Genomic DNA, 47,572 nt, shown 5'->3' on the forward strand with positions numbered 1-47,572 from the left:
AGCCCGCCTCCAACCCCGCCATGATCGCCGCGCGATCCTCAACACTCAGCATCCGACGACACCCCATGATCAGCCTCCGAACAGCATCACCGCTACACGAAAATTGCTTACACCCTATGACACTGCCGTGGCTTACGATCTTGGGCACGTATCTGATCGGGAACGTATCTTCATGAGAAGCGTTACTCAAATGACCCTTTTGTGGGAGTGTGATCTTATGCAGGTTAAGTGAATATTGTATCGAGCGGCGTTATCTAACGCCGATGCCTAGAGTTGGGTGTGGGCGGACGGTTGCTGGTTCGGATCGCGTTAATCGGTGGTAGCGATGAGTTGGTTGAATGTTTCTGTGGGGGTGCGGTAGTCGAGGATGGCTCTGGGGCAGTTGCTGGTTCGTAGGTGATGGCGTCGAGGTGGGGTTGGTGGCTGGTGATGGGGGCCTTTGTGTGGATAGTGGCGGATGAGACGGTTGGTGTTTTCGTTGGTTCCTCTCTGCCAGGGGCTGTGGGGGTGAGCGAAAACGCGTCCACGCCCGTGTCGAGGGAAGGCGCTGATGGTGGGCCATTTCCCGGCCTTGGTTCCAGGTCAGTGTGCGCATCGCTTGGTCGGGAAGGCCCTGGATGCGGCGGGTGAGCCCGCCGGGCCTGGTCGGCTTTCCTGCCCAGGGGCGGGGCCACGTGATCGGTTAGCGGGTGGTGTGCTCGACCAGGGTCGATGCTCGCGCTGGCCCCGTCTTGGCCGATGATCAGGTCGCCTTCCCAGTTGCCCGGGTTTTTCCGATCTGTAATGTCGGGGCGCTCATCAATCAGCCGCATACCAATAATGGGGGTTTACGCCAGCCTGGGAGGCTTCTTGTGCGTTCACCTACGTGACGGCAAGCAAATACCGTGCTCGATAAGCGTCTTCTTAGGGGGGCATAGATCCCCGTGTAGATCGCCTCGTGGCGGATCACACTGTGGGCGTCGGGGGAAGTATCCATGGTGGGCAGTGTGCCACACGCTTAGGCGCGCAGGCGGTGCGCTGATCTGGTGGGGCGTGTGCCCCTGGAACAAATCAACAATCACGCGGCGGCGAAGAATCGGATTACGATCCAACACTCTCTCTCCTTGGGGCGGCTCCTGGCAGCGCGGGCGGCTTTGCTGGCCTCCTCGGCTCGATACGCCCCATCAAGGCCCGCATGGCGGGCGATCTCACGGCACACCACCGAGGGGCTACGCCCAATCAAACGAGCGATACGGGCCTGAGACAAACCCGCTTCCAGCCCCGCCATGATCGCCGCGCGATCCTGAACACCAAGCATCCGACGACACCCCATAACCAGCCTCCCACAAGCATCATCGCTACACGAAAATTTCTTACACCCTATGACACCGTCGTCGTCTTGAGGACAGTTTGAGTAATTTGATTAGGTGTTGCTCCTGTGCTGACTAAGTCCAATCTGAACAGGTGGCTGGGCGAGTCGTTAACGATCTCGCAGGTATTCTGAGAAGATTGACGAAGTTGTAGAACGATTTTGCCAACCAATCTGGGAGGTCTATGATGACTGAAAATATGGTCAATCAGCTGTTATGTGATGCAATTATTGAATACGTCAAAAGTGATGAACAAAAATATGCTGTTGCAATCCAGGGGCCGTGGGGGTGTGGAAAAACACGGTTTGTGGAGTCTGTGCTGGCTCCTGCATTGAAAAAGAGTGGAAAACGGCTAGTTCGGGTGTCGTTATTCGGTTGTAGAAATGCTGAAGATGTGTACGAAAAACTTGCGGCTGTGTTAGTTCGCTTAGGGGATGGTGATAGAAGAAAAAATAAAAGGGTGATCAAAAATATGCTACGCGTCGCTCCGGGTGTGATGTCATCAGTTATATCTAAAACAAGAGTTCCGTTACAGCTTGATGTCGGACCAAAATTTCTGGTTGATCTTGTTTTGTCTGACAGACATGTCATTGTGTTTGACGATGTTGAGCGACGTTCAGTGGCTTCAGATGAGCTGTCCTTATTTTCTGCGGTGAATGAGCTTGTTGAAGGGAGGGGACAAAAGGTCATCTTTGTTATGGATAGCTTTGATGGAGGGGGTGATAGTGGGCGCTCATTTGATGCTGACGTGCGCGAAAAACTTGTGTGGAGAGTGTATTCCTATCAGCAGGATATTCATTCTTTAGTTTGTGATATTTTTGGAAATTTAAGGTCGGCGGAATTCGATGTCCTTGAGTGTGCATATATGGCCGTTCAGAGAACGGGGTGTGTTAATGCGAGGGCTCTGCAAAAAGCGAGATATTTTCTCGCTGACGTTCTTGAGGAAAGCACTTCTCTAGATTGTGTTATCGATTCTGAAAGACTAAGTCGTGCTGTTATCGACATTCTCGAAATTGCTTTGCTTTTGTGTGAGGGGAAGGTTCCTTCTCGTCCAGAGATTTTGATTGATGATGGGGGGTTGGCTGACATTGATGTTTCTTATATCAGGGCCGAACATCTGTATTATCAATACTGCGATTTGAGATTTCTTGAAGATTATTTCAGTTCGAGTGTTGATGTGAGTAGTGTTGATCTAGGGCGGCGGGTGTGTAAGTATCTGCAGATTCGTTATGGTGGTCCAGTAAAGTCAGCTTCTATTCGTGATCTTGTCACATTGCTGGAGTCTGAATTTCTTGCTCTGTCGGATGATGAGGTCGATTCCATAGTAGCTTGCTGGTCTGACATTCTGTGTGATGGGGTATTTGGCCCTGCTGACATTTGTGATTTGGCTAAGTGGAGCTCCCGTTTCTTCGAGTATGAATTTGAAGGGGCTCTATCGGATGCTGAGTTCGTTATATGTTGTAAGCGCGTCATTCAACGAGATCTGTTTGAGTCTGTGCGCTACTTTTCTAGTGTTGATTATGAAGTGGGGTGTTATAAGTCGTTTTTTGGTCTTTTTAGCGTTTTGTCAGACTATTCGTTCCACTCTTTTTCGCAAGAGATTTCTGATGAAGTGCGCCGATGTGCCGCCCTGGGTATTGGTGTTGAAAGCGTGCCTATGCTTCTGACTGCTGCTTGGCGCGGGGGTGTTCGGTGCATTACCGAAATTTGTCCGTCTGATATCGCGCGCTGTTACATCCTGCTGGGGCCCGAAGGGCAGGAAGAAGTGAAGAGGATATTCTTAGAATTTGCGCGTCAAGGCGAGTGTAGCGATGACCACTTGCTATATTTGAAGTGGGTTAAGAAAATTCGATCTGCGCTCTTGAATGAGGTGGGTGCTGGTCGAATGGCAGAGGTTAGAAGAAAAGAGTTTATCAGGCGTCTAGACGGTATTCTAGATCCGTCGTCACATATCGTTTTTTAGCTCGATCTCGATGACGTTTCGTTAGGTGAGTCTTCATTGACATGAAGCTGTCGTCCTTGTAGGGCATTGTGGTTTCCTGTTGGCTGAATGCCTGGCATTATTGCTGCTGGCGGGATAAAGCTCGCGGTATTCGATCCGTGGAGAGCGGCGGCTCTAACTCCTTACAGAGCTGCTCGCGTGTGTAACACCCAATGTTAGCAGCCGTATCAGCGTAGCGAGATTCTGTAGGTCCTAATTGTATTCTATTGCTTCATTATGCTGATTTGCAATGGTGCTGGCCTGAGTGGGTGATACTGCTTGAATGATGTTGTTTCTGCCGATGGATGTCGTTAGTGGGGCCGGGCGCTCGGTGCAGGCTGAGGGCGCGTGAATGTGGTTACCTCAGGCTGACAGTATGCTGCGGGGCGTTCACACTGTTGTCAAGAACCGTGTGGCTAGGGAGACAAGGGGCTGAAGATGAGGTACGCCGAAACGGTGCTGTTAAAGGGTGGGGTGGAACTCCTCGTGCGGAACGCCGTCGCGTCGGATGCCCGCGCGCTGCGTGACATCATGCAGCGCACGCACGCGGAGACCGACTACCTGCTGTCCTATCCGGACGAGCAAAGCGTCGACGATGAGCAAGAAGCGCGCTCGCTGGCGGAGACGGAGCGCAGCGACAATGAGGTTGAGTTCGTCGCCATCCTCGATGGGCGGATCGTGGGGAGCGCAGGAGTCACGGCGTTGGGCGGTCGGCGCAAGTTGGCTCACCGGGCGCGTTTCGGGATCAGCGTCCTCAAAGAACATTGGGGGATGGGGATCGGTCGAGTGCTCATGGAATCGTGCATCGACAGTGCGCGCCGGGCGGGCTACACCCAGCTCGAGCTCGAGGTGGTGGCTGGTAATGAACGCGCGCTGTCCCTGTATCGGCGTGCGGGGTTCGAGGAGTATGGGCGCAACCCACGTGGCTACCGGTCTGTGTCCTCGGGCTACCAGGAGCTCGTGCACATGAGGCTGGAGCTGTAGCGCTCCGGAGGGTAGCTGGCGGTTATGTGCCTAGCTTGAGGAGCCTAGAACCCCAGTTCCATGCAGACCTGCGCGTGCGTGTAGCGTCTGCCATTGTCGGCAGCTACAGCAGCGTGCAGATCTTCTACCTGGCCAAGGAAACATCGATCGCTGTGACCATGTCAGCCTCGGCATGTGCGTCTCCGCGCTCTCCTGCGTGATTCGCTGGTTCGCCGCCCCCCTCCCAGTCGATTCTGCTCATGATGAAAACCTCCATCTCAGGGGACTCACGATGTTGGGCCCTGCACTCAGGATACGGTGGCCACGCCGCTCAGTCGACGTTCTCGTACCAGATCTGGCGCATGGGGACGCCCTTGTCGAAGGTCCGGGTGGAGCCGTCCTGGAAAGTGACCTCAACCTGCTCCTTGTCCTCGTCCTCCGGGTCTTCGATCCAGTCGACCCAGTTGATGACGGGTGAGAGTTCGCCGTTGTCCTCGACGATTCGATAGCCTTCGCCCAGCAACTCGGACATGACGTCCTCGATCTTATCGGCGTTCATGGGGGACCTTCCTTGCGTCAGTGCGTGGGCGCGCTGCGAGCGCGCGCGATTGAGAACCAGCTTAGCTGCGATGCGCCCTAGGCTTATCCCAAGACTCGGCTCAGGCCTCGTTTATGGGGAAAACGAGGCCGTGGCGGGGGTGTGGCGCTCGGTGAGCGTCAGCGCTCTGTTGCGGGCGGCGTACCCTTGAATCGTGAAGGTTCTCGTCGTTCCCATGGTCGCCCGCTCGCGGATGGGCGGGCCGTGGTCGCGCGCGCAGCGCATCGCCCGCGCCTTCCAGGATGGCGACCACGAGGTCGTGCTCGCGTGGGGAGACGACGGCAACTGTGTCAATCCCATCGCGCCGACGCTCGAGATTCCGGTGCCCTCACCCCTCGGCCTTCCCGAGGCCATTACCCGCCATACCTTCCCCCTGGCCTCACGCCTCGGCCTCATGGGCCGTAAGCCCGTGCGCAGCTTCGAGGAGGTCCTCTGGCTGACCGGCGCCCTCGACGAGCGCTATACCCGTACAGCCGTCAATACGCTCCACGCCCACATGCGTGCCATCCACCCCGACGTCGTCTACTCCGAATTCAGCCTCGCCGCCGTCATCGCCGCCCGCGCCGAGGGTATCCGTGCGTGGGTAGTGGGTCGCAGCCGACGACCGCCACCTACGCCTCCAACCCGCGCAAATCCGCGGGAATTCGACGCCTGCTGTGCGAGATGGGCATGCCCGCCCCGGCCTCGTCCCTGACTGTTCTTGAGGGGATGCGGCGCCGCTTCATCCCGAGCTGCCCGACCCTCGAACCACGGGCGGGGGAGCGGGCCGTCTACTGCGGGTTTCTGGACGAGCCGCCCGCACTGACGGCCATGCCTCGCGATTGCGCGCTCGTCTACCTCGGTGCGGGCAGCGTGCCTGCGGGCGTGGCGATCCGAGCCGGGCAAGAACTCGCCGATGCCCTCGGCTGCGACGTCTATGTCGCGTGCGTCCCCGAGGCCGTCCGTATCTCAGGGGGCTACACGGTGGCCTGCGCACCCCGCTTCGACTTTGCTGAGCTCCTGCCACGAACCCGCGTCTTCGTGCACCATGGCGGGCAAAACTCGGTAATGGACGCCCTGTCCTACGCCGTCCCCCAGGTGCTCGTCCCGGGGCGCGTCTTTGAACGCCAATTCAACGCCGAGGCCGTGGAAAGTGCACGCTGCGGCCTAACCGTGCGCGAGCCCAAGCCGACGCTCATCGCACGCGCCGCCCGCCGACTCGTTGTCGATGAACCCGCCCTGACCTCGGGAATCCGAGGGCTGCGCGCGGAACTGTCCTCTCTGGGCGGCACCAAACGCATCGTGCGCGAGGTCGAAAAGCTGGTCAGCTAGGCCCAGCCGCGCAGGATCGCCTCCAGGCCTCGCTCAAACTGGGCGTTGAAGTCGTAGCGGCCGTCCAGGAGGTCTTCGATGAGCGGGCGCAGCGCCTGCGCATCCTCGGGATCGAGTGCGGCGCTCGCGGCCGACAGATCGGCGGGTTGTTCGGGGGAGCCGCCCACGGGCGGAACGACTTCGGCGGCGACGAATGCCGTCGTGTAGATCGACACGGCGTTGACCAGCCCCAGCATGTCCGCGTTCGGCGTGAAACCGTGCCGGGCGAGCGTCACGAACACTCGCGCCAGGAGCGCGAGCTGCTCGGGTGTCGACATCGGGTGCGTGAGTAGCAGCATGACCGCGCCCGGGTGGGAGCGCAGTGTCGACGCCAAACAATGCGCGTAGGTGCGCATGTACGTCAGCAGGGGCGAGGCCTGGGGATCCCCGGTCGGCTCACCTGTCTCGTTCGTCGGTGTTGCCGCCACGCCGACCGACCCGGCGTCCACGCGGTCCAGGAACGACTCGAACGTGAGCCGCCAGACCTGCTCGGCGATACCCTCCAAGAGCGCGGCCTTGTCGGGGAAATGGCGGTAAAAAGCGGCCTGGGAGACGCCGAGGCGCTTTCCCAAAGACCGCAGGGATAAAGCGGAGAGTCCCTCCTCGTCAACCAGGTCGAGCGCGGTCGACAAGATGATGTCTCGCGATAGTGCGCGCTGGCGTGACGACGGCATGGACTCTCCGCTTCGGTGGCTATTACTCCCTGTGATACCGGAACTGTATCAGTGCCATCCCCGCGATCACGGCGAAGAAACCCCACAGGACTCCGATACGCGTCCCGACGTCTGACAGACTCGCTCCATCCAGGCTCACCTCGTGAATCGCGGTGATCGCCCAGTAGGCGGGGGACAGGTGTGCGGTGTGCTGCGCCCAATCCGGGAATGAAGAGACCGTGGAGAAAGAACCGCCGATGCCGGCCGCCAGCATGCCGATGATGTTCGACAGGGACAAGGCGGCGTCGCGGCTGCGCGACCACAGTGCGAGCGCGACGCCGAGCGCCGACAGGACGGCCGAGAAACTGAGGAGAATCGCGGCGAGCGCTAGGAGAGATCCGGTCGGTCGGTACCCGAAGATGAGGGCGCCGAGCGCGAGGACAACCGCGATCTGGACGGTCTGCATGAGGAACGCGACCAACGCCTTACCCGTCAGGATGGACGCGCGTGAGGTGGGGGAGGCCTCGAGGCGCTCCCATGTGCCCCACGAGCGTTCGTTGAAGAACGAGCCGATGATGTTCTGCACGGCCAGGAATGAAAAGAGGATCGCAATCGACGGCACCGCCTGCTCGGCTCCCGTGACGCCCGTGTAGCCGTCGGCCAGAAGCATCGACTTGAACGCCGGCATCATGAAAGGGATCAGGACCAGGGGGATCACCGTCAGGATCAGCGTGGGTGCCGGGTCGGTGAGCTGCAGACGAATATTGAGGCGGGTCATGGCTCCGATTTGCTTAAGCTGCGACATGGTCACTCTCCTTGATGATCTGCAGGTACGCGTTGTGCAGGCTCGCCTGCGTGATGCGCACGTCCATCAAGCGCACGCCTTGAAGGGCGGGTGAGGCCAGGGCTTCGCCGATCTGCGAACCCGGGTCGGCCTCGTCCCCGATGTGCCGGAGCGTCCTTCCGTCGGCGCTCCAACCGTCGAACGAGGCGACGGGGCGGTCGAACTCGAGCGTGACCTCGGCGCGCGCGTGGTGAGAGACGATCTCTTCGAGCGTGCCGCTCGCGACGATGCTCCCCTCGTTCAGGATCGCGATGTCGGACCCGAGCTCCTCGAACTCGGCGAGGTAGTGCGAGGTGTAGACGACGGCTGCACCCTCATCGGCGAGCTGACGGACCGCACACAGGATCTGGCTGCGCGCCTCCACGTCCGCGCCGACGGTCGGCTCGTCCATGAAGACCAGGCGCGGGCGGTGCATGATCGCCATGCCCGCGTGGAGCCTGCGCTGCTGTCCGCCCGACAGGTGTGAGGCGCGCTGGCCTCGTTTCTCTGTGAGGCCGAGGAGTTCCATGACCTCACCCGCGCGAGAGGCGGCCTCGCGTCGGCCGAGTCCGTGCAACTCGCCGAAGGCCACGAGGTTCTGGGCGACGCTCAGGTCGGGGTAGATGCCCAGCTCCTGAGGCGCGTATCCGATCAGCCGTGCGGCGTTGGCGGACGCGGGCCGGTGGCCGCAGATGTTGGCGGTTCCGGAGTCGGCTCGGCGTAGGCCACACAGGATCGTGATGAGCGTGGACTTGCCGGCCCCGTTTCGTCCGAGTAGCCCGAGTATCTGACCGGGTTCGACGAGCAGGTCGACCCCGCGTAGGACTTCGTGGGCGGCGTAGCTCTTGTGGATTCCCTGGGCGTCCAGGGCCGGAGCGTGTGGTTGTGACACGGTATTTCTCCCATCGGTTAACGCTGTTAACTTTGTGTCGCAGGAAAGGTTAACAGCGTTAACTTGTGGATGCAAGGCGGTTCTGTGTGCAGGGGAGAACTACTGATTTACTGCGTTTTTCTGACAATCTGTCGCTGCGTGGGGGAGGGAAGCGGCCCTACACTGTCTCCTCGAGGCCTGAAGGAGGACTGAAAGTGCCAGGTATGGATACCTACGACGCGATCATGCTGCTGTCCTACGGTGGCCCGGACGGCACGGACGACGTCCTGCCGTTCATGCGCAATGCGACGCGCGGTCGCGGAATCCCCGACGAGCGTCTGCTTCAGGTTGCCGCTCACTACAAGCGTTTCGGTGGTATTTCGCCCATCAATGCCTGCAACCAGCGCCTGATCGCGGACTTATCCGCGGAGCTTGCCAGGCGCGGACACGATATCCCCGTCGGATGGGGAAACCGCAACTGGCACCCCTTCGTCGCCGAAGGCCTCGACGAGCTCGCCCAGGCGGGTGCCCGGCGCATCCTCGTCCTGCCCACCTCCGCCTACGCCTCGTACTCGGGATGCCGCCAGTATCGCGAAGACCTCGCCGAGGCCGCGGAGGCCCTGCGCGAGAAGTGGGGCGACGTCGTCCTGGGGGCTGAGGACAGCGCCGACAATCCCGACGCCGACATCATCCTGGACAAGGTCCGCCCCTACTACTCGACCCCCGGCATGGCGAGCGCGCAGATCACATCCGTCCGGCGCGCCTGGGAGTCGCTGGCGGCGCGCGGCGTCGACCCGGCAGGGATTCGCCTGATCTTCGTCACTCACTCCATCCCTATGAGCATGGAGGCGGGGTCCTCGCCCTTCCTCTTCCGGTCCTCGATCGACGAGGCCACACCGGCCTCGGGCGGACGCGCCGAGCAGCAGGGGAGCGAGGCCTCGTCGCCGGCGGGAACGCCCGCAACCGAAATCAGCTACGTCGCCCAGCATCGCGCCCTCATCAGCGCGATCATGCCGGAGCTGAGGCGTGTCCTCGGGCGTGCGGATCTGGGCTACGACCTCGTGTATTGCTCGCGATCCGGACCCCCGCAGGCCCGCTGGCTTGAGCCCGATATCAACGACTTCCTCGAGGAAATCGCCGCGGACGCCTCATCTGATGCCACGGCCTCGGGTGCTGTGAATGCTAAGCCGCTGAGCGGCGTTGTGGTCGTCCCCATCGGGTTCATCTGCGACCACATGGAGGTCGTCTACGACCTCGACACCGAGGCGAAGGAAACCGCCGCGCGCCTGGGGATCCCCTACGAGCGCGCCGATACCGTCTCGACCGACCCTGGCTTCGTGTCTTCCCTGGTCGACGTGCTCGAAGAGCGCGCGGCCCAAGCGCGAGGCGAGAGGTCCACGCGCGTCACTGTGACCGGCACCGGCCCCTTCCACACTGTCTGCCCGAGCGACTGCTGCCTCTCCCCGGCACGCCCTGGCCACCCCGCACCTGCCGCCGGGAGCGCCCACCCCGGCACCGCACACGCCCCTCATTCTTCCGGCGCGCCCGCCCGAGCCGCCGGTCAACCAGCCCCAACCCAGGAGGACTCCATGTCTACCCCGCATCCCCACGCCGTCGTGCCGCCCCAGCAGAACCCGGAGAACCCGGGACATCCCGCGGGAGTGCCGGACCGTGTCGGTGAGCACGCCGCGCGCCACCAGGCCCGCCACGCGGGCACCGAGGCGACGCCCCACTCGCACGCCGCGCACGCCCGCGTCACCGACCCGCGTGACGCAACGGACATCGACTTCGACGAGGTCAACAACAAGCAGCACTACGCCCTCTACTCCGTGTTCACACTGGGTGAGTCCCTGCCCGCCGACGACGGCGAGCGCACCCGCATCGTCGCCGAATCCCTGGAGTACGTGAAGGGCGCGGGTGCGGAAATCCGCGGCTTCTACGACGTGTCCGGCTTCCGCGCCGAGGCCGACCTGATGGTCTGGTGGCTCGACGACGACCCCGAAGTTCTGCAGGATGCCTACCACCGTCTGCGCGCCAGTGCCCTCGGCAAGTTCCTGGACCCGGTGTGGTCCTGCATGGGCCTGCACACCCCCGCCGAGTTCAACAAGCGCCACATCCCCGCCTGCTTCGGCGGCGTTGCACCCCGCGACTGGGCGATGGTTTACCCCTTCGTGCGGTCCTACGACTGGTATCTCAAGGCCCCCGAAGAGCGCGCACGCATCATGGCCGAACACGGTCGCAACGGTTTCGCCCAGTACCCGGACGTCAAGGGTTCGACCCTGTCCGCCTTCGGTTTCTCCGACTACGAGTGGGTGCTCGCATTCGAGGCCGACACTCTCGACCGCCTGGAGGGCGTCATGCACGCCCAGCGCTACACCGAAGCACGCCTCTACGTACGTGAAGACACCCCGTTCTTCACGGGGCCGCGCGTGAGCCTCGGCGAGTGGGCGGAGCGCCAGCCCCGCGCATAGGGGCCTCGTCTATCTGGCAGCCAGCCCCGGCCTCGTCCCTGAATAGCGGAACGAGGCCGGGGCAGGGGAGACGGGTGGGTGCCGCTGGGGCGTCAGCTCTCCGAGTCGGCGTCCGCCAGGAACTCGTTGACCTCGGCGGTGAACTCCTCGGGGTTTTGGAAGAGCGATCCGTGACCGGCGTGCGGGTAGATCACCAGGTGCGAATCCTTGATGCGCCCGTGCATGTCGTAGGAGTTTGGGGTTGGCACCATGTCGTCGGTGTCCCCGTTCACGATGAGGGTCGGCATCGTGATGAACGACAGGTCGTCGGCGGGCGCGGTGCCCCAGCGCTTGATCGCGCGCAGCTGGCGCAGGAAGGAACGCACGGCCATGGGCTTGTCCGCGTGCTCCTTCGTGCGGGAGCCGAGGCGGGCGAGGACCTTACGTGCCTCCGCCTCGCCGTGTGCGTCATGCGTGTAGAAGATGTACCGCTTGGGATCCGTGCGGTGCAGAGCCGCGCGGAACATGTAGCGCATCGTCGTCGGGGTGACCTTGTCGATGCCCAGACCCGCGCGCGGACCCGTACCGACCAGGATGAGGTGCTCGACCAGGCTGGGATCGTGGCGCACGACCTCCTGAGCGATCATCCCGCCCATCGATAGGCCCAGCAGGTCGACGCGCCCGTAGCCCAGGCCTCGGACAATGCGAGCCGCCTGCTGGCCCGCCTCCTCGATGGTGGCGGGAACGGTGCCGCCGCTGGCGCCCACGCCCGGCAGGTCCACGAGGATCAGGTGGCGGCTCTGGGCGAGCTGATCGACCGTGCGCGGGTCCCAATTATCCAGGTTGGCAGCCAGGTGCACGAGCATGACGAGGGGGAGGCGCGAGGCGCCCGCGGACATCTCGCGGTAGGCGATCTGCGTGCCGTCGACGGTGATGAACGAGGTGGGGGTGGTCAGGTAGCTCACTGGAAGTCTCCAATGCGAACGATGGTCTTGCCCTGCGAGCCGCCGGCGCGCACCTTGGCCAGGGCCTCGTTGATCTGGTCGAGGGTGAAGGTCGCGTCGATGGACGCCGTCAGCGGACGCTCGGCCGGGAATAGGGAAGCGATGTTCTCCAACTGTGCGCCGTCCTCGTGAACGAAGATGAAATCGTAGGTCTGCTTCTTGCGCGCGGCCATCGCGTCGTACTTGCGGCCCGCGAGGGACAGGAGGAAGCGCTTGTACCAGGGAAGTCCCATGCGTCGGGCGAAACGGCCGTTGGGCATGCCGCGCAGCGACACGAGGCGGCTGCCCTCCTTCAGGATCTTGAACTCGGTCGGCAGCTCGCGGTCGCCCAGCGTATCGAGCACCAGATCAACCTCGGACAGGACGTCCGCGTAGCTCTGCTTCTTGTAGTCGATAAAGATGTCCGCGCCGAGTGCACGCACCCGCTCCTCGTTCTCTCCGTTGCCGTTCGTGGCGACCGTCAGGCCCAGACTCTTGGCGACCGGAATCGCCATCGCGCCTAGGGAACCGGTGCCGCCCGAAATGAACACCGTCTGGCCGGGCTTTACGTCCATCAGCTCAAAGGACTGCATGGCAGTGAGGGCCGTCAGCGGGACGGTCGCCGCTTCCTCCAGGGAGAGGTAATCGGGGACGTGAGCCAGTGCGCCGGCGTCCACGGCCGCAAACTCGGCGAACGCGCCGATCTTGCCCAGAGGCATGCGTCCGTAGACGCGGTCACCGACCGCAAAACCGGTCACGTTCGCGCCGACCTTCTCGACGGCGCCGGAAAACTCGTTACCCATGACGAGGGGGAGAGCGTAGGGGGTGATCAGCTTGACCTCGCCGCGCATCATCATGTTGTCCAGCGGGTTGACCGCCGCGGTGTGGATCTTGACGAGCACTTCGTCCGAGGCGGGGGCGGGGGTGGGGATCTCGCGTACTTCGAGGTCGGTCGCGTTCTTGTCGTAGCGGGTGAGAATAGCTGCCTTCATGATGGTCCTTCGGTTCGTGGGGAGTCGGTGTGGGTCAGAGATATGAGCGCATCGAAGCGATGCAGTCGGCCAGGGTGGTCTGTGCGAGTTCGCGTTCGACGGCTTCGTTCTGCTTGTGAAACACGTTGGCGAGCGTTGGGCGGATGTGTGCCCCGACGATGCACTCGTCGTTCGGGTTCTCGTGAATGTCGAAAAGCTGGATCTGATCCGTGTCGGTGACGGCGCAGTAGACGTCGCGTAGGGAGATCTCCCGCGCGGGCTTGGTGAGCGTGAAGCCGCCCGCCGCGCGGCTGGACTCGATGAATCCTGCCTTCGCCAGGGGAGCCGTCAGCTTGCGAATGTAGCTGGCGTTGGTGCCCACACTCGCCGCGATGGCGGTCGAGTTGATGGGGGAGTCCGCCTCGGAGATGAGGATGAGCGCGTGAATCGCGGAGGAGAATCGAGTGTCCATCATCTTGTCCGTTTCTGTATCAGATACAGATACAGTACGTGTGGGGTGGGCATTCGTCAATGGGCGGCGGTATGACGTGCGCGTCTTTTGTACGGCCGGAAGTGGTGCCCTATGCGGGAGGGAACAGCAGCGGCAAGCTATGCGCGACCTGGTTACAGACCGAGGTCATGGAGTGGTCTTCGCCGTCGTCGATCCACACCTGTAGGCTGGACTCCGTCATGAGGTCGGGATAGTCCTCGCGGAGCTCATCAATCTGCGGGGTCATGTCCCACAGGGCCGGGTCCTCTGAGCCGACCGACGCGAGAATGAGGAAGTCGCGTGGCCCGTAGTGGGCGCGCCCGATGCCCGCGGTCACCAGCTCGGCGATGCGAGGGAAGTCAGCGTCCTCCTCGCGCCCGATCCACGACTCGCCAGCCATCGGCATATACCCGTAGAAGTACTGCGGGCGCAGTGCGAAAACATCCCACGTTGTCGTCGCGCCCATCGAGAAACCGCCGAACGCGCGGTGCCTGCGCGAGGCCCGCAGTGACTGGTCGGAGGTGTCCCCGCGTGCGAACGTCATATAGCGAGACTCGACCGTGTCGATCAGAGTATCGATCTCGGTCGTTGCGAAAAAACGATTGAGTGCGTAGTCTTCCTCGTAGTCGTCGGTCGCGAACGACCGATCCGGATAGTAGGTTGCGAACACGACGATGGTCGGTGAGACCTCGCCGGAAGCCTCCAGCTTGTCGACGACCGGCGCGACCCCGGCCGCGAGGCCTGCCGCGTTGCCCCACCAGCCGTGCGTCAGGTAGAGGACGTTCATGGGGCGAGCGGGCGAGTAGGAGTCGGGCACATACACGAAGGCCTGCTTGTCGTAGACCGTCCCCTCGTAGCTCTGCTCATACGTCAGGGTGTCGATGGAGCCGTGCAGGGACGAGGCCGTGTCCAGTAGGCCGGCCATGGCCTCGGGAATGGGGTTGTCGTCTTCCTCGATGGCGATGGGGGAGGGGTCTTTTTGCTCGCGCCCGGAGGGGGTAAGGGTGGCTGCTGCGAGGCCTGCGAGGGTGACTAGGGAAGCCGCGATCGCGAGCGATGCGACGATCGTGGTCATCTGCCTGGATGTTTGCCTGACGAACCTGGTGTTCATTGGTTGTGCCTCGCGTGCCTTGTGGCTGCCCTCATGGACTCAACTGTATGCCTGCTTGGGCGGTGGGTACTAATCGGTGTGGCCGTTGCCGCGCTTCGCATACCCACCAATCTCGCACGTAATGCCCCCGATGATTTTTCAGGATTTGAATTGTAATCGTCGAAATTCCAAGATTTGTGGGGATGGACGAAAATGTGCGTCGGGGAATTACGTGCGACATTTGCGGGGAACTATGGTGTGTGCCTGGTATCCGCGCGGCGGGTGTCTGGTGTTTACTGTTATGTGACCTCCGACGTGTTGTTGGCGGTTTGCGTGGGGGTGTGTCATACGCTGAATGTATGACTCCCGAGATCACCGATCCAGCCGTCCGTGCAATCGCCGAGGAGATCGCCGCAGACCCGGCCAATGCCTCGTTCACGAAGCGTGGGATCGCCCCGCTGTTCTTTGCGGGGCCGCAGTGCCGCATCATGATCGTCGGCCAGGCACCCGGACGCATCGCCGAAGAAACCGGCATCGTGTGGAACGACCGCAGCGGCGACCGGCTGCGCGACTGGATGGGGATTGACCGTGACGCGTTCTATCACTCGGGCAAGCTCGCGATCGTCCCCATGGACTTCTACTTCCCGGGCACTGGTAAGAGCGGCGACCTGGCCCCCCGCAAGGACTTCGCCGACAAGTGGCACCCGCGCCTGCTCGAACTCATGCCGCACCTGGATATGACGATCCTCGTTGGCGCGTACGCGACCAGGCGCTACCTGGACCTGAAGTCCTCGGCCTCCCTCACGGACGTCGTGCGCGACTACAAGCACTACCTGCCCACGTACTTCCCGCTGGTCCACCCCTCACCGCGCAACCAGATGTGGATGAAGAAGAATCCCTGGTTTGACACTGACGTGCTGCCCGACCTGAAGGAGCGGGTCGCCGAACTCATGGCCTGAACGTTATACGTGAGAATCGGCATATAAACGTACGTCGGTTCTCACGTACATCGTGTACCCGTGGATTCACGAGGCCGGGGCTGGGTTGGGTGGTGCACACTAGGGCGCATGGATGATCTGCGTATTCCCGCTGGGCCTGGCTGCCCGCGTGGCCTCGTCGTGCCCGCGGGGGAGCTGATCGAGCGCTTTTCTCACGCCTCGGGCCCCGGCGGACAGGGAGTGAATACCGCAGATTCGCGGGTGCAGCTCAGCCTGGACCTGGACTCGACGAACGCCCTCAACGAGAAGCAGCGTGAGCGTGCCCTGCGTGAGCTTGGGGAACGCCTGACCGGAAGTATCCTGACCGTCACCGCCTCTGAGCATCGCTCCCAGCGCCGCAATCGCGCGGCCGCCCGCGAGCGCCTCGCCGAAGTCCTGCGCGCAGCGCTTATTCCGTCCGTCCCGAGACGTGCGACGAAGCCGACGCGCGCGTCCAAGCTGCGCCGTCTGGATGACAAGAAGAGACGCTCGGAGGTCAAAGCGCGCAGGCGTCGCCCCGACGCGGACTAAGAAGAACGAGGTTGGGGCCTCCTACGCCCACTCGCTCCCGTCGGTGCTCCAGCCGATAAACGCCCAGGTGACGGGCAGACGATAGTCAAGGACCCAGTGCTCCTCTGCCACCTCAGAGGGGCCAGTGAGATCCTCGCGAGCGACATGCTGGGCCGCGTACGCATCGAAAAGCCGCTGCTCGCGCGCGGTGAAGGGCTCTGGGCCGGCCAGGCGACGAAGGTCCACGCGGGCCTCGTCGAAGGAAGAAAAACGCATCGGGCGGAAGGTTCGTGTGGTCGCGAAAACCGGGATACGTCCCAGGGCTGCGAGCGCGCGGGTCACGTCGCGGACGATGCACGCTCTCCTCGCTGAGCGTCCCAAGTAGGTGAGCAAGCGCGGGTCGCGGGAGGGGAGCAGGCTGTCGGGCATGACGACCGCTGCACGGGAGCGCGCAGTCGCGTCGAGCTTGCGCACGCAAGCGGGCACGTCCCCGCTCATGAGGGAGCGTGACGCGAAGGCGACATCCACGCTGTTCTCACCCAGGCCCGCCTCCTCCCAGTCGTCCTCCCAGGCGAGCAGGTGGGAGGTGATCGGCAGATTTTCTGCTGCCGCGCGCTCGTCGAGGATCGCGAGCATGGCCTCGGCGAAGTCGCAGCCGTGGACGCGGTGCCCCGCACGGGCGAGGGGGACGGCGAGCGTGCCCGTCGCGCACCCCATGTCGAGGACCTCATCATCCGCTTCGAGGGCGAGCAGGTCGAGGAGCCAGCGCTCGTAGTCGCTGGTCGCGTCTCTCGTGAACGTCGCGGCCCGCTTGTTCCAATAGGCCTGCGAGTCCCGGTTGATTGTGCTCGACTGTTCTCCGTGCGTGGTTGGCATCATGCGATGCCCTCACTTTCGTATCGGGAAGCCTGGCGGCATCGCCTGGCGACAGTCAGGATAGTCCTTCAGTTCCAGCGAGAAAAGATCTTCACGAGGAAACGGGAATCATCTGGCCAAGCGCGTGGAATAATGGCCGCGTGAATTCTTCCCAGACGCTGCCGAACTTCTCCAGTGACTACCAGGAAGGCGCGCACGCCCGGGTGCTCGACGCCCTCGTCGCCACCAACATGGAACAGTCGAGCGGCTACGGCACCGACGAGCATTGCGAGCGCGCCCGCGACCTGATTCGCGAGGCCTGCCAGGCTCCCGACGCCGACGTGTACTTCCTGGTGGGCGGCACGCAGACGAACGCGACCGTCATCGACGCGATCCTCCTGCCCTGGCAGGGAGTCATCGCCCCCAACACCGGCCACATCAACATGCATGAGGCCGGCATTGTCGAGCGCGGTGGTCACAAGATCCTCGACACCCCCGCCGTGGACGGCAAGATCAACGCCGCCGACGTCGAACGCATCTGTTCGGCGTGGGAGGGCGACGGCGCGCGCGACCACATGATCGCCCCCGCCCTCGTCTATATTTCGCAGCCCACCGAGTACGGCACCCTCTACTCCCTGCAGGAGATCGAGGATCTCTCACGCGTGTGTCGCGAGCGTGACTTGAAGCTCTTCGTCGACGGCGCGCGCCTCGCCTACGCGCTGGCCTCGCCTGCCAACGACGTGACGCTGGCCGATCTGGCGCGCCTGACCGACGTGTTCTACATTGGCGGCACCAAATGCGGCACGCTCTTCGGCGAGGCAGTGGTGATCCCCGAGCGCGGGTCGATCCGCCAGTTCGTCACCCATATGAAGCAGCACGGTGCGCTCATGGCGAAGGGGCGTCTCCTGGGTGTGCAGTTCGAGGCGCTTTTCGAAGATGGTCTCTACCTGATGATCGGCAAGCCTGCCGTCGAGGCGACCGCCCGCATTCGCGCGGCCCTCAAGCGCGCGGGCTACGTCGTCACCATGGAATCGCCGACGAACCTGACATTCGTGGCTCTCGATCAGGCCGGACATGGGCGTCTTTCGGACAAGGTGCGGTATGGCATCTGGGAGACTCTGCCTGATGGCCGTTACCTCGCCCGCATCGGTACCTCCTGGGCGACTCCGGAGGAAGACGTGATCGCCTTCGAGGAGGCGCTGGCCAAATAGGGCTGACAGTAATGCTTTCCTCTGGATGAAGTGCGTTAAAAACGATGTCTTTACGATATTGAAATGCTAGCATATAGCTGTCGTATAACTATTTCTGGAGGTGTTGCATGGCTACTGCGATGGTGACCGTTCGGCTCGATGCTGAGGATAAGGCTGCGATGGAGCGTGCCTGCAAGGAAATGGGACTCTCCATGAATGCTGCTTTCACGATCTTTGCGAAGAAGGTGGCGCGGGAGCAGCGGATTCCCTTCGTCGTGGAGGTTGATAGCTTCTACTCGCGCGCAAATCTCGCTCACCTTGACCGCGGTATCGCGGAGCTGGAGGCCGGGCGGGGTATGGTCCGAGGGCTGATCGAGGATGCGTGACCTCGTCTGGGCCTCTGAGGCCTGGGAGGACTACTTGTGGTGGCAAAACCAGGATCGAAAGACTTTGAAGCGCATCAACGCACTACTGCGTGATATTGCCAGGAATGGGCAAGGTGCTGGAATTGGTAAGGCTGAACCGTTGAAAGGGCGTTACTCAGAGTGGTGGTCGCGCCGCATCGATGCGGCGAACCGTCTTGTTTATCGCGTGCGCGATGATCGAGTCGAGATCATTTCATGCCGCACGCACTATGGGGATCACTAGCTGGCAGAACGACGGCCGTCCGGTGGGCGGGCCGGGTGGATCGGGGGCGTCTGGCCGGGCTAGGCTGGGTGCATGACACTCAACGAAGAGAAGAACGAATTTTCTGCCCTGGCCGCCTCCCGTCGCTCGACCCGCGCCTTCACGGACCGCGAGATGCCCGCTGGCGTTATCGACGCGATCCTCGCTGACGCGACGACGGCGCCGTCCTGGTCGAACACACGCGCTTTCCGCGTCGCGATCGCGTCCGGTGCGCGCGCCCAGCGTCTGCGCGAGCGCTTCGGGAAGCTGTTTGACGAGGAGATCGAGGCCCACGCCCGCAAGGTCATCGACCCCGACGTGGAGATTCCCGTCCCGGATGGCGATTACCCGGTGCGCAAGCGCTATCCAGACGAGCTGCTTCCCGCCCAGATCGAGGTCGCGAAGCTCCTGTATGGCACCTACGGCGTGGAGCGCGCCGACATTGAGGGGCGCAACCGCGTCAACCGTCGCAATGTCACGGCATTCGATGCGCCCGTTATGGGTTTCGTCTTCGTCCACGAGGACATGCTGCCCTGGAGCGCCATGGATGCGGGCCTCATGCTCCAGACCCTGTTCCTGTCCGCCAAGTCGCGCGGCATCGACTCGTGCCCGGTCGGCATCCTGGCCACCTGGCGCGCCCCCGTCGATGAGGAGTTCGAGATCCCCGAAGGTTACAAGTTCATCACCGGCTTCGCCCTCGGCTACGCCGATCCGGACGCGCCGATCAATTCGATGCAGGCGCCGCGCCCGCCGATCCAGCTCCTCGAAGGCAAGTGACGCTACGAGCGGTACACCTCGCGGCGATGTGCCACGCGCACAACCGTCACGACGAGGACATCGTCTTCGATTGAGTAGATGACCCGGTAGTCCCCGACGCGGATGCGCCACGCGTTTTCTGTGCTCGCAAGTTTCTTGACCCCGTCGGGTCGTGGAGAGTAGGCGAGTGATTCGATGGCGTTGAGAAGGCGTGTGCACACCGGGCGGTCCAGCTTGCGTACCTGGCGTGCCGCCGCCGAGGTGAATTCGACGCGGTACATTGTCAAACGTCGAGTTCGGCGCGCAGGTCGGCCAGGCTCACGCGCTCACCATCGTCATGACGCATCGCCTCGTGGAATGCTGCAAGGTCGCGGGCGTCCTCGAGTTCCTCGAGGGTCTGCAGGTCCTCAATGCCGATTACGACGGCTGTCAGGTGTCCATTCTTTGTGATGCCGATCCTCTCGCCGCCGTAGGAAGCGCGCCCGAGGACGTCGGCGAGGTTGGCGCGTAGTTCTCGAGTCGACAGTGTGGAAGCAAGTGTGTTCATGATGCCATTTTAGTACATAGTGTACACAAATGTTGCGTGAGTAAAGGATGTGTGTTGGGTACTTAGTCCCGTTTTAACAAGGTTAAGTAAGGATATCTTTAATCGTTAATAAGTAATTCTGTATAGAATGGCGGCAGGCGCAGACAAACGAGCGCCCGCCGAGGGACTGAGCTGTCCCTCGGAACATGTTTGCGATCGGAAGGGCCGCCATGTCAAAAAAGTATGTCTCTGTTGCCTTTGCGTATGTGGGAGTCATCGTCGGCGCTGGCCTGGCCAGCGGCCAGGATCTGCTCCAATACTTCCTGTCTTTTGGTGCTCCCGGCCTGATTGGAATCGCTGCACTGGGAGTCCTCAACATCATCTTCGGTGTCGTCGCCCTGCAGCTGGGTTCCTACTTTCGCTCGGGCCACCACGATGACGTGTTCGAACGCATCACTCACCCCGTCGTGCGCCGCGTCATCGATGTGGTGCTCGTTTTTTCTGGCTTCGCGATGGGCTTCGTGATGCTCGCGGGCGCGGGCGCGAACCTCGAACAGCAATTCGGATTGCCCGCGTGGGCGGGGAGCGCGGTGTGCTCGGGCCTCGTGATCCTCACTGCATTCCTGGATTTTGATCGGATCATGGAGGTCATCGGCGTCTTCACCCCGATGATCGTCATCGCGATCATCGTTCTCGTCATCTACTCGCTGGTGACCCCGCACCCGAGCATGGCCGAACTCAATGCGACCGCTACCCAGGTCACTCCGGCCCTGCCGAACCTGTGGTTCTCGACGATCAACTACTTCGCTCTGTGTGTCGTCAACGGTATCGGCATGGCCTTCGTGCTTGGCGGCTCGGTGCTGCGCATTGGTGAGGCTCGCCTCGCCGGGCGCATCGGTGGCACGATCATCGCCCTGGTGATCGGTGGCGACGCTCTGGCTCTCTACCTGAACATGGATCGAATCTGGGACGTGAATGTCCCGGCACTCGAGATTGCGCGCACGATCCACCCGTGGTTTGCGTTCGTCTACACCCTCATCATCTTCGCGCTCATCTACAACACGGTGTTCTCCCTATTCTTCGCGACGGCGCGCCGTTTCTCGGGTGGCTCGACAAAACGTATGCGCATCGTGCTGGTGGGCGTCGTGGCGCTCGGATACGCGGCCTCGCTCATGGGCTTCAAGAAGCTGATCGGTGGCATGTACCCGATCATCGGATGGCTGGGAGTCGCGCTCCTCGTGGTTCTGGCCGCCGGTTGGCTGCGTGAGCGCGCTGGCGTGTCGCATGAGGAAAACCTGCGCCGTAAGCTGATCCGCCTCCTCGTCCACAAGCACGACGATCACTTGGAGTACACGGACGAGCATCGCGAAAAGGTTCGCGAGCTGTCTCGCGCGTCTGTCGTCGACAGCAAGCAGCTGCGCCGCGATGCGAGCACGCTCGCCAAAGACATCGTTGACCGGAAGGCGAACGCGTCGCCCTCTGATCTGGTCGCGCCTCATAGGGGCGAGGCTGTGGCCACCGAGTCGGCAGGGTCTGCCCGCGCGAACGGCTGAGTCAGCCGATAGACGAGGCTGTGGCCGCTTCGTGCTCGAACAGCCAGGCTTTGGCCTCGGCCCCGGCTGCGTAGCCGCCAAGTCCGCCAGCAGCCACCACGCGGTGGCAGGGGCGGACGATAAGCAGGGGATTGCGGCCAACGGCCCCGCCGACCGCGCGGGGTGAGGCCGCGACCCCGGCCTCGCGCAGCTGAGCCGCAATCTGGGAGTAGGTGCGTGTGTGTCCGTAGGGGATCCGAGCCATCGCCTCCCAGACGTGCTTCTGGAAATGCGTCCCTTCCGGGGTTATGTGAAGGCGAGCGGGGGAGGGGTTCTCGCCAGCGAAATACTGTTCGAGCCAGGATACGGCCGCCGTCAGTGCGGCCGCGTCCTCGCCTGTCACACCGCGCGATTCTTCCCCCGAGCCACCCCGGGAGGGCAGGATCTCCAGGGACGCGGCCACCGCCTCGTCAATGCCGACGGGACATCCGAAGAAGCGCTGCCCGCGCGCCCAGACACCGACGAGCGCGCCGCCGCGCGCCGCCAGCGTCAGGTGCCCGATGGGGGAATCGAAGGCGGCGAGCGTCGGGTCAGGTAGTCGAGGCGAGAACAGATGGTTCATGGGTTCACCCTGCCACGGACGGCTTTGCCGCGCAGCCGTGGGGCGATGACCCGCATGCTCGCTTGTGGTGTCACTGAATAACCGTGATCGGCCGTTCGTGGATGAGATGAAAGAAATACAAAGGAGCAAGATCAGAGTAGAATTAATGCGTGGATCCCCTTCTTATCGCTCTGGCCGGAATGCTCATTATCGTGGCGTGTCAATTCGTCGCGCTCAAGGTGCGTGTTGCCTCGCCTCTGATCCTGCTGGCCGTTGGTCTGGCGATCGGCTTCCTGCCCCAGGTGGGGGCCATCGAGGTCGAGCCGCATATCGTCCTCGAGATCGTGCTACCGCCGCTGCTGTTCTCGGCTGCAGTACGTATGCCGACCATGGACTTCCGCCGTGAGATGCAGGCCGTCGCGATGCTCGCGATCCCCCTCGTGTTCCTCTCCGCTTTCGCGGTCGGATTCGTCATCAACTGGCTGGTCCCCGCAGTCTCCTTGCCCTGGGGTGTCGCACTGGGCGCGGTCCTGTCCCCGACGGACGCGGTTGCCGTCTCGATCGCGAAACGCTCTGGCGTCTCGCATCGGATCATCACAGTGCTCGAAGGCGAGGGACTCTTCAACGACGCAACCTCACTCGTGCTGCTCTCCGCTGCGATGAGCGCGGGCCTGGCTGCCGACGAACACGCCCTCAACCCGGGCATACTCATCGGCAAGGTCTCCCTCGCGCTCGGTATCGCAGCCGTGATTGGCTGGGTCGTCGGCGAGGTCGGCGTGCGAGTGCGCGCTCTCATCAAGGAACCCTCAGCGGACACGGTCTTCTCCTTCGTGATGCCCTTCATCGCGTCGATCCCCGCCGAGCACCTGGGAGGGTCCGGCCTGGTCGCCGCCGTCGTCGCCGGCCTGGTTGTCTCGCGTCGTCGCGCGGCTGTTATCTCCGCGAACAACAGGCGTTTCTCCCAGCAGAACTGGCAGACCATGACCCTCGTTTTGGAGAGTGGGATTTTCCTGACGATGGGCCTGCAGGCCTTCGGCATCGTCGAGGAGGCCGCCGAGTTCTCCGGCGGCCTGGCCTTCGCAGCTTTCCTCGCCGTCACCCTCGGCGCGCTCATCATGGTGATTCGCGCCGTCTTCATTGCGTTCATGCTCGCCTGGCTGGATCATCGCCGCAGCCACCGCAAGCGCCGCTACGAGGTTGAGAGCACGCGCATCGAGCGCTTCGAGAAGCGCATGAACGAGGCCTGCGAGGTCGACGCCGACATGCTCGAAGCCCGCAATCTGAGTCCGGAGCACTGGGCGAACGCACTCAATCACTACCGCCGTCGCCTCAAGCGTCGCGAACGCCGCAACGCCATGCGCGGTTCCGACCTGGATTATTTCGCCAGCGAGCCGCTGGGTCCGCGCGAGGGCAGCGTCATCGTCTGGGCGGGAATGCGTGGTGCCATCACCCTGGCCGCCGCGCAGACAATCTCAACGCACGCCCCGATGCGCTCGCTGTTGCTGTCGATCGCGCTGTTCATCGCGGCTGGTGCTCTCGTCATCCAGGGCCTGACCCTGCCCGCTCTCATCCGCATCGTGAAGCCGCAGATGGCCTCGGGCGATATCTCCGAGGAGGAACGCGCCAAGCTCCTGAAGGTGATGGGTTCCGCGCTGGTGGATACGGCCCTCGCGCAGGCGATCCACGAGGTCGATGGCAAGACTCTGCTCTCCGCGGGCGTCTCGCGCACGCTGTCCCGGCTGGGGCACGCGCTGACCGACGAGGCTACGGGTGAGCAAACGCGTACGGCGCACGCGGCAGACCGCGTCCTCACGGATATCTTCCAGGACGCCGCTGCTCATGCGGGGGCGACGCGTGATGGGCTGTGCCCCGAACGAGCGGACGACCCCGCCGAAGACGTCGTTGCAGCTGAGGCTGATGTTGCAGCCCACGACGACGGCGACGAGGACCACGGCACTGTCGATATGAGCGAGGAAGAAGTGAAACGTTCCTTCACGCGCGACCAGATCCGTGAATTGGCGCTTGAGGCCATCCATGCACAGCGCGCCGCCCTCCTTCAGGCCCGCGACGAGGGGATCTTCTCCTCGGCAGCCCTCGAGGGTGCGCTCGCCCGCCTCGACAACGAGGAAATCCTCCTGGTCTCCAGCCGCGGCACCGAGCACTGAGAGCCGCCCGCGCGCACGACAAACCGGGCCGCACCCGAGGAGGGGCGGTCCGGCGGGAGGCGGGGCAGAGACGAGGCCTCAGTCCGTCGTCACGTGCGACGCGTAGGCCGGATCGTCGGTCACGGAGTTGAGAGCTTCCTCCAGACGCTCCGGCGTCACAATACCGCCCCGCGCCAGGACCCGGTAGGTCTGGTCGGCCTCGTGTGTAATCATGTTCGTGACCGTAAAGCCGTTGCGCTCGTAGAACGCCAGGCGGCGCACGCGCTGCTGGTAGTTCGCGGCCTCACGTGTGAGGGGCTCGATCTCGAGCAGCTGGGGAATGCCCGCGTAGCGCTCGCGGAAATGAGTCAAGATGCGCGAGCCGTAGCCGGCGCTGCGCGTGCGCCCGTCGACCGCGAGGAAACCCAGGTAGAACAGGTCGGGGAAGACGAAAGAGAAGGTCAGGGCGACCACGTTTCCGGCCCCGTCCTCGCCTGCGGGGAGGGACGGGTCGATCCAGGCAAGGAAAGACACCCCGTCGCGCTCGGCGCTGCGTCGCAGCTCGGACATGGGGACCTGTTCCTCAGGTGGGAAGGACCGCTCGTAGATCTCCAAGACTTTGTTGGCGATCGGCCCGTCGTTGGGCACGGGAATCTGGGTGAGGTCTGTCATGGCTTCATGATACCCGTGGCGTGTACGCGGACATCCGACCAGGCGTCAAGGACGAGGCCGGGGCTGGGGTTTCGATGGAACACCAGGTTTTCGGCGAGGTTTCTCAGGGGTGAATCGGGGGCCGATCAGGGGCCGAGGCGTGAGAATTCCCGATCATCGCCAGAACTCGCTCGGTTAGGCTTGTATGTGCACAGTGGGACGAACGGTAAGGATGATGCATGCTTGAGCTGAAAGAAATAGTGAAGGCCTACCAGACCGCCAGCCTCGTGCAGGTGGCGCTCAACAAAGTTTCCGTGGCGTTCCGCGACAACGAATTCGTGGCCGTGCTCGGCCAGTCCGGCTCGGGCAAGACAACGATGCTCAACGTCATCGGTGGCCTTGACCGCTTCCAGGCGGGCGACCTCGTCATCGACGGCATCTCGACGAAGGACTACAAGGCACGCGACTGGGACGCCTACCGCAACAACCGCATCGGCTTCGTCTTCCAAGCCTACAACCTGATCCCACACCAGAGCGTCCTGGCCAACGTCGAGCTGGCCCTCACCCTGTCCGGTGTTTCCCGCTCTGAGCGTCGCAAGCGCGCCCTCGATGCCCTTGAACGCGTCGGCCTAAAGGACCACGTCAACAAGAAGCCCTCGCAGATGTCGGGCGGCCAGATGCAGCGTGTCGCCATCGCGCGCGCCCTCATCAACGACCCCGAGATTCTGCTGGCCGACGAACCGACCGGTGCCCTCGACTCCGCAACCAGCGTGCAAGTCATGGACCTGTTGCGCGACGTTGCCCGCGACCGCCTCGTCATTATGGTCACGCACAACCCCGAGCTAGCCCACCAGTACGCCACCCGCATCGTCGAGCTGGCCGACGGCTGTATCGTCGCCGACTCCGATCCCTTCGTGCCCACCGCTGAGGACCAACGAGCCGCGAAGCCCGCGCGCCGCACGTCCATGGGCTTTGTGACCGCCCTGTCCCTGTCGGCCAACAACCTGATGACCAAGAAGGGCCGCACGCTCATGACCTCCTTCGCGGGGTCTATTGGCATCATTGGGATCGCCGCGATCCTCGCCCTGGCCAACGGCACGAACGCCTACATTCAGAAGACGGAGGAGGAGACGCTCGGGTCCTACCCGCTGACGATCCAAAAGAGCGGCGTCGACATGACCGCCGCCCTGTCCACGTCAGCCTCGGACTCCAAGAAAGATACGCCAGCACCCGATGGCCAGGTCGGCGTCTCCCAGATGCGCACGTTTGCCGACACGATCCGCGACGCGAAAACCAACGACCTGGCCTCCCTCAAAACCTACCTGGATAACAACGGCGGGAACGTCGAGACGATGGTCAACGCCATCGAATACGACTACGACGTGGTCCCGCAGATCTTCCAATCCGACACATCCAAGTCGACCGTTCAAGTCAGCCCCGACCAGTCCATGAAGCAGATGGAGGCCGGCTTCGGCTCGGGGGCCTTTGGATCGATGATGCAGACGAACGCCTTCTACCAGATGCCCGCCGCGGCCTCGCTCTACACCTCCGCGTACGACCTCGTTGCTGGCTCCTGGCCAAGCGGTGCGAACCAGGTGGTCCTGGTCCTCGACGAGGATGGCAATATCCCCAACCTCTTCGAATACACCCTGGGTCTGAAAGACCACAAGGAATTCGACGACCTCATGCGAACCTACTACCAGGGCACACTCGGCGGCAAAACCCAGTCCGGTGCGCAGACGAGCGCGCAGTCGGGGACCAGCGACGCGACCTACGACTACTCCACGATCCTGAGCACCACCTTCCATCGTATCAACGCCTTCGACAAGTACACATGGGACGAGACCTACAAGGTATGGACCGACCGCTCCTCAGACGCCGACTACATGAAGAAGCTCGTGGACGACGGTCAGGAGCTGACCATCTCCGGAATCGTTAAGCCCAACTCCAACAAGGGTGGGGCACTGCGTCAGGGCATCGCCTATACTCCCGCCCTGACCTATCAGATCATCGAAGAGGCCAGCGCCAGCCCGATTGTCAAGGCTCAGCGTGCCAAGCCCGACGTCGATGTTTTTACCGGCAAGACCTTCAAAGAACTGGCAGACGACCAAAAGAGCCAGTCTAGTGGCTTCGACATGTCCTCCCTCTTTACAGTCGACGAATCTAAACTCTCTGCGGCCTTCCAGATCGACCCCGATAAGATGCAGATGGACCTGTCGGGCATGGACTTTTCCGGGATGGATCTGTCCGACATCGACTTCTCCACCCTCGACATGTCGGGCCTGGACCTGTCGAACCTCGACCTGTCCACCATCGACTTCTCGAACCTCGCAGGCCAATCAGGCGCGCAGTCCGGCATGGGCATCGACCTGTCCAAGCTGGGCCTCGGCGACCTTAGCAAGGACATCCCTGAACTCGCCACCATCGACTTCCCCACGATCATCCAATCTGCGCTCGCCGACGGCGCAGTCAAGGACGGGGCCGGGGAATACCTGAGCGCTCAGGCCAGCGAGATCGCTCAGGGGTTCCAGGAATACGCCCAGAATCAGATCGAAGAGGGCGGTACGACGGACTTTGCGGTCCTGGCCGCCAACTACTTCAGTCAGCCCGAGGTGCTCGAGAAGATTCAAACGGCGGTCGGCTCCGACCAGGTGGTGGACGCCGACAAACTCAGCGCCAATCTGATGAAAGCCATCGGGGACGATCCGGCGCTGGCCAAGATCGGCACCGACATTTCCACGCAGGTCATGAACGCGATCTCCACGCAGATCGCCGCCCAGCTGGGTGCGAGCCTCACGCAGGGCGTGGGTGCCGCGATTGGACAGGTCATGCAAGAGGCCATGACAGCCGCCATGACACAGATGATGACGCAGATCTCCGATACCATCGGAACACAGATGAACACGGTCATGGATCAGTTCGCGACCGACATGTCGAGCGCGTTCTCGATGGACCCCAACGCCTTCGCGGAGGCCTTCAAATCCAATGTAGACGAGAAATCCCTCGCGGCCCTCATGGCGACCATGTTTTCCACGAATGTGCCGACCCTGGAGACGAACCTGAGGAACCTCGGATGGGCGGACATCGCCTCGCCCTCCAACATTTCGATCTACCCCAAGTCTTTCGCGGACAAGGACAAGGTGAAGGCTGCGCTCGACACCTACAACAAGGACAATGAGGCGGCGGGTGCCACCGACAAGGTCATCACCTACTCCGACATCATGGGCGCGCTCATGAGTTCGGTGACGAAGATCGTCGACATCGTCTCGTGGCTGCTCATCGCCTTCGTGTCGATTTCGCTCGTGGTCTCCTCGATCATGATCTCGATCATCACCTATATTTCGGTCCTTGAGCGCCGTAAGGAGATCGGCATCCTGCGCTCCATCGGCGCATCGAAGGGTGACGTGTCACGCGTCTTCAACGCCGAAACCGTCATCGAAGGCTTCCTCGCGGGCACCATCGGCGTGGGCGTCACGTACGCGCTGTGTGCGCTCGCCAACTCGATCGCCTACTCTTCGTTCAACGTGGAGAACATTGCCCAGCTCTCGCCGCTTACGGCCGTCGCCCTGGTCGCGGTCTCCGTCGGCTTGACGGTCATCGCCGGCATCATCCCGGCGGCGCGTGCCTCGCGCCAGGACCCCGTGGAGGCGCTGCGCTCCGAGTGAGTGGAGTCGGCCTCGGCCTCGGCCCTCGTGCGTCGAGGCCGTGGCTCATTCCCGGGGTAGGCGCGGCTGCGCTAACCTGGGTGTAAACCCGCTGTGACTGCCCCAGGAAAGAGGAACCATGCCCACCCCCGAGAACCTTGCTACCGACGCGACCGTCGCCATTATGCTGGCCGATGGCTTTGAAACGGTCGAAGCCCTGGCCGTCGCCGACATCCTGTTCCGCGCTGGCGTGCGCACCGACCTGATCTCTGTGACCGACGCGCGCCACGTGACCAGCTCCCATGGGATCCGCGTCGTCGCCGACCTCATGCTCGAGGACGTGGACCTGTCCACCTACACCGTCTTGTTCCTGCCCGGTGGCCTTCCCGGCACCACAAACCTGAAGGCCACGCCCGCGATCCAGGCAGAGGTACTGCGCCGCGCCGACGAGGGCGAAGCGATGGCCGCGATCTGCGCGGCCCCCTCGATCTTCGCTGAGCTGGGCGTGCTCGACGGTCGCCACGCGACCGCCAACCCGGCCTTCGTCAAGGCCATCGCCGCCGGAGGCGCCATCGTCCACGACAACCCCGTCGTCGTCGACGACTTCATCACGACCAGCCGCGGTGCCGGAACCTCCATCGACCTCGGCCTCGAGATCGTGTGCCAGCTCCTGGGGGAGGACGCGGCCGAGGCCATCTCCCGCGGCATCGTGCGCACCCACTGACACCACCTGCACGTTTCCACGAAAGGATACCCGCCCCGCATGAGCCCGCGTAAGCCTCGTCCCTGGCCCGACACGCCCGCACCCCTGGCCGCGCCCGTGGTGGATAACCACACGCACCTGCCTACCCACGTCGGGGAAATTCCCCGGCGCGAGGGCGTGGCGCTGAGCCTGGACGAGCAGCTGGGCCGGGCTCGCGAGGTTGGCGTCACCGCGTTCATTTCGAGCGCCTGCGAGCTGCCCGACTTCGACCCGATGATCGAACTGGCACGCGTTCACAAGGGCGTGCGTGTCGCACTCGCGATCCACCCCAACGATGCCGCCCTGCACGCGGGCTGCGCCGATCCCTCACCCGACGGCCTGGTCCCCATCGTGCGCGAGCATCATGTTCCCCTCGTTGAAGCACTGGTTGAGGTCGAGAAACATCTGAGCGACCCGATGGTCGTCGCGGTAGGGGAGAGCGGCTTGGACTACTTTCGCACGGCCGAGCGCGGCCGCGAGGCGCAGAAAGAGTCCTTCCGCGCGCACATCGAGATGGCCCAGCGCGCAGGCCTACCCTTGCAGATCCACGACCGCGACGCCCACGAGGATACGCTGGAGATCCTGCGCGAGTGCGCGAGCGCAGATCAACGCATCGTCTTCCACTGCTATTCGGGGGACGCTGTAATGGCGCAGCGCCTCGCCGAGCACGGCTGGTACGCCTCCTTCGCCGGCCCCATCACTTACCCGGCGAACTCCGACCTGCGCGCGGCCCTGGCGGTCCTGCCGCGCGAACTCGTCCTCGTCGAGACCGACGCCCCCTATTTGACACCCGTCCCATGGCGCGGCTGCCCCAATGCCTCCTACGTCATGGCCCACACTGTCCGATTCATCGCGGAGCTGTGGGGGGTCAGCGAAGCCGCTGCGTGCGACCAACTGCGTGCGAACACCGAGGCCGTCTATGGCTCCTGGTGGTGAGTTTTTCGGTCGGTCAGGCTAGTTTTGACGCCGCTCAGCAACGAGGCCGTGGCAGTTTCCGGGCCGCGCGCCCCCGCGCGTGAGGTGTATCAAAAGGGTCGCAAAACGGTAACAAATTGGTTACGGTTGGGGTGTCAGTCCGCTTTCGGACGCCCACGCGAGCCAGCCTGCCGCCCCGAGTGGCAAGCGGCGCGGGGCGCGCCGCGGAGGCGGAAACTACAAGGTCTGGAGCCCCGTGAGCGTTAAGCCTACCCGTACAACCGTCATCTCCGTCGCCACCGCAACGAGCCTTCTGGTGGCCGGCGCTGCCGCCGCGACAATTGGAACCTCCTACCGTCACGTCACCATCGAGGTGGATGGCGTAAGCCGTGACGTGTCCGGGTTCTTCACGACCGCAGGGGATGCCCTGAACACCGCGGGTGTCAGCGTGGGGGACCACGACCTCGTCGCGCCCGACGCCGACCAAACCGTTTCCAACGGCGACACCGTCGTCGTTCGCACCGCCACGCCCTACGACGTGACCGTCGACGGCAGCCAGACCGTCGCGTGGTCCACGGCCTCGACCGTCTCCGGCATCCTGTCCGCCCTGCCCGCCCAGACCTCGTCAATGGCAGCCGACCGCTCCTTCGTCCGCGCCGAAATGCCGCTGGGTGAGGGCGGTGAGACCGTCCACGTCGTCGCCGACGGGACCACCACCGACGTCGTTGCCTCCGCCGACGAGGGCACGAGCGCGATCCTGGAGAAGGCTGGCGTCACTGCCAGTCCCATTGATCGCGTGACCCTCGAAAACAGCGGCGGCGAGACCACCGTGCGCGTGGCCCGCGTCGTGCGCGGCAAGTCCTCCACGACGACTGAGATCCCCTTCGAGACCGAAGAGCGTGAAGATCCCGAGGCCGAGGAAGGTACCGAGAAGGTCGTACAGGAAGGCGTCGCCGGCTCCGAGGTGACCGAATCCTACCAGGAGACCATCGACGGCAACGTCACCGTCGCCGCCGTCCTGACCACGACCCGCACCGAGCCGACGACCCACATCGTCTCCAAGGGAACGAAGGAAAAGAAGAAAGCCGAGGAACCCAAGGAGACCCCCGCCTCGTCGTCTGATTCCTCGTCATCCGGCTCGTCTTCGTCCGGCTCCTCTTCCGGCGGCTCGGCCACCGTCTCCGGGGACGACACCGCCATCTGGGCCGCTATTGCCCAGTGCGAATCCGGCGGAAACCCCTCGACCAACACGGGAAACGGCTACTATGGCATGTACCAGTTCTCCCTGCCGACATGGCAGTCCGTGGGCGGCACCGGCCTGCCTTCCGACGCCTCGGCGGAGGAACAGACCATGCGTGCGCGCATGCTCCAGCAGCGCGCCGGTTGGGGCCAGTGGGGCTGCGCCTACAAGCTCGGCCTTGTCTAACGTGACTTGAGCCCCGGCAATGCTACTGTTCTAGCGTTCGTCGGGGTCCTCGCGCTAAGCTGACCAGCAGAACCAATTTTGAGTAATCGGGAGTATTGTGAGCCACCACCTGAGTAACTCGCTGAGCGCCTCCGCTGCCAGCGCCCTGCATGTCGTCGGCGGACACGTGCGCGCTTTCGCGCCCTCTCCGCGTGTTGTTCTCAGCGTCGCTACTCTAGCCTCGGCGGGAGTCCTCGGCCTGGCAGCCTTCGGCGTTACGTCCTCGCATACGACTGTCATGCTCGAAGTCAACGGCGTGACCCGCCCGGTTACCGCGTGGGGCAACACCGTCGGTGACGCGCTTGAGGTCGCGAACGTGAGCGTCGGCAGCGGTGACCTGGTCCAGCCCGGCCTCGCCGAGACCGTGCACGAGGGCGACACCATCGTCGTGCGTAGCTCGCGCGCGTACACCGTGACGGTGGATGGCGAGACCCGCACCCTGTGGACCACGGCCACCTCAGCCGACGGCATCCTTGCCGACGCCGCGCCCCTGGGTTCCACGGTGGCTCTTGCCGCCGACCGCTCTGCGTCGCGCGACGAGCTCACTCCGCTGGTCTCCCGCCCCCGTAACATCTTCGTGAGCGCCGACGGCACCACCCGCGAAGTCGCGGTCCGTCCTGGCCAGGACACGCGCGCGATCCTTGAGTCTGCCGGTGTCTCCGTGCACGCCCTCGACCGCGTCACCGTCGAAAATGGCACCACCGGTGAGCTGACGATCAATGTCAGCCGCGTGACCCGCGGCGAGGCCACCGAGACAGTCGAAATTCCCTTTAGTGAGACCACGACGAACAGCAACGATATGTTCGTCGGCGAGTCTCAGGTGACCACGACCGGCCAGAATGGCGTGACCACCTGGACGGTGTGGCAGGAGAAAGATGGCGATCGAGTCCTGACCTCCGTGCCGATCACCGAGCACTCCACCTCCCAGCCCGTGACTCAGGTGCGTAGCGAGGGGACGAAGGAAGTCACCCCGGCCGCCCTTGTCGCCGCCGGCATCGACCCGAAGGCCACGCTGGAGGAGAAGGAAGAAGCCGACGGCACTACCTCCGTGCGCTACCGCGCGAAGCTCGGCTCGATTTCCAGCAAGGAAGAGATCGCAGAAATCACGGGCGAATCGAAGAATGGCGACGCCGCCGCCGAGGTCGGTGACGTCCCCACGAACTACTCCGGTGAGGATCCGCGTTCCCTGGCCAGGCCTATCGTCTCGGCTCAGGGGTGGGGTGACAGCGAGTATCAGTGCCTGATCCTCTTGTGGAACCGCGAGTCGCAGTGGAACCCCTACGCCGAGAACGCCTACTCGGGTGCTTACGGCATCCCGCAGGCGCTGCCGGGATCCAAGATGGCCTCGGCTGGCGCGGACTGGCGGACCAACCCGATCACCCAGATCAACTGGGGTATCGGCTACATCAAGGGCCGCTACGGTACCCCCTGCTCCGCGTGGGCGCACTCCAACGCGGTGGGCTGGTACTGAGCCTGAAGCTGTGAGGGAGGGTCCGGCAATGAGAGTTGCCGGACCCGCCTTTGTGTGTCATAGGCGTGGTGGTGGTGCCTGTTGGTGTGGTGGTCGTGAATGCGGAGTGCCTGCGGCATTGCTTGATTAACGCACGGGCTTGTCTTCTTTCGATGATTACCCTAGAATTGGCGAATTAGATCACTTACCATCTGTTCTTTTTCTGTCAGTGAGGTCAGTATGAGGTTGAAGGGCATTCTTGCAACTGGTGCGGTCGTTATCGTTGCCGCCGTATGCTTTGTTGGTGGAGCGAACATTGGGCCGATGCTTGGTTTCGGTGCGTCGCAGCAGGAGACTGCCCCTGTCGTCACGGTGGATACGACCCTCGTGAAGAACTCTTTTGCGGATATTGGTGAACTCGCAACCGAGTCGTATGTTTTTACTCAGGTGGGCAAATACTCCGAGGAAGGAACCAAGTTCTTCGGTATGGAAGTGCCGGGTACCAGCGCTCATTACCTCATCACTTATTCGGGCGAGGTGAAGGCTGGGCTGACCGACGTGAGCCAGATTCAAGTTCAGGCTGACGAAGGAGCTCATGTTGTGACAGTCACTGTCCCCACGGTAGAGATCCTCTCCTCATCCATCGATCCAGCGTCTATCGAGACCTACGACCAGTCCTTTTCTATCGTCAATCAGATAGAGGTCGGTGAGGTGACCACTTTCCTGGCGGATCGTGAAGCTGCTGCGAAAGACGAGGCTGTCGCAAAAGGCCTGCTTGATAAAGCGCAGAATCGCTTGAAGGAGGTAGTGAAAGGGCAGGTTAACGCCGTCCTTGGTGAACGAGCTAGTGCGTACGAGGTTCGTGTGACGCTTGCAGAGGAACCCGGCGCGTGACTGACCGAGCCTCACACGGTGCCTAGCCCCGGCCTCGTGGGGCTCGTGCACTAGACTTGCCAGCGTGAGCCGATCCCCCCGTAACCAGCGCGATTCGCGCCGCCGCCTCGATCCGACCCTGCCCGAGGGTGCCGTCCCCTCCGAGACGGGCCTGCTTGGTCCCCTCGAAGTGAAGGCCATCTCCGAGGCGCTCGGTATTCGCCCCACCAAGGTGCTGGGCCAGAACTTCGTGCACGACGCGGGCACGGTGCGCAAGATCGTTGCGGCTGGCGGCGTCGAAGAAGGCGACGAGGTCGTCGAGGTCGGCCCCGGCCTCGGCTCCCTGACGCTGGCGCTCCTGGAAGTCGGCGCGCGCGTGCGGGCCGTCGAGATCGACCCGCCCCTGGCCGCCGCGCTGCCCGAGACCGTGCGTGCCCGCATGAGTGAGGCCGCCGATCGTTTCCATGTCGTCACCATGGACGCCACGCAGATCAGTGGGGTTGATGACTTCGGCGTGGATTGGCCCGCGCCCACGAAGCTCGTCGCGAACCTGCCGTACAACGTGGCCGTGCCGGTCCTGCTCAACATGCTTGAGGCCTTCCCCTCCATCCAGGGTGTCGTCGTTATGGTCCAGGCCGAGGTCGCGGACCGCCTGGCCGCCGGCCCTGGATCGCGTACCTACGGCGTGCCCTCCGTGAAGGCCTCCTGGTACGGCTCGGTCGAGCGCGCCGGCACGATCGGCCGCTCCGTGTTCTGGCCCGTGCCCGGCGTGGATAGCGCGCTCGTGCGCCTGACGCGCCTGGAGGCTCCGCGCGGCGACGACGAGCTGCGCCGCGCCACCTTCGAGGTCACCGACGTGGCCTTCGGCCAGCGCCGCAAGACCCTGCGTGCGGCCCTGAAGAACTGGGCGGGCGGCCCCGAGGCCTCCGAGGCCCTCCTGTCCGCCGTCGGCATTGATCCGACGCGCCGCGGAGAGACCCTCTCGATTGAAGAGTTCGTCGAGCTGGGGCGTGCCGTTATCGAGGCCCGAGGCCGTGGTGCCCTCGCGGCGTCGACCGCAGCCCGCTGATACATCCAGGAAGAAGGAACGCCATGCGTGAAGTGCGTGCCAGCGCGCCCGGAAAAGTCAACTTGACCCTGCGCGTGGGCGCACCCACGCCCGACGGCTACCACCCCCTCGTCACGGTCTTCGAGGCCCTGAACCTGCGCGAAACTGTCACCGTGCGCACCTCTAAGGCACCCGGCGTGCGCGTTGAGACAATCGCGTACCTGCCCGACGGCAGCGTCGACGAGGCGACGACCCGTGCTATGGCGGACGTGGATCCGCAGACCCACTTGGCCGTGCGCGCCGCGCGTGTCCTCCAGCGTCTCGCCGCTGCAGGCCCCTGGGCCTCCACGGCCGCGGGCCTGAGCATCCGCGTCGACAAGCGCGTCCCCGTCGCCGGCGGCATGGCCGGAGGCTCCGCCGACGCGGCGGCCGCCCTGGTGGCCTGCAACGAGTTGTGGGAGCTGGGCCTGGGTGCCGATCAGCTGGAGACGATTGGTCGCACGCTGGGTGCAGATGTTCCCGCGTGCCTGGCGGGCGGCATCGCGCTGGGAACCGGGCGCGGGGACCACATGAGCGTCCTGCGCGAAGGGGAAGAGGAGGGCCAGCACTACTGGGTCATGCTCCTGTCCCACGAGGGCCTGTCCACCCCGTCAGTTTTCCGCGAGTTCGACCGAGTCGACGCAGAGCAAGCGCCCGCCCTCGCCGAACCCACGCCCGAGGAGGTTGCCGCCCTGTGCGCGGGACCCGAGAGCCTTCGCCACTGCCTCGTCAATGACCTGCAGGCCCCCGCTCTGCGCCTGCGCCCCGAACTGGCTGACACGATTGCCGCGGCGAGGGATGCGGGTGCCCTGGCCGTCACGCTGTCCGGGTCCGGCCCGACCGTCGCGGCCCTCGCGCGTGACGCTGAGCACGCCCACACCCTCGCGGCCACTTTGAGCGACGCGCCCACGGTCGCGCGCGCCATCCCCACCCATGGGCCCGCGCGTGGTGCCCGCATCGAATCGACGGAGGCCATCTGATGGCGCACCTGCTCGGAACACAGAACGTCGGTGCCCTCGCGGGCTCCCGCAAGCTCCTCGAAGGAGTCACGGTCGGCCTCGACGATGGCAGCCGCGTCGGCATCCTCGGCCCGAACGGCGCGGGAAAGTCTACGCTCCTGCGCATCGTTGCCGGCACACAGGAACCCGACGGGGGAGTAGTGACCCGGCGCGACGGCGTGCGCGTCGCCGTCCTCACCCAGACGGACACCCTCAACCCCGAGGACACGGTCATCAAGGCCGTTCATCCCGGCTTGGAGGAGTACGAGTGGGCCTCCGACCCGGCCGTGCGCGACATTCACGCCGGCCTCCTCGCCGACATCGCCCCCGCCGCGCTCGTCGGTACCCTGTCGGGCGGCCAGCGTCGCCGCGTCGCGCTGGCCCGCGTCCTCGCGGCCACCGCCGATATCGTGTGCCTGGACGAACCCACCAACCACCTCGACGTCGAGGGCGTGGCCTGGCTGGCCGCCCACCTGAACGCCCGTTTCGCTCGCCCCGGTGCCTCTGGCGCGCTCCTTGCCGTCACCCACGACCGCTGGTTCCTCGACGCCGTGTGCGAGCACATCTGGGAGGTCGTTCCCGGCGTCGACCCGGGTGGTGATCGTCCGCAGATCGCCGGGCACGTCGAAATCTACGACGGCTCGTACGCTGCCTACACGCTGGCCCGCGCCGAGCGCGTGCGCCAGGCCGACGTTGCCGCCGCTAAGCGCGCCAACCTGCTGACTAAGGAACTTGCGTGGCTGCGCCGCGGTGCCCCCGCCCGTACCTCGAAGCCGAAGTTCCACATCGCTGCCGCCGAGGCCCTCATCGCCGACGTGCCGCCCCCGCGCGACACCGTTGAGCTGGTCAAGATGGCGACCGCGCGCCTGGGCAAGGATGTCATCGACCTTGAGGACGTCTCCGTGTCCTTCACACGCCCCGACGGCTCGCATCTGGACATTCTTCAGGGCGTCACCTGGCGCCTGGCCCCCGCCGAGCGCGTCGGCATCGTCGGCGTCAACGGCGCCGGCAAGACGACGATCCTCAACCTGCTGCGCGGCGACCTCGAGCCCACCTCGGGGCGCGTCAAGCGCGGCAAGACCGTCCAGGTCGCCACCCTTTCCCAGGACACCCACGAGCTCGACGCCCTGGCCGACATGCGCGTCGTCGAGGCCGTCGCCGACGTCGCCCAGAGTGTCGTCGTGGACGGCAAGGAGGTCAGCGCCTCCCAGATGACGGAGCGCATGGGATTCACGCGTACCCGCGCCTACACGCGCATCAGCGAAATCTCGGGCGGTGAGCGCCGCCGTCTCCAGCTCATGCGTCTGCTCATGAGTCAGCCCAACGTGCTGCTCCTCGACGAGCCCACGAACGACCTGGACACCGACACCCTCGCGTCTATGGAGGACCTGCTCGACACCTTCCCGGGCACGCTCGTTGTTGTCTCCCACGACCGCTACCTCCTCGAACGCGTCACCGATCACCAGGTCGCCCTCCTTGGCGACGGCCAGGTGCGCGCCCTCCCCGGTGGCGTCGAGCAGTACCTGCAGATGCGCGCCTCCGGTGACTTCGGGGCTTTTGGCGTCTCCACTCGCGCCGACGAGGCCGGCTCTACCTCCCGCTCCGCCGCGCAGCCCGCGGACGCCGCCTCGGGCGGGGAGAGCGCGGGGCAGGGGAGCGCTCGCGGCGGCGTGAGTGACGCGGCGGCGCGGCGCGCGGCCAAGAAGGAAGTGGCCCGCATCGAACGTAAGCTGGATCGCCTGCGCGCCGAGGCCTCGAACCTGGAGGCGAAGCTGGAGAAGCTGTCGATCAAGGTGGCCACCGATGCCTCGGCCGTCTCAGAATTGACGAAGGTGTCCGCGCAGCATCAGGACATCTTGGGGGAGATTGACGGGCTGGAGGAGGCCTGGTTGGAAGCTGCTGAGGCGGCTGAGTAAAACGGGTGTGGCGGGTGCTGCGACCCGCTGCTGAACTGCGACCCTCGACCTGTCCTCCGAGACAGCCTGGCAGTACGTCGGCGGCGATCACGTGTACGACGAGCCCAGTCAGGCCCCCTCCTCCACGAGCGCACGCTTCCGTTTCGACGAGGCTCACACCCTGCTAAACCGCCAGGTCCACAAGGGCGACCACATTCAGATCGTCAAGGTGGGGGACGACCAGAATGCCTACGGCATCGACTTCATTGAGCTTGAGGAGGCGCTGCCTGAGATTCAGCGTCCGGCTGACGCTGTCAGCATCGCCGACTACCAGGGTGCGCAGCCCGGCGACGGCGTGGATGATTCTGATGCGCTTATCTGGGCGATGAACGAGGCTGCGAACACCTCCTCCAAGACGGTCTACATCCCGGCGGGAACCTGGGAGCTGGGACGAAAGATCGGCCTCGATCATTCCGATCTGACGATCCGGGGCGCGGGCATGTGGTACACGAATCTGCGCTTCACGTCCGACCAGGTTGGCGGTGGCGGCTTCGTCTTCAACCGTGGCGTGGGTGGCGTGACCATGACTGATTTCTACATGTCTTCTTCCCTGACCTCCCGTTACGGTGAGAAGGCACAGTACAAGGGCTTCGCCGGATCGGCTGGGGCGAACACCCGCGTCGCCAACGTGTGGGTCGAGCATTTCGAGTGTGGCTTCTGGATGGGCGACTACGTGGATGCCAGTCAGATGACCTACACGGACGGTATGGTCATTGAGAACGCCCGCATTCGCAACAACTTCGCGGACGGCGTGAACTTCGCGCAGGGCACCGCGAACTCGACGGTGCGTAACTCCTCCGTGCGCGGTAATGGTGACGACGGCCTCGCCTCCTGGTCGAGTATTGACACCTCGACGAACAGTCAGGCGCGTGTCGCTGAGGCCAACTCCTTCGTCGGCAACACTATCGAGTTGGGCTGGCGGGCCTCGGGTATCGGTATCTTCGGAGGCAAGTCCCACGCCGTTCGTGACAACCTGCTCATCAACAATTTCTCCGGCGCTGGCATCCGCCTGAACACCGTGTTTGATGGCCACAACTTTGACCTGAACACGGATGGTGGCATCACGATCGCTCACAACAAGCTGGTGCGCTCGGGCACGACGAACGATTTCTACGGCAATACGCGCGGCGCGATCGACTTCCAGGAAGTCAAGGGGGACATTCGCAACGTCTCCGTCACCGACAACATCATTGTTCGCCCCTACGCTGAGGAGATCCGCGCCGACTTTGGCCTCGGCGAGAGTGCTCTGTCTTCCCGCGGCATTGCGCTGCGCGATAACAAGCGTGACGACGAGGCCGGCTACACTGCCAAGAGCCAAGTCGTGAACTACGCGCAGGTCAACGGCTCGGTTGTTCGTGGCATCCCGGAGACGGATGATTTCAGCCTCTATTGGTTCCAGGGTGAGGAGGGCGGCCCCGACGGCACGACTCACCGCTACTGGATATCGAAGGCCGACGGCGTCGGGCTGACCGGCGACATGGAGTATTCGCAAGAAGGGAATACCCGGGTCTACAACGTCGCGACCGGTGACGTGCCCCAGTATCTGCCCGCCTCCTCGACTGATTTCTCGGGTTCCTACACGTACGTCGGTGATCTGGCGCGCTCGCAGCCGGCCGACGATGGAACGACGGTCGTGATCCGTTTCTGGTCCGCGAAGTGACCTGACTCCGTTTTCGTGGTCGCATTCGCCCGCGCTGCCTCGGTAGCGCGGGCGAGTTGTGTCATGCTCGCCATGGACGAGGCCGTGGTGCCGTGGGTGAATGCGGATCCTCCGTAGCGGCTTCTGTGCGGTGTGTGAGGTGGTTGAAGCAGGGGGCCAAGCGGCTCCCACCATAGGTGCGGCAAAGATGAACAGTGCAGGCTCACCTATCCGAATTACGCAAAAGAAATGCCTGTTTTATTTACGTAATTAGTGATGATACAAGCGCGAAAATAGTTCCCGCATGCGCGGTGCATAGTGTTGGAATTGCAACGAAAAACCGCTTGTCTTGCACATATTGCGAAAAGGCGTATCACTGGAGTCAACAGCGCGGCCAACCCGGTCGCGACCGGCTATCAAGAGGCCCCACGGGGCCACGTTGTAAAGGACACTCCAATGGCAGATATGCCCCGCATCCTCGATTGCTCCGTCCTCGACTGCTCCTACAACAAGGAGAAGAGCTGCGGAGCCGCCGCAATCACCGTCGGCTACTCGACCTCCTGCACGACCTTCATCCCGCTGACCGTCAAGGGTGGCCTCGCCAAGGCCGAATCCTTCGTTGGTGCCTGCCAGAAGGCCGACTGCGCCCACAACAACGCCCTCGAGTGCACCGCCGCCTCCATCTCGGTCGGCGCGGGCACCGCGGACTGCCTCTCCTACGAGGCGCGCTGAGCGCACCACACACGAACGAGGCCGTGGCAGGGATTACCCGCCACGGCCTCGTCGTATGTTCTGTCGAGGAGCACCTAGCGTCCGTCGCTCGAGCGCACCCGAAGCGTGGGGTGGGGACTCAGGCCGCGCTGGCCGTTCCAGATGAGGTTGACGACGTGTGCGGCGACCTCGTCCTTCTTCATACGCCGGTCATCGAGCCACCACTGTCCGACCTGCGCGATGAGGCCGACGAGCATCTGTGCGTACAGCGGCGACCAGGTGGTATTGAAGTTCGAACGCTTGAATTGAGCGGCGATGATGTGCTCGACGCGCGTTGCGACGTCGCCCATGATTGAGGAAAACGACCCCGCCGTTCGATCCGAGGGCGCGTCGCGCACCAGCACGCGGAAGCCGTCCGTGTTGCGCTCGATATAGTCGAGCAAACCCAGGGTCGCGTTCTCCAGGATGAGGCGTGGACGCTCGGAAGACTCCAGGGAGGACTGGAGGGAGAAAATGAGGGCCTGTACCTCGCGGTCCACGATGACGGCGTACAGGCCTTCCTTGCCGCCGAAGTGCTCGTAAATGACGGGCTTGGAAACTTTCGCGCGGGCAGCGATCTCTTCGACGCTGGTCGCCCCGAAGCCCTTTTCGGCGAACAGAGAGCGCCCCACGGCCACCAGCTGCTCGCGGCGTGCGAAGCCGCTCATGCGTGTCCTCTTCTCAGCCATGCCTCCAGTATCACACGGGACGAGGCCTGGGCGGGGCGGGTGGTTTGGGTGCGGGGGAGTGGCGCGTTTGAAAGCGCCCATGAGGTCCGGGTATTATCACTGTGGACGCATTCCGCCTTGGTGTAACGGCAGCACAGAGGTTTTTGGTGCCTTTAGTCTAGGTTCGAATCCTAGGGGCGGAGCGATCAGATCCGTATCGGATCTGTTAACCCTTTGAGGAGGAATATGTCTCGCCCCGCCGCCGTCATCGTCCTGGCCGCCGGTCAGGGAACGCGCATGAAATCAGCCCTCCCGAAGGTTGTGCATCCCCTCGCTGGCCTGTCCATGATCGGACACGCTCTGCGCGCTGCTCACGGCCTCGACCCCGAGCATTTGGTCGCCGTCGTGCGCCACCAGCGCGAGGTTGTCGCCGCAGAAATCGCGCGCGTAAGTCCCGCCGCCATCATCGCCGACCAGGATGAGATTCCCGGCACCGGCCGCGCCGTCCAGTGCGGCCTCGAGGCTCTCGACGCCGCAGTCGCCCCCGCGCCCGGCACAATTGTCGTCACCTACGGCGATGTTCCTCTCCTGTCGACGGACACCCTGGCCGAGCTGGTCGCCACCCATGAGGGCGCGGGGCACGCCGTCACTGTCCTGACTTCGCGCGTTGAGGATCCCACCGGCTACGGGCGCATTATCCGCGACGCCTCCGGCACGGTCACCGCCATCGTTGAGCAGCGCGACGCGACGCCCGAGCAGGCCGCGATCAACGAGATCAACGCGGGTATCTACGCGTTCGATGCACAGTTCCTGCGCGATGCTCTGTCCTCCCTGGGGACTGACAACGACCAGGGCGAGGTGTACCTGACCGACGTGCTGGCTGCAGCGGCTCCCGCGGGCCGCACCGCCGGTGCCCTGGAGCTCACCGACCACTGGCAGAGCGCCGGTGCGAATGACCGTGTCCAACTCGCTGAGCTGGGCGCGGAGCTCAACAAGCGTCTCTGCGAGGCGCTCATGCGTTCCGGCGTGACCATCGTCGATCCGGCCTCCACCTGGGTCGATGTCGATGTGAGGGTCGGCGCGGACACCACGATCTACCCCGGTACCTGCCTGCGGGGTACCACACGCGTTGGTGATAACTGTGAAATCGGTCCTAACGCCACGCTGATTGATACGGAAATCGGGGATCGCGCTGTGGTTCCCGCCGCGTGGATCGGTCAGGGCTGCGTCGCAGCCGATACGATGGTTAAGCCTTACAGCACCATCGGCACACTGATCGTGGCGCCTCGCGCCTGATCCAACACAAGGAGAGACCACCGTATGAGCGGACTGGTGACCACTGGAGAAAAGAATCTCGTCCTCGTTTCTGGGCGAGCTCACATGGACCTGGCTCATGCCGTGGGCGAGGAAATCGGATGTGGGGTTTCGCCGGTGACGGCCTACGACTTCGCCTCCGGCGAGATTTACGTGCGCTTCAACGAGTCCGTTCGCGGCGCCGACGTGTTCGTCCTGCAGTCCATCGCGGGCGACATCAACAAGTGGCTCATGGAGCAGCTCATCATGATTGATGCTGCCAAGCGTGCGTCCGCGAAGCGCATCACCGTGGTCGCTCCCTTCTACCCCTACTCCCGTCAGGACAAGAAGCACCAGGGCCGCGAGCCTATCTCCGCCCGTCTGATGGCCGACCTGTACCGTACCGCCGGTGCCGACCGCATCATGAGCGTGGACCTGCATGCCTCGCAGGAGCAGGGCTTCTTCGATGGCCCGGTCGACCACCTTTTCGCCATGCCGGTCCTCGTGGACTACGTGCGCGGCCGCGTCGACCTGTCCAACACGGCCGTTGTCTCCCCGGACGCCGGTCGTATCCGCGTTGCCGAAAAGTGGTCGAAGAAGCTGGGCGGCGCACCCCTGGCCTTCGTTCACAAGACCCGCGACACGACTCGCCCGAACGTTGCCGTCGCGAACCGCGTCGTCGGCGATGTCGCTGGCAAGGAATGCGTCCTGGTCGATGACATGATCGACACCGCCGGTACGATCACCGAGGCGATCAACGTCCTCACCAACGCCGGTGCCAAGAAGGTTATCGTTGTGGCCACCCACGGTATCCTCTCCGACCCGGCCGCCAAGCGTCTCTCCGAGTCCGGAGCCGCCGAGGTTGTCGTCACCGACACCCTGCCGATCCCTGCTGAGAAGCGCTTCGAGCAGCTCACCGTCCTGTCTATCGCGCCGCTCCTGGCTCGCGCGATTCACGAGGTCTTCGAAGACGGTTCGGTCACATCGCTGTTTAACTGACGGATTCCCGCTTCACATCCGCCCTCGTCGTGAGGTAACCTGTTGGGGTTGCTCCGGCGAGGGCGGATCCGTATCCGCCGTTATCGACAGGGCTTGAATTGATGCGCGTAGCGCTTCCTTCACTCTGCCGACACCGACGCCGGACCTGAGAAACGAAGGAAAACACATGAGCGACAACCCCGTCCTGCTTGCCGAAGAGCGTTCCGAGTTCGGTAAGGGTGCCTCCCGCCGCGCCCGCCGCGCCGGCAAGGTCCCCACCGTTCTCTACGGCCACGGCGAAGAGCCCCGTCACCTCGACGTTCCCGGTCACGATCTGTTCCTGATCGTCCGTGGCAACAAGAACGCGCTCGTTGAGCTGAAGATCGACGGCAAGTCCCAGCTGGCCCTCGTCAAGGACGTTCAGGTTCACCCTGTGCGCCGCGACATTCTGCACGCCGACTTCCAGGCCGTCAAGGCCGGCGAGAAGGTCGACGTTGAGGTTCCCGTCGTCGTGACCGGCGAGCCCGTCCCTGGCACCGTCCACTCCCTGGAGGAGTTCGCCATCCTGGTGAAGGCTCCCGCCACCTCCATCCCCGAGCACGTCGAGGTCTCCATCGATGGCATTGAGGCCGGTTCCGCCGTGCACGTCTCCGACCTCAAGCTGCCCGCCGGTGTGGAGGTCGAGCTCGACGCTGAGACGGTCATCGTGTCCATCCAGGAAGCCGCCGCTGAAGAAGCTGAGGAAGCTACCGAAGAGGCTGCCGCTGAGGGCGACGCCGAGTGAGGCCCGCTTAGCAGACGCTTTCCGGTGAGGGGGCGAGGTTTTGGCCTCGCTCCCTCGTCGTATCTGCGATACTGGGGGCATGAGTGACCTCCACGTGATTATCCCCGCCGGCGGTGCCGGCACCCGCCTGTGGCCGCTGTCGCGGCGTCGCCGTCCCAAGTTCCTCCTCGACCTGGCGGGCACGGGCCGTACCCTTCTGCAGGGTACGGTGGACCGCCTAGCTTCTGGGGCCTCGTCCGTGACCATCGTGACCGGTCAAGCGCACCGCGATGGCGTACTCGCCCAGCTTCCCGAGTTCGCTTCCTCGCAGGAACGCACGCTCCTCATCGAGCCATCGGGGCGCGATTCCATGGCCGCGATCGGATTGGCCGCCTACGTCGTGCGCGAGCGCTTTGGGGACGATGCCATCGTCGGCTCGTTCGCCGCCGACCACCTGATTGCGCGCCCCGAGCTGCTGCGCGCCGCCGTTGCAACCGCGATTGGTGCCGCGCGCGACGGATACGTCGTGACGATTGGGCTGACGCCCACCGAGGCCTCGACCGCCTACGGCTACATCGCGCCCGGACCTGCTCTGTCCGGTGAGGACGAGGCTGGGGTGGCTGGCGCTGCCGGGCGTGCCCGCCGGGTCGCCGAGTTCGTCGAAAAGCCCGATGCGGACACTGCTGCCCGCTACGTGTCCCAGGGCTACCTGTGGAACGCGGGCATGTTCATCATGTCTGCGGGTGTCCTGGCCTCCCACCTGGCCCGACTCATGCCCGACCTGCACGCGCGCCTAGAGACTATTGCGCGCTCGTGGGGAACGCCGCAGTTCGAAGCGACGCTGGAGGAGAACTGGCCGCACCTGACTAAGATCGCCATCGATCACGCCATCGCTGAACCCGTTGCTGCCGACGGGGGAGTGGCCGTCGTTCCCGCTGACGCCGCCCTCGGCTGGACGGACCTGGGCGACTTTGAGGCGCTGACCGGTATTGCTGCCGCCGCGGGCAGCCTCGGTGAGGCCATCCGCATCGACTCTGAGGGTGCCGCCGTCTACGGATCCGTGGGTGAGGATGGCCCGCTCGTCGCTCTCGTTGGGGTGCCCGACGTCGCGGTGGCCCTGACCTCTGACGCGATCCTCGTGACGCGCCTGGAGCGCGCGCAGGCCGTCAAGTCCGTCGTCGATATGCTTGCCGAGGCCGGTCGCTCCGACTTGCTCTGATAGCCTTCCGCCAGGCGACGCGAGTGCCTCCGTGACTCACGGTGATCCCGCGCCGCCTTCGAGTGTATGCTGTCGGGTGAGGTGCACCGCCCCGGGCGGCGTTGCGCGCGGCTCGGCTGGTACCGTGTTGGGCAGAAAGACGCCCCGACGAAAGGGATGAGACGTGAATAAGCGGACTCTCGCTGCCTTCGCTACTACGGCCACGGTGGCTGCCCTGGCTGTGAGCGCATGCTCGCCGACGCCCGGCGCTACCCCGGCCGCGTCCGCGAAGGTCTGCGTCGCTACCTCGAGTACGCACACGGACCCCGCGACGGACCCCGTCGCGCGTGCCCTCGCGGATGCCGCGAACAATGCGTCGATCACCTATCAGGCCGGATCGGGTGAGGCAGCACCGGCCTCGCTCGTGGCCTCCGGCTGCACGCTGATCGTCGGCACCGACTCCACCACGGCCTCGTCTATTTCCGAGGCCGCGCGCGCCAACCCGAAGGTCCGTTTCGCGCTCGTCGGTGCCTCGTTCACGGATGCGAAGGGCAATCCCACCTCCCTCAAGAATGGTTCCGTCATCAACGTCAGGGCCTCCGAGGCCGCCTACCTGGCTGGCTACGCGTCGGCCGGCATGACCACGACGGGTACGCTTGCTGTCATCGGCGGGTCGCGCGACAATGTCACCGCGTCGCAGATGGATGCCTTCGCGGAAGGCGTCGACGCCTACAACCTCGCGAAGGGCACGTCTATCGCCGTCCTGGGCTGGAATAACGCCGCCAAGGACGGGACATTTGTCGACAGCGCCGAGAACGTTGAGGCTACTGCCGCCAACTTTATCGCGCAGGGTGCCGACATCATTCTGCCCCTCGCGGGGGAGAACAACGCGGGTGCCGCGCGCGCTGTCACCGCGGCTGGTAACCCGATGGTGCGTCTCATCTGGTCGGGCTTGACGAAGGCTGACCTCAAGGGTCTGACCCGCGACGAGGCTGTATCCGCCGAGTCGCCCATGTCGGGCCAGGCCGGTCCGCAGATGGTCGAGCAGGTCGACACGCAGTCTTTCTCTGACTCGTTCAGCTACATCCAGATCACCGACGCGGTGCGCTCGTCTATTGGAGCGCCCGTGCTGACCGGTATTGTTCTCGACTATTCCGCGGCAATGGATACGCTCATTTCCGATGCCACGGCAGGCGCGCCTGCATCGACTGTCCCCGTGTCGCTGGTGTCCGGCGGCGTGATCCTCACCGGCTTCGGTGCCTACACACCGATGTTGTCTTCTGACCTGAAGCTGGGCCTGTCCGACATGGCCGGTCAGATCGAGACGGGCGGCATGGTAATTTCCACGCCTTTCGACGTGTGAGTTGAAATGTGCTGTGAGTGGTGCCCGGGCGCGAGAGCGCCTGGGCACCACTGTTCGCGCCAGGGGTGCGTCGTTAGATCGCCAAGTCGAGGGGTAAATCGGCGATGTCACGCAGACGTTGACCGTCGATGACGGTGGAAGAACCGACGCTCGTCGAGGAGATTGATGCTCATGCGACAGCCTCCTGCCCACGACTGTCTGCCCTGAGAGCAGAGGCGATTGCGATGCCACCGCGCGGGCAACTGGCGGTGGGAACGCGTTGCCAACCTGACGGTACGTGTTAATCTTCGCACCCGTGATCGCCCAATCGTCGGGGTGTTCTCACTCATACGCGCAGACTACGGGTGAGCATGCACATCTGCGTCCCCTTGTCCTCACCTCATGGGGACGTAACTCGGCCTACCGCTTAGCGCGGCGCGAGGAGCGCGAGGGCCGCGCCTGCACTGATCGCGTCGGCGTCCATGACGAAGGCCGGATCCACGCAGTACAGTCCCCGGCCCGCCGGGATCACGGGACTCGTTGCCAGCGCCTCACCCAGGGCGGTACGCACCTGCTCCTCGGACAGAGAAGAACAAAGCGTTCGTCCCTCGCAGCACACGTGCAGTGACAAGCCCGCCCCGGCCTCGTCAATGGGGACGCCCAGGCGTTCCAGCAGGGAGGTCAGGAGGCCCGTGGGGTCCTCGACGGATACGGGTGTGGGCACGTGCGCGGCGTCGGATAGGGATGAGATGCGTGAGACCGTGCGATCTACGTAGGCACCGATCATGCCCTCGCCCACACACTCCCAGCCCCCCTCGGCGCGGGGGAGGGC

General features: G+C 63.9%; 44 protein-coding genes, 1 tRNA gene and 2 pseudogenes. 30 read left to right on the forward strand and 17 right to left on the reverse strand.

The annotated features are described in order from the left end of the window. Nucleotides 1-232, forward strand: a 232-nt coding sequence (locus QZ149_RS04245; RefSeq protein ID WP_291450031.1) for a hypothetical protein, incomplete at its 5' end; no start/stop codon positions are given. Nucleotides 233-1,057: 825 nt separating this feature from the next. On the opposite strand, the gene QZ149_RS04250 is transcribed toward QZ149_RS04245, so the two are convergent. Next, nucleotides 1,058-1,312 (reverse strand): helix-turn-helix domain-containing protein, encoded by a 255-nt coding sequence (locus tag QZ149_RS04250; RefSeq protein ID WP_291450032.1) that lies wholly within the window; start codon nt 1,310-1,312, stop codon nt 1,058-1,060. Nucleotides 1,313-1,536: 224 nt separating this feature from the next. On the opposite strand from QZ149_RS04250, the gene QZ149_RS04255 reads away from it, so the two are divergent. Beyond that, a complete protein-coding gene (locus tag QZ149_RS04255; RefSeq protein WP_291450033.1) occupies nt 1,537-3,312 on the forward strand; it encodes a P-loop NTPase fold protein in 1,776 nt (591 codons plus the stop codon). Nucleotides 3,313-3,768: 456 nt separating this feature from the next. After that, on the forward strand, nt 3,769-4,314 hold the full coding sequence (locus tag QZ149_RS04260) for a GNAT family N-acetyltransferase (RefSeq protein ID WP_291450034.1): 546 nt from the start codon (nt 3,769-3,771) through the stop codon (nt 4,312-4,314). A gap of 310 nt (nt 4,315-4,624) precedes the next feature. Here the strand turns inward: QZ149_RS04260 and QZ149_RS04265 are convergent, their stop codons facing one another. Continuing rightward, nucleotides 4,625-4,852 carry a hypothetical protein gene (locus tag QZ149_RS04265; protein WP_291450035.1) on the reverse strand — a complete coding sequence of 76 codons (228 nt, stop codon included), beginning with the start codon at nt 4,850-4,852 and terminating at the stop codon, nt 4,625-4,627. 214 nt (nt 4,853-5,066) lie between these two features. Here QZ149_RS04265 and QZ149_RS04270 point away from each other — a divergent pair. Then, a pseudogene (locus QZ149_RS04270) lies at nt 5,067-6,202 on the forward strand (nucleotide disphospho-sugar-binding domain-containing protein). Here QZ149_RS04270 and QZ149_RS04275 read toward each other — a convergent pair. From QZ149_RS04275 to QZ149_RS04285, 3 genes are read right to left on the reverse strand one after another with little or no spacing between them, the layout of a single operon-like run. Continuing rightward, the gene (locus tag QZ149_RS04275; protein WP_291450036.1) at nt 6,199-6,915 is read right to left on the reverse strand and encodes a TetR/AcrR family transcriptional regulator; all 717 of its coding nucleotides are present in this window, start codon (nt 6,913-6,915) and stop codon (nt 6,199-6,201) included. The pseudogene QZ149_RS04270 and the gene QZ149_RS04275 overlap by 4 nt on opposite strands. Before the next feature lie 22 nt (nt 6,916-6,937). Continuing rightward, the gene (locus QZ149_RS04280; protein WP_291450037.1) at nt 6,938-7,699 is read right to left on the reverse strand and encodes an ABC transporter permease; all 762 of its coding nucleotides are present in this window, start codon (nt 7,697-7,699) and stop codon (nt 6,938-6,940) included. Further along, nucleotides 7,686-8,609 carry an ABC transporter ATP-binding protein gene (locus QZ149_RS04285; protein ID WP_291450038.1) on the reverse strand — a complete coding sequence of 308 codons (924 nt, stop codon included), beginning with the start codon at nt 8,607-8,609 and terminating at the stop codon, nt 7,686-7,688. Before QZ149_RS04285 ends, QZ149_RS04280 begins: the two co-directional genes overlap by 14 nt. Before the next feature lie 203 nt (nt 8,610-8,812). Here QZ149_RS04285 and hemQ point away from each other — a divergent pair, with 203 nt between their 5' ends. Beyond that, a complete protein-coding gene (hemQ, locus tag QZ149_RS04290) occupies nt 8,813-11,059 on the forward strand; it encodes a hydrogen peroxide-dependent heme synthase (protein ID WP_291450039.1) in 2,247 nt (748 codons plus the stop codon). 92 nt (nt 11,060-11,151) lie between these two features. On the opposite strand, the gene QZ149_RS04295 is transcribed toward hemQ, so the two are convergent. From QZ149_RS04295 to QZ149_RS04310, 4 genes are all read right to left on the reverse strand, one after another. Then, nucleotides 11,152-12,003, reverse strand: a complete 852-nt coding sequence (locus tag QZ149_RS04295; protein WP_291450040.1) for an alpha/beta hydrolase — start codon at nt 12,001-12,003, stop codon at nt 11,152-11,154. Beyond that, the gene (locus tag QZ149_RS04300; RefSeq protein WP_291450041.1) at nt 12,000-13,013 is read right to left on the reverse strand and encodes an NADP-dependent oxidoreductase; all 1,014 of its coding nucleotides are present in this window, start codon (nt 13,011-13,013) and stop codon (nt 12,000-12,002) included. Before QZ149_RS04300 ends, QZ149_RS04295 begins: the two co-directional genes overlap by 4 nt. 34 nt (nt 13,014-13,047) lie before the next feature. Continuing rightward, complete coding sequence (locus tag QZ149_RS04305) at nt 13,048-13,464, reverse strand: Rrf2 family transcriptional regulator (RefSeq protein ID WP_291450042.1); 417 nt, start codon at nt 13,462-13,464, stop codon at nt 13,048-13,050. A 109-nt stretch (nt 13,465-13,573) separates the two neighbouring features. Continuing rightward, nucleotides 13,574-14,557: an alpha/beta hydrolase-fold protein gene (locus tag QZ149_RS04310; RefSeq protein ID WP_291450043.1), complete on the reverse strand. Its 984-nt coding sequence runs from the start codon at nt 14,555-14,557 to the stop codon at nt 13,574-13,576. Nucleotides 14,558-14,931: 374 nt separating this feature from the next. Here QZ149_RS04310 and QZ149_RS04315 point away from each other — a divergent pair, with 374 nt between their 5' ends. Further along, nucleotides 14,932-15,531: a uracil-DNA glycosylase family protein gene (locus QZ149_RS04315; protein WP_291450044.1), complete on the forward strand. Its 600-nt coding sequence runs from the start codon at nt 14,932-14,934 to the stop codon at nt 15,529-15,531. A 108-nt stretch (nt 15,532-15,639) separates the two neighbouring features. Beyond that, nucleotides 15,640-16,080 carry an alternative ribosome rescue aminoacyl-tRNA hydrolase ArfB gene (arfB, locus tag QZ149_RS04320; protein WP_291450045.1) on the forward strand — a complete coding sequence of 147 codons (441 nt, stop codon included), beginning with the start codon at nt 15,640-15,642 and terminating at the stop codon, nt 16,078-16,080. 21 nt (nt 16,081-16,101) lie between these two features. Here the strand turns inward: arfB and QZ149_RS04325 are convergent, their stop codons facing one another. Continuing rightward, nucleotides 16,102-16,938 (reverse strand): class I SAM-dependent methyltransferase, encoded by an 837-nt coding sequence (locus tag QZ149_RS04325; RefSeq protein ID WP_291450046.1) that lies wholly within the window; start codon nt 16,936-16,938, stop codon nt 16,102-16,104. A gap of 137 nt (nt 16,939-17,075) precedes the next feature. Between QZ149_RS04325 and QZ149_RS04330 the strand changes: the two genes are divergently transcribed. The 4 genes from QZ149_RS04330 to QZ149_RS04345 all read left to right on the forward strand — a co-directional run bounded on the left by QZ149_RS04330 (nt 17,076) and on the right by QZ149_RS04345 (nt 19,547). Continuing rightward, complete coding sequence (locus tag QZ149_RS04330; RefSeq protein ID WP_291450047.1) at nt 17,076-18,125, forward strand: beta-eliminating lyase-related protein; 1,050 nt, start codon at nt 17,076-17,078, stop codon at nt 18,123-18,125. Between the two features lie 107 nt (nt 18,126-18,232). Then, nucleotides 18,233-18,490: a type II toxin-antitoxin system RelB/DinJ family antitoxin gene (locus tag QZ149_RS04335; RefSeq protein ID WP_009649181.1), complete on the forward strand. Its 258-nt coding sequence runs from the start codon at nt 18,233-18,235 to the stop codon at nt 18,488-18,490. Beyond that, nucleotides 18,483-18,752: a Txe/YoeB family addiction module toxin gene (locus QZ149_RS04340; protein WP_291450048.1), complete on the forward strand. Its 270-nt coding sequence runs from the start codon at nt 18,483-18,485 to the stop codon at nt 18,750-18,752. The genes QZ149_RS04335 and QZ149_RS04340 overlap by 8 nt, the downstream gene beginning before the upstream one ends. Nucleotides 18,753-18,824: 72 nt before the next feature. Then, a complete protein-coding gene (locus QZ149_RS04345; protein WP_291450049.1) occupies nt 18,825-19,547 on the forward strand; it encodes a nitroreductase in 723 nt (240 codons plus the stop codon). A gap of 2 nt (nt 19,548-19,549) precedes the next feature. On the opposite strand, the gene QZ149_RS04350 is transcribed toward QZ149_RS04345, so the two are convergent. After that, entirely contained in the window at nt 19,550-19,807 is a 258-nt protein-coding gene (locus QZ149_RS04350) for a type II toxin-antitoxin system RelE/ParE family toxin (protein WP_291450050.1), read from the reverse strand. A gap of 2 nt (nt 19,808-19,809) precedes the next feature. Further along, the gene (locus QZ149_RS04355; protein WP_291450051.1) at nt 19,810-20,073 is read right to left on the reverse strand and encodes a type II toxin-antitoxin system Phd/YefM family antitoxin; all 264 of its coding nucleotides are present in this window, start codon (nt 20,071-20,073) and stop codon (nt 19,810-19,812) included. Nucleotides 20,074-20,282: 209 nt separating this feature from the next. Here QZ149_RS04355 and QZ149_RS04360 point away from each other — a divergent pair, with 209 nt between their 5' ends. Next, nucleotides 20,283-21,605, forward strand: coding sequence for a hypothetical protein (locus tag QZ149_RS04360; protein WP_291450052.1), 1,323 nt, complete (start codon nt 20,283-20,285; stop codon nt 21,603-21,605). 1 nt (nt 21,606) lies between these two features. Here QZ149_RS04360 and QZ149_RS04365 read toward each other — a convergent pair whose 3' ends face one another. Beyond that, the gene (locus QZ149_RS04365) at nt 21,607-22,206 is read right to left on the reverse strand and encodes a methylated-DNA--[protein]-cysteine S-methyltransferase (RefSeq protein WP_291450053.1); all 600 of its coding nucleotides are present in this window, start codon (nt 22,204-22,206) and stop codon (nt 21,607-21,609) included. 179 nt (nt 22,207-22,385) lie between these two features. Between QZ149_RS04365 and QZ149_RS04370 the strand changes: the two genes are divergently transcribed. Beyond that, nucleotides 22,386-24,350: a sodium:proton antiporter gene (locus QZ149_RS04370; RefSeq protein ID WP_291450071.1), complete on the forward strand. Its 1,965-nt coding sequence runs from the start codon at nt 22,386-22,388 to the stop codon at nt 24,348-24,350. A 78-nt stretch (nt 24,351-24,428) separates the two neighbouring features. On the opposite strand, the gene QZ149_RS04375 is transcribed toward QZ149_RS04370, so the two are convergent. Beyond that, complete coding sequence (locus QZ149_RS04375) at nt 24,429-25,001, reverse strand: N-acetyltransferase (RefSeq protein WP_291450054.1); 573 nt, start codon at nt 24,999-25,001, stop codon at nt 24,429-24,431. A gap of 218 nt (nt 25,002-25,219) precedes the next feature. On the opposite strand from QZ149_RS04375, the gene QZ149_RS04380 reads away from it, so the two are divergent. The 11 genes from QZ149_RS04380 (at nt 25,220) to QZ149_RS04430 (ending at nt 40,480) form a co-directional block, all read left to right on the forward strand. Continuing rightward, on the forward strand, nt 25,220-28,645 hold the full coding sequence (locus QZ149_RS04380) for an ATP-binding cassette domain-containing protein (RefSeq protein WP_291450055.1): 3,426 nt from the start codon (nt 25,220-25,222) through the stop codon (nt 28,643-28,645). Between the two features lie 118 nt (nt 28,646-28,763). After that, a complete protein-coding gene (locus QZ149_RS04385) occupies nt 28,764-29,348 on the forward strand; it encodes a DJ-1 family glyoxalase III (protein ID WP_291450056.1) in 585 nt (194 codons plus the stop codon). Between the two features lie 39 nt (nt 29,349-29,387). After that, nucleotides 29,388-30,302 (forward strand): TatD family hydrolase, encoded by a 915-nt coding sequence (locus tag QZ149_RS04390; protein WP_291450057.1) that lies wholly within the window; start codon nt 29,388-29,390, stop codon nt 30,300-30,302. A 235-nt stretch (nt 30,303-30,537) separates the two neighbouring features. Beyond that, a complete protein-coding gene (locus tag QZ149_RS04395) occupies nt 30,538-31,707 on the forward strand; it encodes a resuscitation-promoting factor (protein WP_291450058.1) in 1,170 nt (389 codons plus the stop codon). A gap of 97 nt (nt 31,708-31,804) precedes the next feature. Next, complete coding sequence (locus QZ149_RS04400) at nt 31,805-33,217, forward strand: ubiquitin-like domain-containing protein (protein WP_291450059.1); 1,413 nt, start codon at nt 31,805-31,807, stop codon at nt 33,215-33,217. A 219-nt stretch (nt 33,218-33,436) separates the two neighbouring features. Then, nucleotides 33,437-34,090, forward strand: coding sequence for a DUF4230 domain-containing protein (locus QZ149_RS04405; protein WP_291450060.1), 654 nt, complete (start codon nt 33,437-33,439; stop codon nt 34,088-34,090). Between the two features lie 64 nt (nt 34,091-34,154). Continuing rightward, nucleotides 34,155-35,138: a 16S rRNA (adenine(1518)-N(6)/adenine(1519)-N(6))-dimethyltransferase RsmA gene (gene rsmA, locus QZ149_RS04410; protein WP_291450061.1), complete on the forward strand. Its 984-nt coding sequence runs from the start codon at nt 34,155-34,157 to the stop codon at nt 35,136-35,138. 23 nt (nt 35,139-35,161) lie between these two features. Continuing rightward, entirely contained in the window at nt 35,162-36,136 is a 975-nt protein-coding gene (locus tag QZ149_RS04415) for a 4-(cytidine 5'-diphospho)-2-C-methyl-D-erythritol kinase (protein ID WP_291450062.1), read from the forward strand. After that, on the forward strand, nt 36,136-38,070 hold the full coding sequence (locus tag QZ149_RS04420) for an ABC-F family ATP-binding cassette domain-containing protein (RefSeq protein WP_291450063.1): 1,935 nt from the start codon (nt 36,136-36,138) through the stop codon (nt 38,068-38,070). The genes QZ149_RS04415 and QZ149_RS04420 overlap by 1 nt, the downstream gene beginning before the upstream one ends. Before the next feature lie 91 nt (nt 38,071-38,161). Further along, nucleotides 38,162-39,769, forward strand: a complete 1,608-nt coding sequence (locus tag QZ149_RS04425; RefSeq protein WP_291450064.1) for a glycosyl hydrolase family 28-related protein — start codon at nt 38,162-38,164, stop codon at nt 39,767-39,769. A 435-nt stretch (nt 39,770-40,204) separates the two neighbouring features. After that, nucleotides 40,205-40,480 carry a DUF1540 domain-containing protein gene (locus QZ149_RS04430; RefSeq protein WP_009647950.1) on the forward strand — a complete coding sequence of 92 codons (276 nt, stop codon included), beginning with the start codon at nt 40,205-40,207 and terminating at the stop codon, nt 40,478-40,480. Between the two features lie 74 nt (nt 40,481-40,554). Here QZ149_RS04430 and QZ149_RS04435 read toward each other — a convergent pair whose 3' ends face one another. After that, nucleotides 40,555-41,187: a TetR/AcrR family transcriptional regulator gene (locus QZ149_RS04435; RefSeq protein ID WP_291450065.1), complete on the reverse strand. Its 633-nt coding sequence runs from the start codon at nt 41,185-41,187 to the stop codon at nt 40,555-40,557. Between the two features lie 111 nt (nt 41,188-41,298). On the opposite strand from QZ149_RS04435, the gene QZ149_RS04440 reads away from it, so the two are divergent. The 6 genes from QZ149_RS04440 to QZ149_RS04465 all read left to right on the forward strand — a co-directional run bounded on the left by QZ149_RS04440 (nt 41,299) and on the right by QZ149_RS04465 (nt 46,761). Further along, nucleotides 41,299-41,369 (forward strand) — tRNA-Gln (locus QZ149_RS04440). Between the two features lie 43 nt (nt 41,370-41,412). After that, a complete protein-coding gene (locus QZ149_RS04445) occupies nt 41,413-42,462 on the forward strand; it encodes an NTP transferase domain-containing protein (protein WP_291450066.1) in 1,050 nt (349 codons plus the stop codon). 24 nt (nt 42,463-42,486) lie between these two features. After that, nucleotides 42,487-43,458: a ribose-phosphate diphosphokinase gene (locus tag QZ149_RS04450; RefSeq protein ID WP_291450067.1), complete on the forward strand. Its 972-nt coding sequence runs from the start codon at nt 42,487-42,489 to the stop codon at nt 43,456-43,458. 166 nt (nt 43,459-43,624) lie between these two features. Then, on the forward strand, nt 43,625-44,221 hold the full coding sequence (locus QZ149_RS04455; RefSeq protein ID WP_291450068.1) for a 50S ribosomal protein L25/general stress protein Ctc: 597 nt from the start codon (nt 43,625-43,627) through the stop codon (nt 44,219-44,221). Nucleotides 44,222-44,300: 79 nt separating this feature from the next. Beyond that, nucleotides 44,301-45,419, forward strand: a complete 1,119-nt coding sequence (locus QZ149_RS04460; RefSeq protein WP_291450069.1) for a mannose-1-phosphate guanylyltransferase — start codon at nt 44,301-44,303, stop codon at nt 45,417-45,419. 163 nt (nt 45,420-45,582) lie between these two features. Continuing rightward, the gene (locus QZ149_RS04465) at nt 45,583-46,761 is read left to right on the forward strand and encodes a BMP family ABC transporter substrate-binding protein (protein ID WP_291450070.1); all 1,179 of its coding nucleotides are present in this window, start codon (nt 45,583-45,585) and stop codon (nt 46,759-46,761) included. Nucleotides 46,762-46,834: 73 nt separating this feature from the next. On the opposite strand, the gene QZ149_RS09985 is transcribed toward QZ149_RS04465, so the two are convergent. Then, entirely contained in the window at nt 46,835-46,924 is a 90-nt protein-coding gene (locus QZ149_RS09985) for an NgoMIV family type II restriction endonuclease (protein WP_366488198.1), read from the reverse strand. Between the two features lie 243 nt (nt 46,925-47,167). Beyond that, nucleotides 47,168-47,572, reverse strand: a pseudogene (locus tag QZ149_RS04470) (phosphomannomutase); the annotation flags it as partial.

The sequence above is a fragment of the Actinomyces sp. ICM47 genome (assembly GCF_905369875.1).
In the GTDB taxonomy this organism is placed as follows: Bacteria; Actinomycetota; Actinomycetes; order Actinomycetales; family Actinomycetaceae; genus Pauljensenia.

Bases quoted from the DNA above. Each gene is read 5' to 3' on its own strand.
- QZ149_RS04250 (WP_291450032.1), bottom strand. From the start codon at position 1,312: ATGGGGTGTCGTCGGATGCTTGGTGTTCAGGATCGCGCGGCGATCATG.
- QZ149_RS04255 (WP_291450033.1), top strand. From the start codon at position 1,537: ATGACTGAAAATATGGTCAATCAGCTGTTATGTGATGCAATTATTGAA.
- QZ149_RS04260 (WP_291450034.1), top strand. From the start codon at position 3,769: ATGAGGTACGCCGAAACGGTGCTGTTAAAGGGTGGGGTGGAACTCCTC.
- QZ149_RS04265 (WP_291450035.1), bottom strand. From the start codon at position 4,852: ATGAACGCCGATAAGATCGAGGACGTCATGTCCGAGTTGCTGGGCGAA.
- QZ149_RS04275 (WP_291450036.1), bottom strand. From the start codon at position 6,915: ATGCCGTCGTCACGCCAGCGCGCACTATCGCGAGACATCATCTTGTCG.
- QZ149_RS04280 (WP_291450037.1), bottom strand. From the start codon at position 7,699: ATGTCGCAGCTTAAGCAAATCGGAGCCATGACCCGCCTCAATATTCGT.
- hemQ (WP_291450039.1), top strand. From the start codon at position 8,813: ATGGATACCTACGACGCGATCATGCTGCTGTCCTACGGTGGCCCGGAC.
- QZ149_RS04300 (WP_291450041.1), bottom strand. From the start codon at position 13,013: ATGAAGGCAGCTATTCTCACCCGCTACGACAAGAACGCGACCGACCTC.
- QZ149_RS04305 (WP_291450042.1), bottom strand. From the start codon at position 13,464: ATGGACACTCGATTCTCCTCCGCGATTCACGCGCTCATCCTCATCTCC.
- QZ149_RS04310 (WP_291450043.1), bottom strand. From the start codon at position 14,557: ATGACCACGATCGTCGCATCGCTCGCGATCGCGGCTTCCCTAGTCACC.
- QZ149_RS04315 (WP_291450044.1), top strand. From the start codon at position 14,932: ATGACTCCCGAGATCACCGATCCAGCCGTCCGTGCAATCGCCGAGGAG.
- arfB (WP_291450045.1), top strand. From the start codon at position 15,640: ATGGATGATCTGCGTATTCCCGCTGGGCCTGGCTGCCCGCGTGGCCTC.
- QZ149_RS04325 (WP_291450046.1), bottom strand. From the start codon at position 16,938: ATGATGCCAACCACGCACGGAGAACAGTCGAGCACAATCAACCGGGAC.
- QZ149_RS04335 (WP_009649181.1), top strand. From the start codon at position 18,233: ATGGCTACTGCGATGGTGACCGTTCGGCTCGATGCTGAGGATAAGGCT.
- QZ149_RS04340 (WP_291450048.1), top strand. From the start codon at position 18,483: ATGCGTGACCTCGTCTGGGCCTCTGAGGCCTGGGAGGACTACTTGTGG.
- QZ149_RS04345 (WP_291450049.1), top strand. From the start codon at position 18,825: ATGACACTCAACGAAGAGAAGAACGAATTTTCTGCCCTGGCCGCCTCC.
- QZ149_RS04350 (WP_291450050.1), bottom strand. From the start codon at position 19,807: ATGTACCGCGTCGAATTCACCTCGGCGGCGGCACGCCAGGTACGCAAG.
- QZ149_RS04355 (WP_291450051.1), bottom strand. From the start codon at position 20,073: ATGAACACACTTGCTTCCACACTGTCGACTCGAGAACTACGCGCCAAC.
- QZ149_RS04360 (WP_291450052.1), top strand. From the start codon at position 20,283: ATGTCAAAAAAGTATGTCTCTGTTGCCTTTGCGTATGTGGGAGTCATC.
- QZ149_RS04365 (WP_291450053.1), bottom strand. From the start codon at position 22,206: ATGAACCATCTGTTCTCGCCTCGACTACCTGACCCGACGCTCGCCGCC.
- QZ149_RS04370 (WP_291450071.1), top strand. From the start codon at position 22,386: ATGCTCATTATCGTGGCGTGTCAATTCGTCGCGCTCAAGGTGCGTGTT.
- QZ149_RS04375 (WP_291450054.1), bottom strand. From the start codon at position 25,001: ATGACAGACCTCACCCAGATTCCCGTGCCCAACGACGGGCCGATCGCC.
- QZ149_RS04380 (WP_291450055.1), top strand. From the start codon at position 25,220: ATGCTTGAGCTGAAAGAAATAGTGAAGGCCTACCAGACCGCCAGCCTC.
- QZ149_RS04385 (WP_291450056.1), top strand. From the start codon at position 28,764: ATGCCCACCCCCGAGAACCTTGCTACCGACGCGACCGTCGCCATTATG.
- QZ149_RS04390 (WP_291450057.1), top strand. From the start codon at position 29,388: ATGAGCCCGCGTAAGCCTCGTCCCTGGCCCGACACGCCCGCACCCCTG.
- QZ149_RS04405 (WP_291450060.1), top strand. From the start codon at position 33,437: ATGAGGTTGAAGGGCATTCTTGCAACTGGTGCGGTCGTTATCGTTGCC.
- QZ149_RS04415 (WP_291450062.1), top strand. From the start codon at position 35,162: ATGCGTGAAGTGCGTGCCAGCGCGCCCGGAAAAGTCAACTTGACCCTG.
- QZ149_RS04420 (WP_291450063.1), top strand. From the start codon at position 36,136: ATGGCGCACCTGCTCGGAACACAGAACGTCGGTGCCCTCGCGGGCTCC.
- QZ149_RS04430 (WP_009647950.1), top strand. From the start codon at position 40,205: ATGGCAGATATGCCCCGCATCCTCGATTGCTCCGTCCTCGACTGCTCC.
- QZ149_RS04435 (WP_291450065.1), bottom strand. From the start codon at position 41,187: ATGGCTGAGAAGAGGACACGCATGAGCGGCTTCGCACGCCGCGAGCAG.
- QZ149_RS04445 (WP_291450066.1), top strand. From the start codon at position 41,413: ATGTCTCGCCCCGCCGCCGTCATCGTCCTGGCCGCCGGTCAGGGAACG.
- QZ149_RS04450 (WP_291450067.1), top strand. From the start codon at position 42,487: ATGAGCGGACTGGTGACCACTGGAGAAAAGAATCTCGTCCTCGTTTCT.
- QZ149_RS04455 (WP_291450068.1), top strand. From the start codon at position 43,625: ATGAGCGACAACCCCGTCCTGCTTGCCGAAGAGCGTTCCGAGTTCGGT.
- QZ149_RS04460 (WP_291450069.1), top strand. From the start codon at position 44,301: ATGAGTGACCTCCACGTGATTATCCCCGCCGGCGGTGCCGGCACCCGC.